This is a genomic window from Streptomyces sp. NPDC025638 (genome assembly GCF_055558775.1).
Genome location: NZ_JBVHLX010000031.1, coordinates 1 through 54,130 on the forward strand (window position 1 = coordinate 1; position 54,130 = coordinate 54,130).

Consider the following 54,130-nt stretch of genomic DNA (forward strand, 5'->3'; position numbering starts at 1 on the left):
CCCGCGGAGCGGGTATCCCAGCGCTGCGCGCTGGGAAGAGAACGCGGCCGCTGCGCGGCCGCGTAAACCCGCTCCGCGGGTTTACGGAAGGCGCTTCGCGCCTTCAAATAATTCCCGCTGCGCGGGAATTGGGATCTCCGCTGCGCTCCGATCCACCCGCCCGCTGCGCGGGCGGGAACCGTGAGGCTTCGCCTCACGGACAGGCCCCGCTACGCGGGGCAGCAACAGGAGAGGTGGTGATGCATCAACTCGGTTACCAGGTAGGATCACGAACCGAGAGACACCACCGGCGGAGGCCGGCCTTGGGGCGGTCAGTTCAGCGACCCAAGCGACTCACTCGCCGAACTGACCTGCCATCACCTGACAGACCATCCGGACGCTCCGTCAGAACATCTGCTCCAAGGTCGGTCATGCGCCGAGAATCGACACCGACCGTAGCACACGCAGTGCGGCCAGGGGAGTGTGTCAGCCATACTGATACACCAGCGCATCCGCGTCCTTGGGCAAAGTGATGCATCGGGTTGAATCACGAACAAATTCCTGTCCCCCAACTCCCGAATTTGGTGGGCCTTCTGGCGAGGAATCGAACTTGGAAGAATTGTTCCCGGGTCCTTCTTGTCGACCACGTTAATGGATAGAATAAGACGCGTCGGGTGAGCGGCAACTCATTCCGGCAACGTCTCTAGGAGAAGACAAAGGAGAGAAGAATGCAGCTCAAGCCGGTTTCTCTGGACGTCATCGCAGAGGCCCGCGAGGAGGCACACGCGGTCGTGATGACGCTCATGGCGCGGCTGGCGCCGGGTGAGCACGTCGTGCGGCTCGGGGTCGACATGGAGGGGCAGGAGCGCCCCTTGAGCGCGACTCTGCCGATCACCGTGGAGGGTGACGGCGGCGCTGATGACCTGGTGGGCGCGGAGCCCAAGTACCTGGACAACTTCGTCTTCCTGCTGACCTGCGGGCTGGCGCAGACCCTGTGCTCGGGCGTCATGTACCTGCGCTCTCCCGGTGCTGGCGGGAGCGCCACGGTGCAGGCTTGGCACTTGTGCTGGGGGGCGCTGAACGAGTGCCCGGCCGCTGAGGCGGCCGAGCTGCTCGGGGAGCGTGAACCCGGCGCCTACGTGGACGCGTTCGGCGTTCACTCCGCCGACGACGGCGACGACGAGGACGGGTGCGAGGCGGTCTACCCGCCGGTCGCCTACACCGTCCTGTAGAGGCCCCATGGGCCCGGGGTGGCTCCCCGGGCCCGCTCCTGCCCCGGTTGGCCCGCACGGGGCGCGGAGGGGTGCTGCGGATGGCGACCCGGCACCCCTGCGCACACAGCTCCCCTCCCCAGCCACCAACGCCGGGGAGGGGAGCGCAGCGGACCGTGTCCCACTGGGCGGGGAGCGCAGCGGACCGCCCTCACTTCCCCAGGGCGCGCAGCGCCCCGGGACACCCGCTCCGCGGGGGAAAGAATTAAAGCGAAATGCTGCGCCGCGCTTTACCTGATTGCCTTGTCGAAGGCGGGCTGGTTCATTATCGGAGGGGGTGGCGAATTAAAAAATGCTGGCGGGGAATTTCGGATACGAGCGGGTCGGCAAACCCTCTCCGGGAATTCCCTGCCAGCGTGTCTCTAGGAGAGACTCGTCTAGTGTAACGGGAGTTGGTGGTCGTGATGCTGCGCTGCGCACAGCGTGAGGGAGTGTCGGTGATGAGCGGGTATGACGCGTCGCGTCGGATCGTGGGCGGGCGGTGGGTGGTGAGCCGCGCGTGGGTCATGCAGCTCACCGGGGCGTCGGCGGCCACCGTGGCCCGCTGGAAGGCTCAGCGTGAGCAGTACCCGCCAGAGCGCCGGTTCCCGGAGGTGGCGTGCACGATCGGGCGCACCCGCTTCTACGTCCAGGAGGCCGTTGAAGCGTTCTGGGCGGCTTGGCAGGAGGACGTCGGCACTGGTCGTCTCCAGGCCGCTGGACGGCGCTCCGGAGACAGCCGTGGCAACCAGGGAGGCGGTCCCAGCCGCGCCCAGCGCGACCAGGCCGTGGCCGCCGCCCTCGAGGAGCTCCGGAGGGCCGGCGGATACCGGCGCGGCATCGCCGCGCAGCTGGCGCGCGAGCACGGCGGCCATGAGCGCGGCTGGCAGCGCGCCGTAACCGAAGCCCGCGCCCTGTACGAGCACGGGCAGGACCTGGACGACGCGGGACCGGCCCCGCAGCCGGCGCAGCCGTCACCCTGACGTCTGTCCGCGCAGCTGCGCCCGGCCGGCGCCCTGGTCCCCTGGTGCGCCGACTTGTCCGGCGCGGAGCGCGGAGGCCCCGCCGACGCGCAACACCCTTGAGGGCCGCCCGATCCCCCGAGGCTCCGCCACACCACGCCCGCCCTCCCCTTTTCCCTTTCTTCTTCTAGGCGGGGGCGTTGTGGGGTGCAGAGGGGGATGTCTGGCTCCCCGACCACGCCTTAAAGGCATGGTGACCTGCGGATACTCCGTCAGGCGCCGGGAGGGGGCGGACAGTTGTCGGCGGGGTTGTCGGAGAGGTTCCCGGCGGGGTCCCGGGCGTGGTCGGGGGCGGGGTTATCGCATCGTGACGCTGGTCGGGCCTTCGTGGTCGGTCCTCTGGTCGGGGCCGGCTGCTGGCCTGGACGGTACGCGCGGCGCCGGACAGAACGGCGCCGCACCGTACGGAAGGGACGACGGTGGCGATGCTGAACACGGACGCCGGCGGAGGAGACCGGCTGGCGCTGGCCGTGCTGGCGCAGTACCGGATGGCAACGACCGAACAGATGCATCTGCTGATCGCACCAGGGGTGCGGATCGAGCAGACGCGGCGCCGCCTGGCCAAGCTCCGCGACGAGGGCCTCATCGAGCGCATCACCCTGCCCCAGGCCGGCCGGACCCGGGTGTGGTTCGCCACCCAGTACGGCGTGGACGTCGCATCCGAGTGGCCCGAACTGCGGGACTGGCGGCCGCCGAAGCTGATCGCCGACCCCACAGCCGCCAGACTGCGGGTGGGCCACTCGCTGGTGGTGACGGAGACCGGGCTGGCCTTCCTGCAGGACGCCCGCCGCCGCGGCGACGTGTGCCAGCCCCTGGACTGGATCCCCGAGGTCTACCACCCCCTCGGCAGCGGCGAGGCCGTCATCCCCGACGCCCTCCTCTACTACCGCACCTCCGCCGACGGCGGATCGATGCTGCGGGCCTTCGTCGAGGTAGACCGGGCCACCATGGGACCCGAACGCCTCGCCGCGAAACTCACCACCTACGCCCGCCTCCACGACTACATCCCCGCACCCCCACCCGGACGCCCACGGACCGCCGTTGGGCAGCAGCTCCTGGAAGAGGACTGGCGGCGCCGCTACCCACTGTTCCCGCGGCTGCTGTTCGTCCTGGACGGCACCGGCCCAACCGGCGTCCAGACACGCATCCGCGCCCTCCACGCAGCCGCCTCGGAACTCGCACTGGCCAGCTTCCTGCGCAACGTCCCCGTCCTCGCGGCGCCATTGGTCGACCTGCTCCAGGGCGGCCCCTCCGCACCCGTGTGGCGCCCCGTCCAAAACCCCGAACACACGGTCCCCTGGAGCCAGACCCGGCACCCGTAGACAGCGCACGACACCGTCCCCCTCCCGGTCGTGGACGACTGCCCGGAGGACCCTGGAGTCGTGGCAAGGAAGAATGTCCGCAGATGCAGCCAGTGCGGCGGCCCGCTCCCCAAGGGCAGCCGCCGGTCACGTCGGTACTGCTCAGCAGCATGCCGCACAAAGGCCTGGCGGTGGCGGAGGGAACGCGAGGAGTGGTGGCGAAGCAACGCGTCGAGTTCGCCGCCGCCCTGCGGGAGGGCCGCCCGTACCGCCGACCGAAGGTCCGGTGCCCAGTCTGCAAAAGCTGGTGGTACGTCGGTGAAGCCACCGGCGGCAAACGCAAGCGGCAGTCTTTCTAGGCGGTCCCGCCGTTTTTCCACCGCTGCTGGGGCTGGTCGCTGTTGCAGGTGGTCAACATCAGCCGCTCGCCGCCGCCATCAGGCGGGGAGTCGACCTCCAGGCAACGCCCGCTCTCAGTGTTCTTCAGGGTCTGACCTCCCGTGGTGTTGCTTCCTATACGCCATTCCACGTGACCAGTTCCTCCGATGCCGCTGCAGTTTTCCAACACGGCCGCGTCGCCGTAAAAGGGCTCCGACAGGCAGTTTCCGCTCGCGCGGTTGACCAGCTCGAAGGTGCTGCCGGAGGAGCGTAAGGTCCACAAGTAGGCATCGCTGGAACTGCAGGTCCCCAAGCCGGGGTTGACGGTACCGTCACCGGATGACACACACTGGCCGGTCGAGACGTTCCGAAGGCGCGACACAGACCCCGGGGAAAGTGTCGTGGCCTCGGACTCCGCGGACGGCGGCGGCGCGGCCTCAGGGGGGTTCCCCGCACCGGTCTGTACCGGCTGAGTCACGGCCGCCGCGTTGCCGGATGCGCGCGCGGCCGGGCGCGACGGGGAGCGGGCGGCGGACGGCGACCCGGAAGGCGACGTTGACGCGGAGACCGACGGCGCCGGGGAGGACCGCTCCGGGCCCGACGGGGATGAGTCCGGCACGAGAGTGATGGCCGTGATCGTCCCGCCCGCCACGACAACGGGCACAATCAGCAGGCGCAAGCGGCGTGCACGTTGCTTGCGGATGTAGGTGACCTGGTCGGCGTGACCGACCGCCACTCCCCCATGGGAGGCGGTGATGTGCGGGGCCTGGCTGTCGTCTGCGGCGCCGAATCCCGCCACGTGCAGCAGTCTTCCGAGGAGTGCGCTGCGGCTACGGCGCTGTGGACCTTGCGGGCCGGAGGCGGTCAGTCCTGGGCCGCCCCCGGCTTCGGAGGGTCCACGCGCACGTCTCCGTTGACCACACCGGTGGCCACCCCTCCGCGTGTGGCCTTGATGATCACGTCGCGGCCAGCCGCGAGACCCCCCGCGCCGGCCAAAGCGCCGGAGCCGTGCTGCCGGACATGCTCGACCAGAGCCCGCAGTTCCTCGGCGGCCTCGTCCCTTTCGGGTTCCGGCAGATCCTGGAGCAGGTCCGTGAAACGCGTTTCCCAGGACAGGGACTGTGCGACACGTACCCGTTCCAGCACTCCCTGCGCGTCTTCGTCGGATGCCCGTGCGAGATCGGTGGCGGTCTGGTCGAGACGCTGCAATACCGCCTCTTCCCGTTGCCCGTCTCGCCCCAGGAGCCGGGCCACTGTTGTTCTGGTCCCGATCCAGGCATCGGTGCCGGCCGCCGTCACGACCGCCGTTCCCCCCGAAGCGGCAAGCACGACCAAGATTTCCGGCAACATCCAGATCCCCTATGACCAGTTGAGTGACGGACCTTCAGCCACGCCATTCAACACGCCTCGTCGGGTGAAGGGGCAACGAATCCGACAACGGTCAGGCGAGACTGCGCGGCCCGCGCTCCTGAGAGGACTCCGCACGAGCGGAGCACCCCCCGACGTCACCCAGGGACCCAAGGGCCCGCAGGCGGAGAACGTCACCAGGATCAGCTGACCAGCGGCCGGCCCCGTCCCGCCAGCCGAAGCTGGCGGGACGCTCTTGCGTGCGCACACCATCCCCGCGCCCGGGCGAATTGGTGAACAGCGAAGATTGACGATTTGCCACCGAAGTTTGACCGAAGCTGTTGAGCGTGGGGCCAGGGTTACCGTGGGGGATGTGAAGATCTCCGAGCTGGACCGGGCCCGGCTGAAGAAGTGGGCCAAGCAGCGCATCCCAGCACATGCGAAGGCGGAAATTGCGGTGGGGTGCACGGTGCGGGGTAGCGCCGCCGTGATCACCGAGGAGCGTGCGCCGTGGGACGGGGTCGGGCAGTGGACATCGCGACGGGTCGCCCGGTTGCGGCGTACTGATGAGGGATGGCAGGTGGACGGGGTGGACCGTAACGGCCGCTGGTATCCGTGCGATCACCTGCCGACGGCCCCGTCACTGGACGAGGCCCTGACTGTGCTGGGTGATCCCCGGCACGCGTTCTGGGGCTGACCCCACCGCTGGTCAGAACGGGTGGGGCTCGGCGGGTGCCGGGCCCGGGGACGACGGCGCCGAAGCGGAATCCGAAACCGGTCTGGCCGTCGGCGCGGGTCCGCTCTGCGAGGGCATGCCCTGGTGGTAGGTCTTGGTGACCTTGGCGGTCGCGTAGGTCAGGGAGACCGCGACGTCCTCGGCGTCGATCTCCATCGTGGTACGGCGCTGGCCTTCCTTGTCGTCGAAGGTGCGCTGCCGCAGCTTTCCGGTGACGATGACCCGCATGCCCCGAGTGAGCGACTGCGCGGCGTTCTCGCCGGCTTGTCGCCAGAGCGAGCAGCGCAGGAACAACGGTTCCCCGTCCACGAATTCGTTGCGGTCGCGGTCGAACACCCTGGGGGTGGACGCGATCGTGAACCCGGCCACGGGCATACCGGAGGCGGTGTGCCGCAGTTCGGGATCGGCAGTCAGGTTCCCGACCACCGTCACCAGCGTTTCGCCTGCCATGCCGCCGCCCCCCTTGCCTGTTACTGGATCTCTCCCACCGTACCGGCCCGGCGGACCCGCTGGCACGATGACCGGCATGACGAACCAGGAGAACACACTGGAGACGGCGGCTACGGCACTGCACGCTGCGCAAGAGGCAGTCCACACGGCCCGCCGGGGCCTAACCGCGGCAATCGTCAACGCGTACCGAGCTGGGGAGCCAGCCGCTCGTATCGCCGAACGCACCGGCATGAGCGTCATTGAGATTCGGAACCTGCTGGCCGCTACCCAGACCTCACGCCACGGCTGATCTCGGCAAGCCGGTGGTCAAACTTCAGCGGCAATGGATCACCATCGCTGTCACAGGTCACTCGGCTGTGCGCGCCGCCCGGCAAGCAGCGGAACCATCCGCGGGCGGTCAGTTGAGGACCTGGGCTTCAGCGACGGCGACCGTGAACGGTGTCTGGCGGACCTCGGTGAGCTGCCCGGCATCGCCACCGCCCCCGGTGACCTGCCAGTCGACCGTCCATGTGGCGGTGGCCGTGCCGTGAAAGCGTCCGCCGGCCGCGGTACTGGAGGTCTTGTCGTAGAGGTAGCCGCAGTCCGGTGACTTGGCCTTGCCCATCGACGGCTCGTACCGCGTGCCGGGCCCGTGACACACGGTGGGGGCCGAGCCGTCGCCCATGTCCCATGTGATCGTGGCAACCTTGGCCGTGGCCGTCACCGTCACGCCGCCCGCCGTAGCCGTGGCGGTGGCCGGTCCGTACGTCGTCGGCGTCTGATCCACCCACATCCACATGGGCATACCGACCACGTACTTCCCGCCCGCGCGGGGACTGGCCACCTTCGGCCCCACCAGTTTCATGGCGTCCACCGCGCGCTGCGCGAGGACCTCCGGATCGACCGCGGGCGCGGCCGGGGCCGCGCCATCGGGGATCCACGTGACACCCACGCGGCCGGTCTCTGGGCAATTCACCTGGTAGACCGCGCCCTTGCCGCCGCGCCTCTTGCCGTCCTGCATGGCCAGGTTGTCCGCCGGGGGCTGGGGGTTGAGCTTGGTGTAGGTGCACTTCGGCGCGTCCGAGCTGCTGGCGGGCGAGGAGCCGGCCGAGCCCTTGCCGCTGTCCGTCCCGCCCGTGCCGGGCGTGTTGTCGCCGTCCTGAGCGCACACCTTGACGTACAGGGTCGCCGCCTTGCAGTCGCCCGTGCCGATGCCGGTCCCGTCGTCGTCGGCGTGTGCAACGGGGGCGAGTACGCCGGCCGCCAGGACCACCGCGGCCGCCGTCGCTCGTCTCAGCACAAGCCGCCCCCTTGGGTGTTGATGGCGGTCACCATCCACCGCCCGTGCCACCGCTCCGCTTTCGCCGTGGCGACGTACCGCAGCGGCTGGGCGGTCGGCAGCGGGATCACCTTCTTCGCCTTCGTGTCGTACGTCTCGTACTTCGACAGGTCAACGCAGTCCGACAGCGTTGCCTTCGGGGTCTTTGCCGTCATGTCGAGGGCGGTCACCTTCGCGTCGTGGCCGACCTCGCCCCGCACAATGGCCCCCGACTTCTTGAGCCTGGCCAGGTCGTTCCGGATCTGACCGAGCGCGTCAAGGGTGGCGTACTTCTCCAGGGCCGTGCCCTTCTCCGAGGCCTGCCGGTACGCCTTCGCCTGCTCAGCCGTCATACCGTCGTAGACGGCCAGGACAGCCGCCTTCTCCGCGGCCTGAGAGTCCGCCGACGCCGACGCGGCCGGCCGTGTCGAACCCGCCGACGACACAGGCCTCGAGGCAGCATCCTTGTCACCGTCGCTGTGGCTACCGGAGCCACACCCGGCCAGGACCGCCGTGAATGTCACTGCGCATGCGCAAAGCCCAACCGTGCGCACCCTTCCGACAGTTCGCATCCGTCCCCCTACGTGCCCGTCGCGCGATGATCGCCACCGTAGCCGCTTCTGCACCGGTTGTTACAGGCAATTCAGCGCCAACACTCAGGCCCGACCACGGCCCGCACCACCCCCGACCATGAACCCTCCAGGCCCGACCATGAACCCTCCAGGCCCGACCATGAGCCCGACCACGGCAGGTCACAGCGTTGCGCAGACCATCCGGCCGAAACCTGCGCAACCGGCCCCCGATTGCGCAGCAGCTGAAGTCAGCCACCCGGCCCGACTGCACAGCAGGCTGCGCACCCCGTGACCGCTGCGCACGCACGCACGCCCCCGACGAGGTCTGCGCAATGGTCCCGGACGCGAATACGCAGCCCACTGTGCAGGACCGCCGCGGCCGCGCGGACACCCTCGCCCGAGACGGCCTCTTTCCACGGGCCACCTGTGTGCATCAGCCCATCACCGGCCCGACCGTCGAACGACTGTCGGAGCCAAAAGAACTCGGCAACTCGGTACGGCGGGGCCAGCGCTCATGCTGACGGGCGCCCCGCCCGCCGACGCGGCCACGCGGGGGCAGTGACCCGCGCGGCCGCCCGTGCGGGTCACTGCCCTGCGCTCTGGACGATCCCGAACACGACGGCGGCCAGGACGCCGGCACCGGCCAGAGCGACCGTCAGCGGCACAGCCAGCGCCGGACGGCGGTGGACCACGTAACCCAGGCCAACGACGAGGACCAGGCCCACCAGGACCAGGAGCAGCACGACGAGCAGAGCGAGTGCGGACACGGGAGTTTCCCCCTCGGGATCAGGCACGCGGCAGACCCGCGTACAGATGGATGGCGGGGCGTAAGGCCCCTTTGGCCCTCCGGCACCGGCAGAGGTGCCGGACAGGGCAGCGCCAGAGTGCTGGCTAAGGGGGTTAGCCCCGCAACCGGCTCTGCCCAGCGCATTCACCATCGAGGTAATCCCGGTCACGCGATCAGGCGGAGAGGGAGACGGCTCGGGCGCTGCGGCCGACTCGACACTTCGCAATCCCGATCCCGCATTCAAGGATTCTGACCCGCCAGAACGCCGCCTCGCGTCCTTGAATACGCGCCGCCGCCCCGCTACAGCCCCGGGGTGGATCAGGTCCTCTCTCCGGCTATCGCGGAGAGAGGTGTCGGCGTCCGCGACCGGCTTGCCCACAACACCCCACCTGCACAAACGGGCGCCCACGCGATGAGGGTGCTGCAACCCTCGGTGCACCTCTCGGTGCAACGGTCGGCCCAACCCTCCAGCCCCCTATGGGCCCCACCAAGAAAGCAACCCGCCGGGGCCGGACAGGGCCCGCCAGCGGACCGTGCCCAGTACCGGCCGGGCAAGCCCGTCGGGGCGCTGGGCAAGCCCCCGTTCGTCGGCTTGCCCAGCCAGCGCGGAACCCCGGCCACGGGTGCCGGACGGCCGTACCACGGGCCCGCCCAAGACCCGCAACCCCCCGACCATGGCAGGTCACGCCCGGCTGCCCGCCCCGGGAGCAGCGCGGCTCCCAACACATCGCGCAACCCGACGGAAGGGGGGCACCGCTCAGGCGCCGATGTGCCGGAGCGCGGTCGCGGATGCCCGTCCGGGGGTGACATCCACAGTCACGTCGAAACGGCATCCGGAGTCCGCGTGCATAGCCACATCGCCATACGCGCGGAGCGTGCTTTGGGACATGCGTGCGGATAGTCCACCTCAAGTGCTTGTGAGAGCAGCGCTGGGTATCGATATGGACGACCAAGCTTCAGAAGACGTGCATCTAGCCCAGTAGTTACTAGGGTGTCACCTATGACGAGGACCTTGGACAGTCAACATGTGGACGAGATGACAGCACTTGAGCAAGATTTGGTCCACCTTGCGCGTATGGCGCTCGCGGGACGCAGCCAGGACGTTCAAACCCTGTTGCAGCGCTTGGCGAGGCGGTACAGCCGCACCAACGAAGCAACCGGCAAAGCGCTCCAAGCCCTGTTGCGGGAGGCTCCGAGTACGGATGCGCCCCTGCGTGGCTTGGGCAACGCCGCACCGGTCCCACTCGACATGGACAGTCGGGTTCCTCTGATTCGCCCAGACCATCTCACGCCGTCGGTGATTCCTGTTCTATCAGCCAGCGTTCACAAGGCGGTTGATCAGATCTGTGAGGAGCGCCTGGGATGCGATCGCCTCCTGCAGGCCGGCCTGACACCTAGCAGCAGTGCCCTCTTCGTCGGGCCTCCAGGAGTCGGAAAGACGCTGGCCGCACGCTGGATCGCGAGCCGTCTCAACTTGCCGCTTCTCGTACTCGACTTGTCGTCTGTCATGAGCAGCTACCTGGGACGCACGGGCGGGAACATCCGCAAGGTCTTGGACTACGCCAAGGCCAGTCCTTCCATCCTTCTGCTGGACGAACTCGACACGGTCGCCAAGAGACGAGACGACGGTGCCGAGGTCGGGGAATTGAAGCGGCTGGTGACCGTGCTCCTGCAGGAGATCGATGACTGGCCGTCCAGCTCCCTGCTGCTCGCGGCTACCAATCACGGTGCCCTCCTTGATCCTGCCGTGTGGCGCCGCTTCGAGGTCGTGGTCGACTTTCCTCTGCCTGACGCAGCGCAGTTGCGAGAAGCCCTCGGCCAGTACTGCGAGGGCCATGCACCTGATGACGTTCTCACTGCCATCGCTCGGGCGCTGAGCGTTCAGGGCGCATCGTTCTCGGAGGCCCACCGCCTGGTGACGGCAGCACGACGACGTGCAGCGCTCGATGGACAGCCGGTCGGGGAGACGCTGCTGAGCCTGTGCGGCGAGCAAATCAGGCAATTGCCTTTTGCAGACAGGGTGCGGTTGGCACTGGACCTGGTGCAATCTGATCACATGTCGCAACGGCGCGTGCACGAGCTGTCAGGGATCAGTAGGGACACGATCCGAAGCCGCATGCGACGTCAGGAGTCTCAGGGGTAGTTCTCGTGGGGGGAGCGGCCAGTGCCCGGACCATACAATTTCCTGCTCGGCCACGGCGAAAGGCTCGTTGAGTCAGTCAGGCTACCGGGCGGCGGAGGCCCAACGCCGCTGCCCTACACCGAGGAAGAGGCGCGTTTACGCCTGCGCCCGCAGGTGAGGACTGCGGTGCAGCACTTCGCACAGCTCCCCGCCAAGGCCTGCCCAGACGGACAGGTCGTCGGCATCCTGACGATGCACCCTCAGTTCATCGCGAAGAGCTACCACCCGGCACAGTTGCTGGACGATCTCGGCCTGTCCTACGTCGGCGCCCGCAATGCCGTGGTGCAGCCCGAGAAGTGGACCAATCCGGAACGTCGCCCGGAGCCCGCAGAGACAGCGGAACTGTTCGTCTCCGGGCGCCGCGCGGCTTTTACCCTCTGGGCCCAGCGCATGGCGGCTGGTCCTCTGCCCGGAGGAGACCAGCTGCGGAAGGTAGAGGCCTTCCGTGCCCCCGCTGCTCGCGAGCGGCAGCGCAACATGACGCGCCTGGCTGCAGGATCACCCCTGATCGAGGTCGGCCTGCATCTGCCTGCGCGAATCAGGGAGAAGATCCTCACCGGCTTCGAAGCGTATGTGGAATCCCTCGGTGGCACCGCCGAGATCAGCCACGCCTTGAAAATGCCGGGGATCGGCTTCGTCCCGGTACGGGTTGCGCGGGAGGCGATAGACAGGCTGTCCCAGTTCGCCTTCATGCGCGTCGTCCGGCCGATGCCCAGGCTCAGGGCCTTCCATCCAGTCGAGCGCGCCGCGACAGCGGTCGGGCTGAAGGCGCCGTCGCTACCCGCTGAAGGCGCCGTCGACCCCACCGTGAAGATGGCGGTCCTGGACGGGGGGCTCGAAGAGGACGGCCCGATGGCGCCGTGGGCACACTCCCACGAAGCGCCTCACATCGGTGACGCCACAAGCGACTACCTCGATCACGGTCACAACGTCACCTCAGCCGCCCTTTTCGGACCGCTGATCCCCGGGCAGCCGGCGCCGCGGCCTTTCGGCACTGTCGATCACTTCCGGGTCGTCGACCAGGACCCCGAAGACGACCTCGCTCTCTACCGCACGCTGGACCGCATCGACACCGTGCTGAGGGAGAACCCGCACGAGCTCGTCAACCTGAGTCTCGGCCCCGACCTTCCGATCGAAGACGACGAGATTCATCCCTGGACCGCTCTGCTCGACTCCTGGCTGTCCGACGGCAAGCGACTGCTGACCATCGCGGCAGGCAACAACGGCACTCTGGACCGGCCTTCCGGCAACGCGCGGGTGCAGGTCCCCTCTGACAGCGTCAACGCCCTCTCGGTAGGGGCGGCCGACTCCACACGCCCTTCCTGGCGGCGCGCCTCGTACAGCGCACTTGGCCCGGGACGCTGCCCCGGCATGGTCAAGCCCGACGTACTGAGTTTCGGCGGAGACCAGCAAGAGCCCTTCTTCTTCGCTGCCCCGTACGGTCAGGACGCGCCCCCGATGTCGCTCGGCACGAGCTTCGCCGCCCCCAGCGCCCTGCGCATGGCCGCCGGCATCCGAGCACACTTCGGCCCCGTCCTCACCCCGCTCGCCCTGAAAGCACTACTCGTCCACTGCGCCGAGGACAACGAGCAAGACACCTCCGAGCGAGGCTGGGGCCGACTTCCCGGGGCTCTGGAGGACTACGTCATCTGCCCACCCCACACCGCGCGCGTCGTCTACCAGGGCAAGCTCGCCCCCAAGCAGACCGTCCGCATGTTCCTCCCCCTGCCCGAGACAGTCAGCGCCGGGGACGTCCAGATCTCCGCGACCTACTGCATCGCCTGCCCGACCGACCCAAGGGCTCCGCGCAACTACACCACCAGCGCTTTCGAACCGACCTTCCGTCCGAACATGGAACGGCTCAGCCCATCAGGAAGCGTCCCCAAATCAGAGCCGTTCTTCCAAGCCCGCGACTACATGAGCGAGCAGGAGCTCCGCTCGGACGCCCACAAGTGGGAAACCGTCAAGCACAAGACGGCCGTTTTCAAGGCCGACCGGCTCAAGCGCCCGGCCTTCGACGTGCGCCACGTCTTCCGCCTGGACGACCTCCCGCCGGAAACCAGCCCCGAAGTGTCCTACGCGCTCATCGTCACCCTCAAAGCCCCCTCGGTTCCGGACCTCTACGACCAGGTCGTCCGCACCTACCCGGCCCGCCTCGAAATCCTCCAGCCCGTCATCGCCATTCCGATCACACTGCGTCCGTAGCAGCGCCTCCAAGCGACCGCCCCTGAGCAGTAGGCCGTTGACCAGAAAGACGGCGCTGCAGACAGAACAGCAAGCGGCCCCGGTGCCGGGCGGTACCGGGGCCGCGACCGGCGCAAGTCCTGTCACGAGGACACCGGGGCTCGCACACGCGTCACGGGATAAACGCACCCTGACGGCGCGGGTCACGGGCCCGGTCAGGCATCCGTATCGGCGTGCCAGGCATCCACCGCCTGCTCGCCGTCTGCAGCATGCTCCCGGAGCACGACGGCCGCGCCCGGCAGGCTGCCGTACGAGCCGATCCACGACGCGAACATCCGCTCCGCGGTCGACCGGGCATCCCACCAGCCCTGCATGACCGTGCGGCCCGCAGCCGTCAGCGTGAGGTGATACCGGCCCGGCTCAGCCACGACGTGCGCCTTCGGCCCGGTCGACAAGGATCACCGGTGACACGCCCGCCTCAAACGCCGCGGCCCGCACGTCGGCGAGGACCTGCTCCACCGTGTCCGGCGCCCGGCCCGGGGTCATGCCGACAGTGGCCAGGAAGCAGTCCCGGCAGCGGTCCAGCCAGCGCAGCCCATAGCCGGGAAGATCGGCGGCGGCGGTCGCCCGGGCGGGCCGGCCGCAGCCCGCACACGGCGGCGGGGGCGGGGCGAGCCGCGCGGACGCCTCCCGCCCGGCCCACCCGGGCGGGGCTGGGGCGAGCGCGGCCGGGTCAGCGCCGAGGTAGCGCAGGACGTCGTCGATACCCACCGCGCTCCCTCCCGCCTCTCCCTGGTGTGGCGGTTGCTTCCCCTGATCATAGAATCGAACACGTGAACGAGGAAGCGCCGTCGCGGCTCCAGCTGCTCCACTTCGCCCGCCGCGTCGTGGCCCAGCAGGCGACGGCCGCCCTCGCCCAGCTCGACACCTGGATCGCAGCAGAAGAACGACGGGAAGCGGAGCGTCGCCGCGGCGAGCAGATGCGTCCGGACCCGCCCGAGTGGCTGATCCAGTACGGCCTCAACAAGCAGAACGTCGACGCCGTGCACACCGGCGACTGCTGGGCGGCCGCGAAGAGCGGACGCTGCCGCCCGGCTACCCGGCAGCAGGCACTCGACGCCCTGCGCCGGCAGGTACCGGCATGCATCCACTGCCGCCCCGACACCGCTCTCGGCATCCTGGACTAGGCACTGCGCGGCCCGCGGCCCGTCGTCTTCTTCGCGGTCGTCTTGCCGGCCGTGCTCTTCTTCGCGGTGGCCTTCGTGGCGGGCGTCTTCGCCGTCTTCCTGACGGCGGCCTTCTGGGGCATCTCGTGGACGTCGGCCTCGGTGTCCTCCCCGCGGGAGGCCTGCGCCCGGGCCACGGACTCCTGCAGCGCGGCCATCAGGTCCACGACCTTGCCCGGCTGGACCTCCAGCTCCGGCACCTGCGGCAGGGGCTTCTCCTCCCGCTTCGCCTCGATCACCTTCTCCAGGGCCTCGGTGTAGTGGTCGACGAACTCCTCGCCCTCCAGCCGGTCGGTGGCCATCCGGTCGATCAGCAGCACGGCCTCGTCGACCTCCTCCTGCGACACCTCCACCGCCGGCGGATACAGTTCCGACGGGTCACGGATCTCGTCGGGCCAGCGCATCGCGTGCAGCACCAGCGCGTTCTCGCGCACCCGCAGCAGGCCCAGCCGCTCCCGGCCGCTCCAGGCAAACTTCGCCACCGCCACCCGCGACGACCTCTCCAACGCCCTGCGCAGCAGCTCGTACGGCTTCACCGCGACCTGCCCGTCTGGCTGCAGGTAGTACCCGTCCCCGATCCTGATCGGGTCGATCGACTCCCATGGGACGAAGCCCTGGATCTCGATCGCCTTCGCCGTTGGCAGTGGAAGGTTTCGCAGTTCCTCATCCGAGACCGGGATGACCTGCGTCCTCGTGAGCTCGTAACCCTTGCCGATCTCGTCCTGGCGGACCTCACGGTCCTCCAGCTCGCACACCTTCCGCACCCGCACCCGCCCTCCGTCCTCAACGTGGTACTGGTGGAAGCGCACACTGTGGTCCTCGGTCGCGGACACCACGTGGACGGGAACGGTCACGAGACCGAAGCTGATCGCGCCGCTCCAGATCGTCCGGGGCATGGAAGAACCTCCGCAGAACACCCCGAGCACACCCAGCCTAGAAGCCGGTCCAGCACCAGGCACCACAGGCCGCCACTCCCCCGCCCAAAAACACCAAGGCCAGAGACGGCTCCCCGTCCGCCCGACCGCACCCTCACGCTGCCTGCGGACCTACTCACGGTGGGTGAAGACCTGCCACCTTGCAGTCTTCGCGGCTTGGTCTCAGCGTGCTTGGGAACCCGCCCAGGCTTCCCGGCAGGCCCGGCAGGCCATGGGGGCGTTGCGACCGAAACGGCGGATGAACTGGCCGCACCCGATGCAGGGTCCGAGTTCCCAGGGTTTGCAGTCCAGGGCCGCGGCCATCGCCGCCCGTTCGGGGTCCGTGACCGCCACCGGCTCGCCAGCCTTGGCAGGCCGCATGGGTAAGACGGGCAGGGTGAGTCCGCCGGTGGGCTGGCCGAAGTCCCGCAGGGGGCGCGGATCGCTCCGGTACGCCAGGTGTTCCTCACCGGCACTGCACGAGCGGTCCAGTTCCTCGCTACTGAAGGTGATGTCGTCGTCCGACTCGTGGCTGGGCTCCTTGGGCAGGCGGGTGGGCCCGGCCATGTCCTTCCACGTGCTGCAGTCCTTCACGGGCACCCACATGTGCCGTCCGGTACGCGGGTTGTGGCGGCTGGGGACGAACACCGCCAGGCTCTCCCCGGTCGCGGAGGTGACGATGAGGTCCTCGATGTGGACGGGCGGCTTGGGTGGCTCGCACAGGGCCGGCAGGAACCAGTCGGCGTGGATGCTGCCGCAGTGCCCACCGCTGCCCTCGAGGCAGTGCCGGACGCTGCTGGGTACACACCGCCATGTCTGCAGATGCCGGAACCCGCCGCGGATCAGCATCTCGCGGCCGTCCGCGATGTCTTGCCAGTCCATGTCGTCCACGCGTGCCCATGGGGCCCGGTCGATGAGGGCGGCCCTGTCGCTCTTGGTCACCCATAGCGGCATCACCCCGTTGTCGCGGGCCTTGACGGAGCGCCGGTGAACCGCGCTGGGGCTGAGCGGGTAGTACTGGATCTCCCAGCCGATCCGGGTTCCGTCCGGACCTGTCACCAGCGCATCCGCCACTCCACGGCCTCCGGTGCCGCGCACAGGCTGTTCCGCGCTGGCCTCCAGCCCGTGCTTGAGCGCGGTGGCGACCACGCGTTCTTTGGTGGCCTTGTGCTGGTCGGTTTCCGCGGCGCTCGGCTTGTGTGTGACGGGCAGATGAGCGGCGACCAGCGGACGGCGGCCGCCGACGCGACCGCGCCGTACGAACATCCACGGCGACTTTCCGCCCGCTTCCGACTCGCACGTTTTGCCGTCATGGTGCGCCAGACACTCCAGCAGCTCCGGATCCCGCTCGGCAACACTCGTCATGATCTCGTCGAGCAAGCCGGGCCGGTCACGATGACCGAGATCAGGAAGCGACAGGTTGACTTCGATGTTGTACCCGCGATGCCACACCCCGTTGGCCATTACTTCACGGTAGAAGCATCATCTCCTGGGCAACAGAGCGCGCCTGCAGGTGAGTTGCCACCGCAGGCGGGAGCCAGGGAGGTCTGCCCCGATCCCGCTGTTGTCGAAGGTGGCGGGAGCGCTACGCAGTCAACTCGGTGGCCACTGCTTCGGTGGGGTCGTCGGCAGCCGTCACGTGGCTCAGTAGCGCGTGGCACTGGGAAAGGAGCTGGTCGTAGGTCATGACAGTGATTCCGTGCATCCTGCTGTTGAGCCCGTGTAGAGCACGCGACTTCTCTTCCTCCCAGTCGTGTGACCGCCCGACGATGACGACGGCACGTGGGTGGTACGCAACAATGTCGGGTCGTGCCGGTCGCAGGCCATACTCCGCTGCGCGGTGCAGGGTATCGAGATAGCGGTGGCACTGACCGATCGCCTTGGCGGTATGCGATGACCAGTACCAGTTCTGGTGTGTGTCGTCGTAGAGGATCACGTCCATGTCAGGACGTTTTAGCTCGTACACGTCACGCAACCCGCTGGCGGTGGACTTCATCAGCAGGTCGACGTGGTCACCGATTCCGATGACTCTGTGATCGTCGCGAGCTACGTAGGCATTACCAAAGGCCCAGGAGTGGCGCTCGCACCAGTCTTGGTAGACGTCCTCTCGGTTGCGTCCTTCGGCGAGATGTTCCTGCAGTTCCGTCACAGCTGATCGCAGTTCGCCAATCCTGACGGCAGCTGAGAAGGCCTTTGCGAGGGTCTCGGGGTTGACTTGGCGGGCGAGTTGGGCAGCGAACCGGCGGCTTCCCAGAGCACTGCCGATGGCGCCGACGGCTTCATCAGATGCGTCTAACTGCGCCCCGAGTTCATCCGTTCTGAGCACGAGGTACTGGCCATCGTCGTCCTGCTCAGACACGGAGAGCGCCTGGGCGATGTGACGCTTAAGTACGTACAGGTCCTCTGCCTTGAGCGTCATCTCACACTGCTCACCAGTCCGCTTGTCTGTGCGGACAAGCTTCATAGACAGCTCAGTCGATGAGTTCCTGTGGGGGATGAAGAAGGGGATGGCCTCGATCAGCACATGCGACGTGTCCCTGATCACCAGTCGGCTCCCGTATGAGAGGGCCCCTGAGGCAGCAGGACGCCGATCAAAGAAGGTGGGCTCATTCCCGTCCATGGACGTATGTTGGGCCACTACATCACTCTGTGTCCCACCTTTTCGAAAAGTGGATCACTTATTCGATTTGCGGAATTCTGTCCGCCTCGGTTGTCACTAGTCGAGGGCTGGCTCGGGTCCTGCATCGTCCGCTCTGACGTCGTCGCCCGCTTGCTAAGGCGGGCCGGGTCTCACTCCGGCGGTCGGCACGGTGCTTTGGCGGGTTGAAATCAGCAAGAACGTTGAGTGGTTGGCACGCCGGCCCGGCTAGACCTAGTAATGTTCGGCTGCATGAGCATCCCAAGCCCACGGGGGGACCGAGAGAAGCTAATCACCGCTCTCACTCCCAAGTTGCGCAGGCATCTGAAGATCCGTGCGTTCGAGCACGGCATGGACATCCAGGACGCGACCGAACACGCCATCCGCGCCTGGTACGAGGCCGACGGCTCGCCGGAAGTAGAGACGGACGGCGCGAAGACATGGGGGACGTTCCTCCCCGTTGGCGAACCCGACCGGTTCAAGTCGGTGTGTTCCCAACGAGGGGTGACCTACGTGCAGGGTCTCGCGCAGGCCCTGACGCTGTGGCTCGACAACCATCCCTCTCCCAACGCCCCTCTGGTGAAGCAGCCGGTGGTGCGGGTCATAGTGGCGAACCAGAAGGGTGGCGTCGGGAAGACGTTCCTCTCTTCCGGTGTCGCGCAGGCCCTGGCGGAGGCCGGCCATCGTGTCCTGCTGGTGGACTACGACCCGCAGGGGCATCTCACGGCGGAGCTCGGCTTCGAAGACCTCATGTACGAGGACGGGGTTGAGACGTTGATGATGCACATGGATGGCACGGCCAAGGGCGACATCCATGACTTGCTGGTGGCGCTGGACGACGACATCTTCGGTGACCGGCTGCATCTGCTGCCCGCCAGCGACGACGCGTTCCTGCGGGATGTGGCTCTGTCGAAAGTGTCCTTCAGCGAGGCCGCTCTCGAACGTGCCCTTGAGCCGCTTGAGGAGGACTACGACGTCATCATCATCGATGGCCCTCCGAGTCTCGGCCTGAACATGGACACCGCTCTGTACTACGTGCGGAGGAGGGAGGGCGAACTTGAAGACCGGTCAGGCGTCATCACTCCCGTCTGGGCGAACCGGGCCTCCCACCGCGCGGTGCGGCTGCTGAAGGCGCAGAAGGACGATCTGTGCAAGAAGGGCCGGATCGAGGTCGACTACCTCGGGCTGATCATCAATGCCTATGACTCCAGGCGCGGGAAGCTGGTCCAGGAGAACAAGGACGAGTGGGAGAAGAGCAGCTCGCCGCCGGTGCTGGCCGTGATCGGCGATCTGAAGGAAGGCCGGGAGGCCGCGGACGGTGAGATCCCGCTGCTGGTCTACGCCCCGGACAGTGAGCACGCGCAGGTCATGCGCGACCTGGCGAAGGAGCTTGCCGTATGACACCGCGCAACCAGCGCGTCACCCGTGGCTTCAGCATGGACGACGGTGAGGAGAAGGCGACTCCCCGTCGGGTCCGAACACGGCAGCAGATCATGAACGGTGAGGGGCGTCGGCCCCCGGCTGCTGTTGCATTGGACCTACTCGCCCACAATCCCTGCAACCCGCGTGACGAACTCACCGGCATTGATGAGACTGCGGAATCCCTGCGCGCCAAGGGGCAGATCCAGCCCATCACCGTGGCACGGCGGGAGGCTTTCCTGGCCGCCCACCCTGAGCAGGAGGCAGCTCTCGGTGCAGCCGAGTACGTCGTCATCGACGGTAACCGGCGTCTGGCCGCTGCCCATGTGGCCGGCCTCACCGAGCTACGGATCGACGTCAATGACGACCTTGCCGCGACCGCTGAGGACGTTCTCGAGTCCGCGCTGATCGCAAACATCCACCGCGTGGATGTGCCTCCGCTGGACCAGGCCAAGGCTATTCAGCAGCTCCTGGAGACCCATGGGTCACAAGGGCAGGTCGCCAAACGCCTGGGTAAGACACCTGCCTGGGTGTCGCAGCGTCTGGCACTGCTCGAACTGACCCCCGAGCTGCAGGAGAAGGTTGAGGCAGGCGAACTGAAGGTTGAGCCAGCCCGCCGTATCGGCCGCATGCCCAAGGAACAGCAGGCTGAGGCCGCCGAAGAGGCTATTAACGCCGTTAAGACCAAGGCCCCGCGTCAACGTCGTCCCGGAGCGCAGGAGACCGAGACCGTTAACGCCGTTAATACCCCCGAGGCTGAGGCGCCGAGCGTGCCGACGCCCCCGTCGACCGTTAACGCCGTTAATACCCCTGCCGAGAGCGCCGCCCCGGCACCTGCCTCCGATGCCGGAGCGGACACGCTGGACAAGGGGGAGGGCGGCCAGCCGAGGCGGTTGCCGTATGACGACGCCGTCTACGTCGTCCAGCACCTGCACCTGAAGATGACCACCGACAACTTCGTCCAGGGCGCTCGCCTTTGGATGGCAGTCCTACGCGATCAGCACCCTGAGGCCTACACCACGCTGCTGCACGAACTGAACCAGCAGGAACAGCAACCCGCCTGACAGTAGACAAAACACGAAAAGGCCCGCGCCCCCCAGCATTCGCGGGGAGTGCGGGCCTTCGCCAGGGACTCAGCGACGCGTCAGACCGCCCATGTCGCGGACGCCGTAGCGCGGTCGGGGTCGGGGAGGCCTGCGGCAGTCACCGGGGCTCAAGACGTCCGTGAACTCCCTGCTTTGGGCGCCGTCAGCTTCCAGTACGTCTCACCATTCGGCGAGGTCGCGGACGGTGGCGGTGCCGGAGCGGACGATCCAGGTACCGCTGCCGGGCGGGGTTTCGTCCGAGTGGGTCTTGAGATCTTCGACGTCGATGGCCAGCGGCCACTGGGTGGTGTGTTCCGACCAGTGGACGCCGCCGAGGTCAATGCCGGTCAGGTCGGCGTTGCTCAGGTCGGCGGTGGTGAAGTCGTCTAGGAGCGTGTGCAGCGAGTCCTTGTCGAGCGCGGGGGGTTCCCGGCGGAGCGCCAAGCCGATGGCCCGGCCAACCTCGGCGGTAAGGATTTGGACGATGACGACGTGGGCGTGATCGAGGGCACGGTCGCGAACGAGGTTGAAGTCGGGGTCGAGCTCGCGGGCGAGGCCGAGGGCGAGGCCGAGGTCGCGGGTGCGGGTGTGGGCGAGGCCGAGGGCGCGGGCGAGGTTGAGGTCGAGTTCGAGGGCGCGAACGAGGTCGCGGTCGAGCTCGTGGGCGAGGGCGCGGGCGAGCTCGCGGGCGAGGCCAAGGTCGCCGGTGAGGGCAAGGTCGCCGGTGAGGGCGCGGTCGAGGGCGCGCGCGCGGTCGAGGGCGCGGTCGAGGGCGCGGGCGAGCTCGCGGGCGAGGGCAAGGTCGCCGGTGAGGGCGCGGTCGAGGGCGCGCGCGGGGTCGAGGGCGCGGGCGAGCTCGCGGGTGAGGTCGAGATCAAGGGCACGGGCGCGAACGAGGTCGCCGACGAGATCGCCGGCGAGATCGCGGGCGAGGGCAAGGGCGCGGGAGTGGGTGCGGGTGCGGGTGCGGTCGTGGGCGCGGGCGTGGGCGCGGGCAAGGGCTCGGCTGGCCTTTTCGACGTCGGGGTGGTTGCGCAGGGTCATGCGGTCTGCGGGGCTGAGCGTGCGGAGGATCTCCTCAGCGTCCCTTGTGTCGGCGTGGTGGTGCGGTGTGTCGTGTGGGCTGGGCGGTGGGGTTTGAGGGGTGGTGGGGAGGATGGCGGCGAGGCCTGCTTCAGTGTCGAGGACGGTGTCGAGGTTGTCTGTGGCGGTGTCGTGGTGAGAGTGGAGGAGGATTTCGCGCAGGCCTGCTTCGGTGTCGAGGAGGTCGTCGAGGGCGTGGGTCAGGGTGTGCTGGTGCTGGGCGAGCCAGTGGCGCGCGGCCTGGTCGTGGGGGTTGGGTTCGGGGTGGCGAGTCACTGTTCCTCCTCCCGTGCCTTGAGGTAGGCGGCTGCGGCGCAGCGGGCCTTTTTCAGGTTGGCGCGTACGTTCTCGGCGGGCAGGCCGAGGTGGTCGGCGATGTCGGTGGGGGTGAAGCCAGCCAGTGTCCAGGCCATGACCTGGCGCTGCTTCATGGGCAGGCTGCGCAGCAGGGGTAATGCGTCGTGCCGGGCCTCCCATTCCGCGATGGCGTCGGGGCGGGGCACCAGGGAGGTGGGTTCGGGTACGTCGTCGACGAGTTCTTCGACGGAGGCGACCTTGCGCACGAGCGCGCGGGAGGCGGCTTTGTGGACCCAGGCCTTCGGGTGGGAGATGCGATCCCAGTTCCGGTAGGCGTCGGTCATGGTCTCCTGGGCGATGTCCGCGGCTACTTGAACGCCGGCACCGTGGTTGATCAGGAAGCCGATCAGGGGGCGGATGTTCTCGCGGTAGAAGGCGGAGAACTCCTCGTCCGTCTGCTGCCGGGCGCGGTGGCGTTGGCGGGGCGGGCCGGGGGGTGCAGGCGCGGCCGCAGGTAGGTCGGCGCCGTCCGCCGGGTCATGGTTGCTCACGCTGCCTGGTCCTCCCCTGGAACCGGAGTACGGGTGATCTTCACGTGCAGGCGGTGGCCGTCACCGTCTCGATCGTCGAGCTCCACCTGGCCGTCCGGGATCACCATCTCGGTGACCTGAAGAAGGTATCGCTGCCGCTGCTGTTGACGGCGTGCCCGCCAGCGCAGGCGCAGCCAGAATGCCAGCAGCGTGCAGGCCTTGGCGATGACGGTCGAGACGATGACGGCCGTGGCCGGGTCCATCAGGGATCCCCCCTTGCTCGTGCTACAGGCCCGTCCTTGAGGCCGGGCAAGAGTTAAGGGGGCAAGGAGCTCATGATCGTGAACTCGTGGGCCGACAATCTTTTTCCGCAGGTCTTCGGACTCTTCCCGGGCGGGCAGTTCTCCGTGCGCGGCTCAGAACCTGTGTCGGGCCCTGACACGACAGAACCGTGCTGAGCGGAAACCGCCAGGCCGTACTGGAAGCTAACGGCGCCCAAGGCAGGGAGTTCACGGACCGTGCCAGAGCGGATGGGTGGGGGGCTCGGGGTAGGCGAGGGCGTGGTCAGCGTCGTCCTGGGGGTGAGGAGGCCGAGGCGTTAACGCCGTTAATACCTCCGAGGCTGAGGCGCCGAGCGTGCCGACGCCCCCGTCGACCGTTAACGCCGTTAATACCCCTGCCGAGAGCGCCGCCCCGGCACCTGCCTCCGATGCCGGAGCGGACACGCTGGACAAGGGGGAGGGCGGCCAGCCGAGGCGGTTGCCGTATGACGACGCCGTCTACGTCGTCCAGCACCCGCACCTGAAGATGACCACCGACAACTTCGTCCAGGGCGCTCGCCTTTGGATGGCAGTCCTACGCGATCAGCACCCTGAGGCCTACACCACGCTGCTGCACGAACTGAACCAGCAGGAGCAACAGCCCGCCTGACAGGAGACAAAACACAAGAGGCCCGTGCCTCCCGCTGTTGGCGCAGGAGGCACGGGCCTCTCGTGTCGTCCCGCTCAGCACACAGTCGCGAGGCTCTTCTCAGCTCAGCGGCGTGGGGCGACGCGGGGGCGGAACGGCCCGCAACAGCTCCCACAGCGGGCGCGATCCCGCCGCCCACACGCCCAGGGTCTGCCTGTCGACCACGTGTAGCCGTTGCTGCTTGGCGAAGTCCACCGCCGGCGCGGACACCCGGCCGTTCGTCACGATGACGGCGACGTCCGCCCCGTGCACCTGCCGGGCCGTGCCGTTGAGCACCTGCAGGTCCGGGGTACCCACCGCCGAGCCACGGGCACCGTTGCGGCGGTGCTTGCACTGGATCACCCAACGCCGCCCGTACGGATCGGTCGCCTTCACGTCCGCGCCCAGGTCCCCGCGCCCGCCGACCCGTTGAGCGTCCTGGCAGCCATCCCTGCGCATGAGGTCCCGTATCGCATCCTCGAACCGGGAATGGTGCAGTGCGTCCAGCTGTGGAAGCCCGTAACGCAGACCCCGCGCCCGTACCGCCTCCCACCTTGCCCTCTGCTGACGGCTGTACAGCCAGCCCCCACCCGCCAGCACGGCGAGCACCAGGAGCAGGACAAGCACCCACCAGTGGGCCAGCAGCCAGTTGACCACCGTCACCACTAACGCGATCACCACGACAGCCGCCAGCACGAAGCCGACCAGCTGAGCGTCCCTCTGCTGCTGCCGCCTACTGGGCCGCCGCGGACGCCGCCGCGCCGGCCGCCGCCCGCTCAACGGTTCCACCGGATCGGGTACGACACGGTTGGCGTCGGGTGCGGCCTCTGTTTCACCGTCGGGGTCGTGTCGAACCGGATCGGGTAGTGAACCGTCGGCCGCGGGCCCGGCCCCGTCTTGCCTCCCTCCCCGCCTGCCGAAGCGTGACCGTTGCCTAACCCGACCACGGCTAACGCGAACACCGCGAAGATCGTCATTTCCCGTCTCGCGCCCGGAGCCCACCGCGAATGTCCGCGAACCGGTGTCCCGTCAGAGCGCTCGTACGGCCGTATCCAGGGCATGGGCGCCTCCCCCTCGTAGCACTGCAACCAGCCATGGTGACAGTCGCCACTGACAACGCCTCGCTGTCGACCGCTCAAGCCGCTGACTGGCGTGAAAGGCCTGGGAAGGAGGCTGAAAAACAGAAAAGGCCCGGACCCGCATCGCGGGTCCGGGCCAGGTCACACGGTCAACTCACCAGCCGTGCAAGGGGCCGGGATCTCTTTGGAGTGGGTGTAGCGGACGGGTTTGCGGAGGCGGTGCGCGTAGGCGATCTCGCGGCGGGTGCTGTCGCCGATGTAGCCGTCGGGGTTGACCACGAGGACTTCGTCAGCGAGGTCGATCTTCCGCAGGTGCAGGTCGTCCAGGACCGGTTTGAGCCGGTCGGCTTGCGCGGGGGTGGCCCACAAGGGGTGCGGTTGCTTGAGGTTGCAGCCGGGTGCGAGGACGATGCGGCCGGCGGCGGTCTCGTACAGCGCGGCTTCTGCGAGCTGCTCCCAGTACCTGGTCGACCCGCACAGGACGACGATCGGCGGGCGGGCAGCGGGGCTGTCAGCGGTCTGACTGGGCAATGAGGTCCCTCTCTTTGTGGGTGGTCGGAGCTACGGAGCGGCCGCCGTGGAAACGGCGGCCGCTGTTTCAGGGCCGCGTGGTGGCGGTCACGGGTCGGTGTTCTCCGCTCCGGACTGCCTTCCTGGTCGCAGTCAGGAGCCGGTGTACGTTGCGCTGCTGCTCGCCGGGCGTGAGGCGGCGACGTGCGGGTGGCATGGGTCCGTTGAGGTCGCGGTCCAGGCGGACGATGCGTGCCTCGTGCACGGTGAGCGGGGCGTGGCGGGCGGCCTGGCGCTGCTCGCGCAGCCGGTCCTCGTGGTCGGCGACGACTGTGACCCAGTCGGTGCCGAGCCGGTCGGCCAGGCGCTGGCGGAGGTGGGTGCGCTGGCGTGCGGTGGTGCCTGCCCATACGCCGAGGCGTGCCTGAGTCGGGTGGGCCAGCGCCCACTTGAGGCAGCCCGTCACGATCGGGCAGCCGGAGCACAGCCTCTTGGCCTGCTCGATGTCGGCCCGCGCTGCGGGTGTGCTGGTCGCCTCATGGGAGAACAGGCCGGGCTGGCGCTGGCATGCGGTGCGGGAGGCAGTGAAGGGAAAGGTGATCCGGTCAAAGGCCGGCGGGGCGGATCGGGGTCCGGGCATGGCGGAGCTCTCCTGCAGAAGGGACGTCAGGCGTGGTCTTGGGCGTCGTCGCGCGTGCGTTTGGGCTGGACGTCGGAGGCGAACCGTCCGGTCCGTGCTTTCACGGGGTTGGCGCTGATCCAGTCCTCTGCACAGGTCTTATGGACGGGCTCGCCGTGGTGGGAGCGCATCGGCGTCGGGTGGCTGCACAGCACGCATGGCAGGTCCTGCCAGCGGTCGAAATGGCGGCCGTCGCGCCAGTCCAGCAGGCCGCCGGGAGCCGGGACACAGCCCGGCTCCCACAGCGGCGCCTTGCGGGTCCGGCTGGTCATGCGAGGGGCAGGTGCGTGCCGTGGCGGCCGGGACGGCGTCCGTGGACCGTGGGCGTGTAGGCGTCGTAGTGGGTCGCCAGGTAGCCGGGCGGCTGCTCGCCGGTTTTCACGCGGTACATGGCCATGTCCGCGCCGCGCAGCAGGCGGGTGTGGGCTGCGTCGGGCAGGTCGACGGCGCGGGCGGTGCCGATCGACACGGCCGGGTGCAGGGCTTGCCCGTCGTGGTTCATGGGCCGTGTCAGCAGCTCGTGCAGAGCGCGGATTTCACGGGCGGTCGTGGTGGGCGACACCCGCGCCGCGACGCCGAATTCGTCACCCCCGAGGCGTGCGGCCAGTCCGCCGTGGGCGGCGGCCCATGTTCCGAGGCGGTGGCCGATGGCGGCGATCAGGGTGTCGCCGGCGGCGTGTCCGAGGGTGTCGTTCACCGCTTTCAGGCCGTCGGCGTCGGCGACCATAACGTGCAGCTGCTTGTGGTGGGTGCGGGCGAGCCGGACGGTGCGTTCCTTTAGGGCGTCGCGGCCGGGCAGGCCGGTCAGCGGGTCGCGGCGGGCGTTGTCGAGCTGGCGGCGCACGCGCAGGTCGTCGGCCGCGAGGGCGGCCAGGGCGAGCGGCACGGCGGCCGCCGTGATGACGAACGTGCGCTTCGGCTGCCGTAAGGCGCCGGATGCAGGCATGATGGTCTCCGGTCTGCCCCCTCGGGGGCGATTGAGAGAGGCGCACCCCGCGTGCTTGCAGGCTTTGGGGGTGCGCTTCTTGCTGTGTGTGCGGGGTCAGAGAGCGCGGCCGGAACGGACGCTGTGGCAGTCCGGGTGGCTGGCGTCGTGCGGGTTCCGGCCGTTCGTGGCGCGCAGGTCGGCGAGGATCTCCAGCAGGTCGTCCTCCGTGTCCAGGACGATGTCGGTGTATCCCTGGCCGCATGTGCACGGGACGACCAGGGCGAGGACGTCGGTAGCGCCGTTGATGTCGGTGCGCAGCGTGTGGTGCAGCCACAGTCCGCCGTCCAGCCAGGCCACGGCCGACGGCTCGAACTCCGGGGAACTGCTCGGGCGCAGGGCGGGGTAGCCGCGCCAGTCCCCCGCGTCCAGGACCTGGCCGATGGTGGAGTGGTAGGCGTCCCAGATGTGGTGTGCGGCGGTGGTGACGGCGTCCTCGCGCTGCTCGTCGTCGGTGGGCACGTGGTGTGCCTCGGCGGCGAGGTCCATCAGGTAAGCGAGCGGGGAGTCGTCCGCGTACGGGCGAACCGGCGGGTTCAGGGTGTCGGTCACGGCATGTCCTCTCGTCACAGCAGTGAGCGGGGTGGGTGGGTCACAGGCCGGCGATGCCGGCGGCGGCAAGCAGGGCCAGCGCCGTCAGGGTCAGGTCGACGGCGCGCCGCAGGAGGGTGAATTTCCGCACGGCGAGGGCGGACAGGACCCGGATCCGGGCGGCTCGGGTGTCGCCGTCCATGCAGGCGCGGATCGCGTTCTCGTCCAGGCGGCCCCAGAACGGGAAGGACGCCTGGTCGTCACCGCGCAGGCGGGGCCGGACGACGAGCAGGAGCAGCACGGCAGCCGTACCCAGCGCGAGAACGGCGAGCGTGCCGAACACCTTCGCCGTCGGCGGCAGATGCCTGCCGGTGGCGGAGGCGAGGCCTGCGAGGACGGCGCCGTCGAAGGCGAGTAGTAAGGAGGCCTTGCCGTCTGTGCGTCCGATCTCGTTGACGACCGAGGTGCAGGCGGTATCCAGGTTCTTGTCGGTGGTGGAGGCCGTGGTAGTCATAGGCAGGTTTCCCTGAACTCGAAGGGGTGAGGGGGAGCGGGGGCGGCCGGCCCTTGCCGATGCGACGGCCGCCCGGTGATCCGTCCCCCGGTCACGCAGGGCCGGGGGACGGTGATCGCCCTACGCGGCCAGCCGGTGTACGTCCGGGGCCGGGGGAGCGATGTAGCTGCCCGGGTCGGCCGGGGTGCCGTCGTGGCACTCCAGGCAGCTGCCGAGCGTGCGCAGCGGGAGGCAGTAGATGTAGCGGCGGCGGCAGAGCGGGCACGTGGTCCGCGCTGCCATCGCACGGTCCAGCGCCCACTCCTGAGCCAGCGTCGGTACCCGCTTGGGCACGGCCAGGTCGAGGCGGTACAGCCAGGCCCGGGTGGGGTGGGTGCATGCCTGACCGGGCCGGTATGCGCAGCGCTTGCAGCGCAGTACCCCGACGGGGTCGTGGCCGCCGGGGCTCAGCCCGAGCGCCCGTAACTGGCGCCGGGTGGCCAGGCCCTCGGTGGCGCCGCGGTCGTACTCCGGCAGACCGCTGCCGGTGCGCGGTACCCGCACGGCCTGGTGGCGCTGCTTGCGTATCGCCGTGCCCATCAGCTCCCCCACGGTGCAGGCAGCCGGCGGGGCCGGTGCGGGTAGCGGGGTCCGGGACGCATGGGGCGGGGCCGGCCGATCCGGCGGCGCGGGCGGGGGATGAGCACGGGCTGTTCCTCCAGACGTCGGTGGGCATCGAGCAGCGCGTCTCGCCGACGTTGTTCGTCGGCGGGGCGCGGGGTGGTGCGTGGCGGCCGGTCGGCCTGTCCAGCCCTCGCCGACCCGTGAGGGTGGGCGAGGACCAGGCGGAGCGACCGGAGGTCAGCGCTGCTGGAGCTGGTGGGCGTTGTCGGGGGTGTCGTCGCCGGGTCCGGGCGGAGCCGGGATCCAGGCGTGGAGGTGGAGCTCGGGGCGGAACTCCGGCTGGGACACGGGGGCGGGCGGGTGGTTGTGGACGACGGGCCGCAGGCTCAGGCCGCGCAGGGCGAAGATGCTGGCGATGGCCCACATGAGGGCGGCGATGCCGGTGGCGACGGTGCGGCTGCCGGTGGGCGAGGCGGCCCACACCATGGCGATGCTGGAGAAGCCCCACGCTGCCCAGAGGATGCGAGCGCCGGTGCTGCCGGCGAATCCGCCGATGAGACCGGCCAGGCCGGAGAGCTGCCAGAAGGAGTAGACGGTGGAGCCGGGGACGGTGAGGCCCACGCTCTGCTGCCCGATGTAGGAGCGGATCGGGTTGTCGATTACGCCCCACATGCCGCTGGTGATGTCGACTCCGGGCGGCTTGGTCGCCGGGACGGCGGCCAGTAAGCGGTGGAACACTGCGGTGACGATGTCGCCTGCGGCATCCAGCAGCACGGTGACCGAGCAGAGCGTCACCAGGGCGATGGTCGCTTTGATCCAGTTGGCCATGCCGTGCCATCCGGCAGTCCGTGCCTGGAACAGTTCCTCCCACCGCTGGTACAGGAAGCCGCCCCCCTTCCAGGCCGCGTCCCACCAGGCACGCAGCCGTGCGGGGCGCGGTGTGCCTGGGTCGTCTTCCAGGTCGATGTCCGGCGGCGGGGGCGTCTGGTCGATCAGGTCGAAGATGCTCGGGCTGTACTGGCCGTTGATGGGCTTGTTGTCGTCGGACTGCATGGCGGGGCGACTCCCTTGCTCGGGTTCGTGTGGTGGGCGGATTGCGCGCAGGCCGGACGGCCTGGCCCGCACCCGACCGCGTGGGTTCGGGTGCGAGGCAGGTGGTCCGGAGGTGGGGGTCAGAGGCCGCGGGCGTCTGCAAGGTGGGCGGCCTGGTCGACCATGCGGATCGGGACGCGGCCTGTGCCGTGCGCGTCGTTGAAGGACGGCACGGAGTTGACGTCGTCGCCGAACTGGCGGCGGATCGCGTCCAGGAGCACGGAGGCCGCGTCGGCTTCCAGGCCACGGTCGCCACGGGCCTCGGCTCGGATGGCACCGAGCATGCAGCGGGCGCCGCCCTCGTCGACCAGGGCGTCCTTGCACCAGCCGCCGGTGAGTAGGCGACGGTGGGCGCGCTGCAGAAGAGCCGCGACCGGCGTCGGGTAGAGCTCCGGGAGCGGAGCGGGCCCGATGTCGATGGGGCCGGTGACGATGTCGGCCAGGCTCACGGGTTCGGTAGGGATGTGCGCGGTGTTGACCTCGTACTTGACGGCGGCTTCGTCCAACTTCACGGTCATCGCCGCATTGATGATGGTGAGGCGTTCCTCAAGGGTCAGTTCCGCCGGCGGTGCGGCGGGCTGGGTGGTCGGGGTGGGCTGGTCTGTGGCGGGGGAGGGCCGGGCGTAGGGCATCGGGGCTCCAGGCGGGAACGCCGAAGGGCGCCGCCGGAGTTCGTGTCCGGCGGCGCCCTTCGGCGTCGTGCAACAGGGGAGTGGGCGCTAGCGGGCGGGGTAGCCACCGCATCCGCGCCCGGGCATCCTCGAACCACCAGGCGCGGGGAAGGGGATCGGGTGGAGTTCGTCTTCGATTGCGGGTGGTGCGGCGGGGACAACTACTTCGTCGGCAAGCAGGTCGGCTTCTGGGTCGACAAGTGGGAGATCCCCTCCGAGTGGGACTGCCGCTTCTGCGACGGACTCAACTACACGCCCGACCCGCCGTGGACCGAGGCGTAGTCAGAAGCTGGATATCAGTCCGGCGAGCGAGGCGAGGCCGCTGTTGATGATCGGGGCCAGGCCGGTCGCGGCGAGGGTGAAGCCGAACAGCGTGCAGGCCAGCGCGGAGCCGACGCGGACGTATCCGCCCTTGAGCAGGACGAAGACGATGATGCCCAGCAGCACGGCGGCGGAGATGGAGAGGGCCACGGTGGGTGGTGCTCCTTCGCAGGGGTCGGGATGGGGCCGACCGCGCTCGGGCGGTCGGCCCCGTGATGGATGGGTGGGTGTGATCAGGCGTCGGTGAGGCTCTTGATGGCCTCCAGCGCCTGGCGGGGAGAGGCGACCTGCTCGGAGCGGCGACCGCCGCCCTTGGAGCCGCGCCCGCCTCCGCCCTTGCCGCCCCCTCCGCCGCCGCGCCGGCGGGATCGGCCCTCGCCCTCGTCGTCCTCGTCGGGCTCGGGCCAGAACTCACCGGGCCGCACGGGCTCGTTCCAGTCGAACCACAGGCCGCGCTTCTCCAGCTCCGCAATCTCGTAGTCGGTGAGCCGGTTGACCTCGTCGGGGAAGAGGTGCGCGAGGTCGGTGTCGAAGTCCGCGAAGAGGCTGCGCATGAGCACGGCGCGGCCGTTGTCGAGGACGATGACCGCAACGCCGCCCGTGGAGACGCCGTTCTCCGGGTCGGCCTCACCGCGCATGGCCCGCTCGATCGCGGAACCCTCCTGGCGGGAGTAGCGGGCCGGGATGGTCGGCACGTCGTACGCGTTCTCCATGGTGCCCTCCGCCGCCTTGCGGGTGGCGCCAGGCGAGCCCATGTTGAAGATCACGGGCCTGCTGTTCTGCCGCAGGTTGTCCTTCATCTCGGTGGAGAACCCGTTGTGCGCGAAGGGGCTCTGTCCGGCGGGGTTGAAGCCGATGCCGTACTTCAGCCCGGTGACCGTGAGGTCCTCGCCGTCCTTCTGGATGAACTCGCCGAAGTCCCCGTCCTGCGCCGCGGTCATGAACTCATCCGCGTACACGTTCAGCTGCCGGTAGGGGCAGCGCGGGTCGCCCGGCTTGTAGTCGTGCGGCTGGCCGTCATGCGGCCAGGGCATCTCTGCCCTGATCTCGCACAGCGCCTTCGCCGCCCGCAGCTGGCGCGCCATCCACAGCGCGTTCGAGCCCTGCCGGTCGATGTACCGGCCGAGCATGGTCGTCTTCTCGTCCTTGCGGACGGTCGACAGCCACACCACCTGGCCGGCCAGGGACTGGGCGGCCATGTTGATCGCGAAGAACTGCGTCTTGCCCGAGCGGGACACGCCAAGAGTGAGGCCGTGGGCCGGGGCGTTCTTGTCGTGCTGGTACACCATGGTCTTCACTGGCTGGCCGGTGATGGTGAACCCGCACACGTACATGCCCTTGGCGTCCGGGGTGAGCAGCTCGCGGGTGGCGGGGAAGATCGCGCTGAGCGGAGGGGTGTCGAACGCGCTGATCAGGAACTCGTTGCCGTCGATGAGGACGAACACGCAGGAGTCGTCCTCGGGCAGGTTCAGCGCGCGGCAGACCTTGGCCAGGTCGATGCGCGGGGTCTCGGTGGAGTCGGCCATCTTCGCCCGGTAGAAGGTCACCCCGCGTTCGTCGTCGCGGGTCTTGTGGACCAGCTCGGAGCCGGGAGCGCCGCCCTTGGGACCTGCGACGCGGTCCGTCCAGCGTTCCTGCGCGGTCGGCTTGGCGCGGCGCCGCTGGTTGGCATCGGGGGTGATGCGGGCCTCCATCCAGCCCGGCCCGCCCTGCCGACCGGGCTGGATCGCGACCTCCGCCAGGACGACGTCACTCGAAGGCACAGCAAACGGGGCGGCGACCGCAGCCTCCGTGAGGCCGGTGATCGGCCGTCCGGTCTCCGAGGCCCGCAGCAGGATCGTCATGTCGTGCCGCATACCGGGGTGCCGGGTGGCCTTGACGACGTGCGTACGGCCGGGCATCCCGGCGTTCTCCCACATCATCCGCACCTCGCGGGTGAGCAGGTCGACGCCGTCGTCCTGCACGGCCGGGGACGGCTCTGCGACTTCGGCTACCTGGAGCTGCGGGGCCGGGGCCGCGATGGCTGGACGGTGACGGCGGCGGGTGTGCCGGGAGAACGGCATCACCAGGTAGCCGGCCGCCGCCCATCCGGCGGCGAGCAGTCCGTCCATCCAGTACGGGCCGAAGCCGGTGGTGTGCCCGGCGGCGACGTCGACGGCGGCGGCCAGGACCAGCGGGGACCAGCGCAGGATCTTGCGTCCGGCACCGGGCTCATCGCTCTTGGCCGCGAGGAACCAGCCGCCGATCCCAGCCGCGCCGGCCAGCTGCACGACCTGGTTGACGGGGCTGTCGGGATAGACGTTCGGGGCCACGGCCAACACAGGCGCGGCGAGGGTATAGGCGAGGCGTTCGAGCGTGGCACTGCGCGGCGTGGTCACCGGTTCTCCTTCGAGAACAGGACGGGCGGCCCCGCGAGTTGTCGCGGGGCCGCCCGTGGCGGGGTGGGTTGGGGGAGGGGTCAGCGGTTGAAGAACCCGGGCTTGGGGGTCTTCTCACGCCGGTTGGAGCGGATGTCGTCCAGCGCCCCGTAGAGCTTGGAGTGGGTGCGCCGGGTCTGGTGGGTGAGGTCGGCGGTCTCCTGGGCGGCGTCGCTCAGCTTCTTGACCTGCACGGCGGCGCCCCCGAGGGCGACTGAGACGTTGCTGGTCAGCTCCACGAACTTCCCGTCGAGTCCGGCGGTGGCGATGTCGCGGGCCACGTCCTGGGCGCGCTGGGCGTTGGCCTTGACGCTGCGCACCAGCGCCTCCAGCTCGAGGCCGGCGTCGTCGAGCGCGCTGCCGAGCGTCTTCAGTTTGGCCTGGACGGCCTTGTAGCGGTTGTCGTCGTCGGCCGGGACGGGCACCGGGCTGGCGCCGCTGGGTGCGAGATCGCTGCTCATCAGCGGGTTCCTCCCTGCTTCTTAGTCGTGGTGGGCGGCGGCCGACGCGTACGTCAGACCGGCGTCTTCCTTGGCGGCCATGTCCTGGCCGTAGATGCGGGCGACCATCGCGGCCGCGAGCTTGGCGGCCTCCAGGGCGAGGCCGCACTCGGACGCGCACCGTTCGGCCTGCTGCCTCATACGGCCCGCGGCGTCGGCGAGGTCGGCGATCAGGTCGGTGACCTCGGTGGCGATGTTGTGGTCGCCGATCAGGTCGGCGGCCATGTCCCGCAGAGCGTCGGCGACCTTGTCGAGCGCCTCCGCGAGGGCTTCGGCTCGCTCCTGGTCGGAGGCGGCCTGGATGGCGATGTTCGCCATCTCCATCAAGAACTCGTCGAACGTGATGTCCGTGCGGTGCTGGGCGGCCAGACCACCCTGCCCGGACGGCCTGCTGACCTCCGCGCTGCTCACGCTGCTCCCTTCGCTGGTCGGTCGGCTGCTGGTGGGCGGCTGGCTGGTGCCGGGCCGCTTCGTGTGCGGCTCGGGGGCGGGCGGCAGGCCCTTGACGCCCCTCGTCACGGCCGCGGGGTCGTCGGGGACGATGTCCGCGTCGACGATGTCGTCCTCGCCCTTGGCGTCAGTGCGCGTCGGGCGGGTGGGCCGGTCGGGCCACTCCACCGTCGGGGTGGAGTCCTCCGCCCCGAACGGGCTGTCCGCCGACCGACCGCGCCGCCGACCGGCACGACCGGTGCGGTGGGCGCGTCCCCGCCGACCGGCCCGGCCGGTTCCGCTGCCGGTGCGCCGACGCCGGAACCGGCGCCGCTTCTTCGAGCCGTCAGACGGCCCGCCACCGGCCTTGGAGTCCTTCTCCGAGGCCCCGTCAGTGCCGTCCTTGGCGGTCTTCTCGCCCTTGTCGTCGGTGCTCTTGCCCTTGGAGTCCTTGTCCTTGGTCAGGCTCACCTTCTCCGCGCTGGTCTTGCCGTCCTTCGCGTCGGCGCGGCGCTTGTCGAAGCGGCGCTGGGCTTCCTCCGCGACGGCCTGGCTCAAGGTGGTTCGACCGGAGCCGGCCGACGCTGCGGCTTCCCGCTTCGCCTTCCGTGCCGCGTCCCGCTCCTGCCGCTTCGCGCGGCGGTCCTCCCAGGCCTGCTGCCGGTTGGCGCGGGCCTGATCGCGGTCCTTGGACCGGTCGGCGATGCCGGCGGTGTGACCGGCGCTGCGCCTCTCCTGCCGGGCGGCCTGTCGGGCCCCGGCTCGCTCCTGGCGGCCGCGGGCCCGCTCGGCACGGGCGCTGGAGGCAGGGCCGTTCTGGCCCCGGCCACCGTCGCCCTTCGAGCCGCCAGAGCCCGTCTGGGAGCCTTTCGAGCCCCCGGATGACCCGTTGCGCCCGGGACCGCTTGCACGGCCTCCAGGGGACCGGTCAGAGCCTTTCCCGCCGCCCTTGCCGCTTCCGCCGCCCCCGGTCGACCCGGACCCCAAACGCCCAGCGCTGCCGCCGGAGTTGGGGCCACGCGCCCCGGGCCCCTTCGAGCCGGAACCCGAGTTGTTGCGGGTCGAACCGCCGCCACCGCCACCGCTGGCCTTCGAGCGGCCCTTGTCCACCCCCAGGCCGGAGCCGGACGACTTCATGCGGTCGGCGTCGGCCTTTCCGCGCGCCGCTGCCTTGTCGCCCTTCGCTTTCATCATCGCGGCGTGGAGCTTTCCGTTCTGCTCCATCATCGCGACTTCCTGCGCGGTGCGGCCCTCCAGCAGCGCAGCCTTACGCGCTATTTCAGCCTCACGGAAAGGCGCTTCGCTTTCATGATTCGCCCGCGCCCTTTCCAGCCGGAATTCCAGCCAGTCACCGAGACGGTCAGCGAGCGAACGAGGCTGAACATATTCGCCTTCCTCATATTCGCCGTCTTCTTCTCCGGCTTCCGGTGCCGTAATTCCGTCCGAGCGCAGAGCCGCCGCCGGGTCCGGAGCAGCCGGAATCGGGGGCAGTTCCATCGTCGTCTCTTCCGGCGACTCCGGCGGCGCCGGGGGAATGTCCTCCGATGGCGGAATGGTGTCGGCGTAATCCGGGATCGGCGGTGGCACGTACGAGGAATCACCGCTCCAAGGGCCTTGGACCAAGGTCCCGTTGCCGTCCTCGTCGGACACGGTGCGCCTCCCTCCTGGGACTTGACAGAGCGTGGGGTCTTGTGTGCACGCGTGTGCACGTGCACGTGTGCACGCTTTACGCGCGCGAGGCCCCGCCGGAGCCCGGCGGGGCCTTCACTGGTCACGTTCAGTGACGTGGGGGGTGCTTCGCCACGACCTGCTCCGCGTACTGCAGGAGGTCCTTCCAGATCCGTCCGTCGCCCTCCGCGCGCTGGTCCATCGCCGTGATGAACAAGCGGCAGATCAGCGCGAATCCGGAGTAGACGTCGCCGCGACCGGCTTTGACGTCCTTGGCGATTCGGGATCGTGCCAGGCGGAGCCAGAATTCCATCTGTCCCGCCTCGCCGCGAGATTCGCGGGCCTTATCCGCCTCTTCCTTCAGCCAGTTCCTGCGGCGCTCGATGGAGCGTTCAGCGCTGTCGAGGGGGCGCGTCACGCCGACTCCCTGTTACCCAGGTCGTAAATCGACGTGGGACCACCATAGCCGGAATTCTGGCTCTGCGCACCCTGCTGCGGCGCATTGGGTGCGGCCTGGAGCAACTGCGGGTTTTTCTTCTGCTGCCTCTCCAGCTCCTTTTCCTTCCTATCCCGGGCCGTATTTACAACGGCCTCGTCGTGGGCGCGGCGCTTGTAGGCACTCTTTTCCAGGCCTTGGGTGAGGTTGTTCAGGTTCTTGAGCACGTTCCCGAGGGCCTTTTCGACGGGCATCGCGCGCAGCCTTGCGTGGTACCAGCGGTCGCCCTCCACGTGTGTGTCGCGCAGGTGCACGCGGGTCTCGTGCGCGAGGGTCTCCAGGTTCTTGCCGATGTCCAGCAGGACCCGCTGAACGTCGGCCAGGTACCGGGCAGTTGCCTCCGGGCTCTGCGCGACGTCGCGCAGAGGGGAGTGATTCGGGTCGTTGCTGTTCATACGAGAAGACCTCCAGGTCTCGGGGTTGGGGAGTGGGAATCCGTGATCCCCGAGGCTGTTGCGCGGGGTTGGGGTGGTGCTCGTGCGAGCCCGGCCCGCACCGTGCCCCGCTCGGGCGTGGTGCGGGCGAGCGGCCTGACGGCCGTGGCCGTCACCGGTCCGCGCTCGGTGTGCGAGCGGGGGCCGGTGGCGACCATGAGCGGCAGGGGTTGTGCCAGAAGGTGAGCATGTCGGCGCTCACCGGGCGCTCGGTCACACGCCCGGGGCGGCCTCTTCGACCTGAGCGCGCAGGCGCTGGGCGGTCGGGCGGGAGACCGGGGTGTCGGACAGGCCCGCGTCGGTGAGCGCGTCGCGGATCTCGGTCCACTCGGGGCGGCGCCCGAGCTCGGTGTAGAGGAGACGGATGCGAGCGTGGCGGCGCTCGGTCAGCGCCTCCGTCTCGCTGCGCGTACGAGCGCTCTCCGCTCGCTGAGCGTCCGTCTCCCCGGTGGCGCGCTCACCGTCGTGAGCGCCGGAGGTGAGCGCCGGGCGCTCACGCTCGCCGCGCGTCTCACCCGCGGTGAGCGCGCTCATGTCGGGGCGAGCGTGCTCGGTCTCCTCCGCCCGTTCGACCGTGAGCGCGTCCTCGGGGGTGAGCGTGTCGGCGAGCGCGGCGGGCGCGGAGTTGAGCTTGAGCGCCATCCGCTGCTCCAGCGGAGCCTTGCTCCGCCATCGCCAGCCGAACTCCTCCTTGAGCTGCGCTCGCAGGTAGGTCTGCTCCTGGAGGCGGGTGAGCGCCTCCTCGTAGGAGGTGATCTCCCACAGGATCATCCGGCGGCGAAGCCGGGCGGTGGGGATCGGGGCGAGGATCCAGCGTGAGCGGCGCACCGTCTCCATCCGCACCTTGCCGGTGACCGCGCCAATCCGCGTCGCGTACACGTGGGAGGCGATCTCCGAGAACACGACCCACAGCAGCGTGAGGGCAGCGTGCCCAAGACGCCCCGACATGCTGTCCGAGGCGTTCCAGTTCAGGTACACGGTCACCGCCGTCAGCGCCCGGGGAACCCAGCGGATCCAGCGCAGCTCCATGCCCATGCGGATCAGGACCAGGTTGGCGCCGGTGAACGCCGGGATGGCGACGTCGATGCCGACCGGCAGCAGCCACGGCCACTCCCAGCCCCACCCGGAGGCCTTGGTCTCCAGCGCGGTGTAGGAGGAGAGCAGACCGAGAGTGGAAACGACCGCGGCCGCCAGAACGATCCCGACGACCAGGACCAACTCCTGCCCGGACAGCGGCGGGACACCGCCGGCGGGCCGGGCGTCGTTGCGGGCCTTGCGCCGCGCGGCGCGGGACTCGGTCCGGATCTCCCGACGCCTCGCCCGCTGCACGGTGCGCTCCGTCGCCGCCTGGAGGACCCGGTCCGCCTCGGCTCGGGCCTGCGCGGCGGCGGCCTGGTCGGCCGTGGCCTTGGCCGCTGCCTCCCGGGCCGTCGTCGCGTCCTTCTCCGCCTGCTCGCGCAGCCGGGCGATGTCCTTGTCCGTGGCGGCCCGCAGCTCCTCAGCGGAAGTGCGGGCGTCGTCCAAGGCGCGGTCCGCGTCGGCGCGAAGGCCGGCGGCCATCTTCTCCGCCCCGGCCCGCACCTGCGCGGCCTGGTCGTCCGCGCTCTCGCGCAGCCGGTCGGCCTCGCCCCGCGCCCGCTCCAGGAGCAGTTCGGCGTCGGTAGCAGCCCGGGTGCGGGTCTCCGCCGCGGTGCGCTCCGCCGCCGCGAGCAGCTCGGTGCGCGCGGCCTCCGCGTCGGCGAGGACCTTGGTGGCGGCCTGCGCGGCCTCCGCCTGGACCTCGTCGGACCGCGCGACCGCCGTGGTGGTGATCTCCTCCGCCTGCCGGCGGGCGTCGGCGAGGACCTGGTCGGCCTCGCCGGCCGCCGTCGTCGTGACTGTGTCGGCCTCCGCGCGGGCGTCGGCGAGCAGCTGCTTGGCCTTCGCGTCGGCGTCGGCCAGGACCTGGTCGGCGTCGGCGGCTGCGGTGGTCGCGGCCTCGGTGCGGACCCGGTCGGCGTCGGCCTGCGCGTCGGCCAGGACGCGGGCCTGCTCGGTGGTGGCTGCCTCGGTGATCGAGGCAGCCTCGGTGCGGGCGCCGTCCAGGAGTTCGGCGGCGCGGGCCTTGCCGTCGGCGAGGATGCGCGCGGCGTCGTCGGCGGCCAGGTCCCGGAGGTCGGTGGCGCGGTCGGCGGCGTCGGCCAGGATCGGGGCGGTCTCTTCGAACACCAGCGGCACGGTCTCGCCGGTCTCTTCGGGGGCGGCGGCCTGGGCGGGGATGGCAGCCGGCAGCTTGGCCGCCTTGCGCCCGGCGCCGCGGGGTTTCGCGGTCGGGGCGGCATTCCGCCTGCGCCGGGTGGTGGTGTTGGCCACGGGGTGTCCTCTCTTACTCCGGCGCCTCGTGCAGGAGGTCACCGCGGGTCGGCGTCGGTCGGTAGGGTCGTGACCAGGCCCTCCGAGGCCCCGGCAGCTCGAATGCCGGGGACTCGGAGGGCCGTCTGCGCGAGCAGTTGGTCAGCGCTGAGCGGGCAACTGGGACTGGGCTGTGGGGCCGTGGTGGCGGGCGTAGGCGGCGCCGGCCAGCAGCAGGGCGCGGACCTGGTCGACGGTCCGGCCCGGCACCTTGTCCCACAGCCGCGGCTCAGCCGCGCTGGCACCGGTGTGGGCGCAGATGACCAGCTCCAGCACGCTCACGGACACGCCGGTCAGGTCGGTGGGGCCAGCCAGGACCTCCCACAGGCCGAATTCGCCCGGCTGCCATCCCTCCCGGTCCAGCAGGCCCAGGGCGGTCTCCAGGTGCGTGGCGGCCTGAGTGCCGGTGACGGGCTCGCCACTGGAGCCGTGCCACATCCGCGGGCCGGTGTACCAAAGGGCTTCCAGCTCCGCGGCCCGGGTCAGCAGAGCCTCGTTCTGTGCCTCCAGCGGAGCAGAGGCAGTGATCGACGGGGTCATGGGGTTCCTCTCCATCAGTGGTCCGGACTGAGTCGGCGGGCGGTGCGGGCGGATCAGGCAGCCGTCAGGCCAGGGCCGCGACGGGACGGTGCGGGTCGACGACCCGACCGTCGGGGAGCAGCCCGCCGGTGTCGAAGATCACGACGGCGTTGCACAGCAGGCTCCAGCCCTGCTCCGGGTGAGCGGCCACGACGTGCGCGGCCTCCCGGTCGGGGCTGTCGGACGTCGGGCACGGCGGGGTGTGCGAGCACAGAGAGCGTGGCTGGCGGCGGGTCAGGCCGGTGTCGTCGAGCGGGGTCGGTACCGGGATGGTGCGCATGCGATGCCTCCGGGTCCGGGGTGGTGGGCTGCGCGGCTGCGCGGCTCCCCTGGACACCGCGCAGCCCGGCCGCCACGGATGCGTGGGGCCGGGCTGTGCAGGTCAGGCAGCTGGCAGACGGGTCAGACCTGGTCCGTGTTCTCCGCGAGGGAGGCCGTGGCGATCAGGACGTCCACAGCGGAGTCCAGGGCAGCGAGCTCCTGCTGCGGGGTGTCGGGCGTCGGGTGGTCCTGGTACACGTCGGTGCGCATGTCGGGCATAGCAGTCTCTTTCTTGAGATGGGAGGCGCCTCCCCCGCCGTACCGGCACGGGGCCGGGACGGGCGGGGGAGGCCACCGGCAGAGGTGGCGATGCCGGTGCGGGGTGATGGCTCAGCGGCCTCGCTGCCGGGACTGGCGGCTGAGGTAGGCGTCTTGCAGCCGCACGAAGGTGGCGGCCAGCCGCTCACCATCGGGGCAGCGGGCGTTGTCCTGGCAGCGGGAGCAGGACCGGGTGTGCGCCAGGTGCGCGCGGTACGCGGCCTGGTAGCGGTCATACAGGTCGTCAGGCACGCGGCCGTCTTTCGTGATGGTGCAGGCGGAGCAGGTGCAGGTCAGCGACCCGGTGCCCGGCCTCCCAGGCCGCTGCGGCGGCCACGGCTGCGGCCGCCAGGAGCAGGCGGGTGAGCGGGTGCGTGGGGCCGACCATGCGGGCGGCCCGGGCTGCGCGGTGCTGCGCGGCCCGGGCCGTCTGTATGAGGCACGGCATCAGTGCCCAGCCGCGCGGCAGGCATCGCAGGTGCCTCCGCCCCAGTCGGGGAACCAGGTGCCGCACCAGGAGCACTGTCCGGCCGCGGCGAGCACCAGGCGGCGGGCGAGGGCGGTCATTCGGCGTTGCATCAGGCGGCCCCCGTCCCGCCGCAGGCGCCGCAGCGCACCCAGTGCTGGCGGGTGACCCCGCCCTCGCTGGAATCGACGGTGCGGCCACCGGCGCCGCCGCAGGAGCCGCAGGCCTGCTGACCGCTCGCAGCGATCTGGCGGGCCCGCATCTCCGCGACAGTGCGCGGGGCGCGCCGTTCGGCGGGGATCGCGGCGTCCTGGCGGCGGACGACGTCCAGGAGGTGGGCGCCTAAGCGGCGGTTGGCATCCTGGCCTGCCGGGGCGGGCCGGGGGCGTGTCATGCTGTCGATCACAGGGCCTCCTTGTTAGGTCCTGTATCGGCGGTCCCGGAGCTCTGACCTTCCGGGGCCGCCACCCTTTGACTGGCCGGACGGCCAGCCACGGCTCCGCCTCCCACCCCGTGACGCTCTGGTGGGGTGGGAGAGGGACCGTGGCGGATCGTCAGGCAGCCGGGGCGTAAGCCGGCCTGCCCTCGCGGATCAGGTAGTCGGACGTCGTCCATGCGCTACCGACTGCGAACGGGATCTCGTCGGGGCGCAGGGTGTCGCGGACGATGACCGCCCACCGGGCGCTCGCGCGGCGCAGCAGCTTCGACGCCTCGCGCGGGTCGGTGACCAGCGCCAGGACCTCGAAACGGCCGTCCACGTTCTGGTAGATCGCGCCGGGACGCCTGGGACCGACCTCGTCGTCGACGGTGTGCGGCAGGGCGATGACGGCGGGGGCAATCATGCTGCGGCTCCGATCAGGTGGGCGAGGTGAGCGAGGGCGAGTTCGTCGGTGGCTTCCTCGCGCCGGACACGGGCAAGCCGGTAGTGGTCGACCGCCCGGCGGCGAGCCCGCATCGCGAGGAAACCGGCCGGGGAGCGCAGTTCGTTGCCGCGCAGCAGGTACTGCCAGGTGCCGAGCCACGCTTCCTGGGCGATGTCGTCGGCCAGGTCGCGGTCGGCGGGACGCAGCGCGCGGGCCGCGACCGCCGTGACCATCGGCGCGTGCTCGCGGTAGAGGCCGTCGAGCAGCTCGCGGGCGGCGGTGTCGTCGTGGCGCGCGGCCTGCTGCGGGTGCGGCCGGCCGCCACCGGGCTGGGGCTGGCGGCCGTCACGCTCGTGCGGCTGCGGCCGTAGCGGCAACTTGGGTTTCGCGTCCATGACGGGCGCTGTCATGCTGAACACGTGGGTCGTCCTTTCACGCAAGGTGACCTGCGAAAGGACCCCCGGGGTGGCCGCCCCGGGGGTTCGTCGCATTCCGGCCCCGGCCGGGGCCGTGGGCTGCTGTACGAGCAGCCGAGGCGGCCCCCACCCGGTTGCGTTCGGGTGGGGACCGCCTCGGTCGTTCGTCGCGGCGAAGTTGTTCAGGCGGTGATACGGACCGGCTGCGTGGGCACCTGCAGGCCGCGATAGTCGGAGACCGTGCCGACCCTGCGGATCCGGCAGGTGTTGTTGGCCTCTTCCACCGCCGCGCCGCTGCGCTTGGCCAGCGCCTTCCTGGGAGCGCCTGTGGTCTGGTGCTGCCTCATCCACTCGGCAGCAGCTTCCTTCTTGGCCTTGGCCGACTGGTGGCGGGTGAGCAGCGCGTCGACCCGGGCCTCTTCCCTGCGCTCGCGGTCGCGGTGCTTCTGGGTGCGCTTCAGTTGCTCGTACAACGCGGCGAGCTGGGCGCCGTCGGCGCAGCGATGGGTGCCGCCGCAGCGGTCGGCCACGCTGCTCTTGCGGCACTTCTTGAGGTGCTCGCGGTAGGCGGTGAGCGCGTCGTCCGCGTTCAGGGGCTCGGGGGTCATCCTGGCGACGGACTTGGCCGGCGCCGGGAGCGGCTTGTAGTGCTGTCGCGCGGAGCGGCGACCGTTGGCCTCCGGGCCGCCCACCTCCATGCGCCCATGCCACACCTTGACCAGGACGTCGATGCTGACCAGGCGGTTGCTGCCCTGACAGCGCACCGCCGCGTCCTTACGCGCAACGCCGGTGTCGTGCGGGACGAGCTTCTGCTTCTTGGCGTTGAGTCCAGTGATCGGCACCCACGTCTTGCAGTCGGGGCAGATCAGCGACGGGCAGGAGGGGTGCAGGTCGTACTGGTGAGGCTTGAGGCTGGAGATGGCAAGCGCCGGGCGGGCGTTGATGTTCCGGGAGCGAGTCCGGCTCCTGCGGTAGCGGGCGGTGGGCTCCGGGGACGAAGTGGACACGTGAACTCCTCACAGACGGAGTGACAGGGGCGCGTCGCGGTGCTCTCTCCGCCCTCCAGGCCGTACGGCCAAGGCCGACGTCCCGCAGGACAGACAGCGCACAGCGCTGCGACGTGCACACAGTCGTCGTGCGGTCAGGCCCGGGGGAGTTTGATGGAGCTCTCTGAAACCCCTGCCACCCCGAAGGGTGGACGACTACTGCGGTCTTGCGGTGGTGCTCACTCGGTGCTCCTGGAGGATCACCGACGCCTTACATACATCAGGTTGCATCAGGTACCCTCAAGTGTCAAGCGGTATAGTGAGGCACCCAGAGGTAATTCGAAGGAGGCAAAGGCACATGTCAGGGCCACCCCGAGCCGACAATCGGCCGCCGTACGCGCGCATCGCGGGCCACTACCGCGACCTGATCAGCTCTGGGGAGCTCTCGCCGGGCGACCTCCTGCCCAGCATCAAGGCGCTGGCGACCCAGTGGGAGGTCAGCACAGCCACCGCCGACCGGGCCATGCGACTGCTGCGCGAAGAGAGGCTCGTGCAGGGCATCCCCGGCGTCGGCACCGAGGTGATGGCGCGCCCCATCTCGCTGTCCTCCGGGGCTGAGCGCCACGACCGCAGCAGCAAGACGCAGTCGTCGTGGGGCGTCGGCGAGAAGTCGTCCGGCCACACCGCCGGCATAGTCGAGGCTCCCGAAGACGTCGCTGACGTGTTGGGCATTTCGGCTGGTGACGACGTGATTCGCCGTAGCCGTGTCTACCGGGACGGTCATGGCATCGTCTCCCACTCCACGTCATGGATCCCAGCGGAGTTCGCCCAGGCCGTGCCCGAGTTGGCACGGAGCGAACGACTCAAGGGCGGGTTGTCACTCGACTTGATCGCTCGGGCTACCGGGCGGCACGTCGTTAGGCGCGTGGATGAGGAGACGGCTCGCATCGCGACGGAACGCGACCTCGAGCTCCTGGAGCTGGAGGCCGACACCGTCGCGGCGATCCTTGTGCTGACCGCACGCTTCTTGGACGCCGACGGTGAACTTCTGGAGTACGGCGTGGACTTGGGCGCACCGGGCCGCACCCGTCGCACGACGTCGGAGGTGCGGCGGTGACCGCGTACAACACCGCCGTACTGGACGACACACTCGTCTCCTGCCTCAAAGCCCGCCTCAGCCAACTTCTTCGAGCCGAGCACACCGACACCCTCACGCCGGAAGGACGATTCGAGATCACGCGCATCGCCGCCGCTTTGTCCGGCCGACCGGGCCCCGCGCCTCGCGCGATCCTCATGTCCGGGCTGCAGGGCGCTGGCAAGACGACCCTCGCCCGCGCCCTGGAAGAGGCCGGCTTCCGGCGCCTCTGCCCTGACGAGGAGATGTTCCACCGTTACGGCCACTACGGCAGGGACTTTCCCCGTGGGCAGTTCAGGGTCAGGGAGGCTCCCGTACTCAAGGACATCGCCCTTGAGCTCCAGGAACTCCTGGCGGCCGGGCACGAGGCCGTGGTCGACCACGGCTTCTGGACTCCAGAAGAGCGGGCCCAGTGGGCAGCGACCGTGATGGAGGCCGGCGGCGAGCCCGTTCTCATCTACTTGCCCGTGCCGCATGAGGTGCGCTGGGACCGAATCCGAAAGCGCAACGAACAGTCGCTGGTCGACGCGAACAGCATCGAGTTCAGCGAGGAAGATCTGCTCAGGCACGCCGGCCGCTTCTGCCCGCCGACCGACGATGAGCCGCACATCGTGTACGACGGTCACCCGGAGACCGTGCTGGCCGTGCTCCGCCATGCACGCCCCTCCATGGATGGCGGTCGACATTGACTTCTACCTCCCACTCGCCGCGCCAGGCGCTTGTTCGCCGCCTTGTGGGGGCCATCACACTCGCGAGCGCCGAAACGCAACATCACAAAGCGTTGTCGAAGCTCGTGCACAGCCGTGTTCACGGGTTTTCAACATCTACGTACACATGGGATTTGCGGGCCTGGCTCTAGGCTCACGGCCATGACGATCACGGAGGGTCACAGGGTGGGGAAGCACCGAGCTGGCTGGCGCCCGGACAAGCTGCGCGAGCAACGCGAGGCTCACGGGCTGACCCTTGAGAAGGCCGGTGAGCGTCTCCGTCAGGTCGCTGAGCAGGCCAAACTCAAGGGCATCCCCGCCGCGAATCCGCAGACTCTCTGGCAGCACGAGCAGGGCGAGGTCTATCCCGGCCCCCACTACCGACGCGCTTACTGCCTCCTGTACCGGGCTACCGAGCCCGACCTAGGCTTCCGCACCGCCCTGCCTGGTGAGGAGACGTCCTTCAAGCTCACACCGATGAATGACCGCCTCAATGGTTCGCACGTTTTGGCTGTTGAGCGCGCAATTCATCGCATCGCGCCGGGCTCGAGCGAAGCCGCCCACTTCGACTTGCAGCAGCGCATCATCGACGCGTGGAAGCGCCGGCACACAGGCGGCGACCCCCACCGCCCGGCGCTCATCCTGGTCGGTGGGTTCGCCGGAAGCGGGAAAACCGAGCTTGCCCGCTTCTTCGTCCAGCTCACCGGCTGGCCGTTGCTCGACAAGGACCCGCTCACCCGCCCGCTCGTGGAGCGCCTCCTGGTCGCGCTGGGCGGCGACGCGAACGACCGGCACACCGAGCTCTACCGCGAGAAGGTCCGGCCCGTGGAGTACGACTGCCTGATGCAGTCGGCTATGGCCAACATCAAGTGCGGCATCTCCACGGTGTTGACCGCGCCGTTCATCTCCGAAATGACCGACCCGGACTGGATGCAGCGCCTGGCCAACCGGGCGGGCTCGATGGGCGTCGACGTCTTTCCGGTGTGGGTTCGCTGCGACGAAGAATCGATGCGCGAGTACATCGGATTCCGCTCAGCGGCCCGGGACGCGTGGAAGCTCCAGCGGTGGGACGAGTACATGGCCACGATCGACCTCGACCTGCGCCCGGCGGTGCCGCACTTGGTCGTCGACAACCGACTGGGGACCGCGGTGACGCTCGCGGACCAAGCCCGGCAGGCGATGGGGGCGATGTACGCATGACGGAGAAGCAAGGCGTGATCCTCTACGGCCCGCCAGCCTCGGGCAAGGACAGCGTCACCACCGCGCTCAGCAAACTGGACTCCAAGTACGCACAGTTCGCGCGGCTCAAGGTCGGGACGGGCAAGTCCGCCGGCTACCGGATGGGCACAGCGGAGCAGCTGCGCGAGCTGGAGGCCGCGGGCGGCGTCGTCTACGCGAACGCCCGGTACGGCAACACGTACGCGATCGATCGGCCCGGCGTCGACGCCGCGTTCGCGGCCGGGGTGCCTGTGGTGCACCTCGGGCAGGTCGACGGCATCCGAGCGCTGGTCGACGGCTACCCGGCCGACTGGTCGGTGGTGCTGCTGTGGTGCCCGCGCGAGGTGACCGAGAAGCGGTCGGCGGGGCGCGGAGACAACGACACCGCGGCGCGCCTGGCGGCGTGGGACGCGACCCGCGAGGATCTGAACGCGCACCCGGGCCTGGTCTGGGACCTGACGCTGGACACCACGGCCGCATCGCCGCAGGACGCGGCGCGGCTCATCGACCAGCTGCTGGTGCAGCGGGCAAAAGCAGCGACGGCATGAGCGCGGGCTACGGCTGGGCGAGCCGGTCCAGGGCGTCAGTGAGCGTGAGTTCGCTGGCGTCCTTGACGTCGTGCCACCGTGCCAGCGTGGACGCGGCCGCGCGCAGCATCTCCGGCGGAAGGCCGACGGCCTCGAGCGTGTCGGCGGCTTCCTCCAGCTCAGGGCCCCAGCGCCAGGCGCGGGCCGCCGTCTTAGCGACGTACTGCGGCTCGGACAGGTACGAGTCGGTGCGCCGTGAGGCGACCTCGATGAGCTCCTGGTCGACGCCGTGCTCACGCGCCATGCCGACCGCGAGTGCCACCAGCACCCGCGACGTCTTCTGGAACGAGGCGTACGACAGCTTCAGCGCGGATGCCTTCCCTACCTCCGTGCCCAGCACCTGCGTCTGCACGGCAGTACCCGAGAACAGCGCCTCGATCCGCTCGGTCGCGGCGGCCGGTCCGGACAGGTACAGAGTCGGCGCCTTGCCGCGCACCGGCGGGGAGCCAACAATGCCGCCGTCCACGACCGTCGTGTTCGGTTCGAGCAGCTCGGCGATCCGCTTCGTGCGCTCGGGGTTGATGGCGTTCGCCTCCACGTACAGCCCATCGAAGCGGTGCTCAGCGACGTCGCGGGCCAGGTCCTCGGCGGCGGCCGGCGGGCAGAGGCTGATGACGATGTCGCTGCGGTCCAGCAGCTCGGCCAACGTGGCCACCGGCGTCAGACCGAACTGGTCGGCACGCATCGCAGACGCAGGGCTGCGCCCGGCCTCGCACCACAGGACCGTGGCTGCGTTGGTCGCGGCGCAGGCGGCGACAGCAGCGCCCATGCTGCCTGGATGCAGGATGCCGACGACGGGTGTGTGGGACACGGCGCTACTCCGCAGGGTGGGTGAGCAGGTAGGTGATGGCGTCGGTGACGTCATCGACGGTGTGGTGCGGGGTGGTCAGCCCGTCGGGCCAGTGTCGGCCGCGCACCCAGATCGTGCGAAGGCCGGCTTTGTGCCCGCCCGCGATGTCAGTTTCGGGGTTATCGCCGGTCATCCAGTCACCGGACGTAAGCTGCGTGCCGCAGCGGGCCGCCGCAAGCTCGAAGAGTCGGGCGTCGGGCTTGCGGACGTCGGTGTCACCAGACGCTGCGATGCCGTCGATCAGGTCGGCGAGACCAGTAGCACGTACCTTGGCTCGTTGGATGTCGCTGGCGCCGTTCGTGGCCACGCCGATCCTCCAGCCTGCGTCCTTGAGCCGCTCCAGGCTGGCCAGCACGGCGGGTCGGCACCTGACAGAGGCAGCCATGCGGTCGACATAAACACGCCACAAATGATCGGCACTCTCGTTGATCGGGAAGACAGTCCGCAGACGGTCGAAGTCTCGTCGATCGGCTCGGTCGGCAAGTTCGGTGAGCAGCCAATTCTCAATCTCGGTGCTGTAGGCATGATCGTGGACCAGCTCGGCTATGGCGTCCGCGAGCGCGGAGTGGCGGTCGACCAGGGTGCCGTCCAGGTCGAAGAGAGCAAGGCGCATGCCGGTGACCTTAACTTGGCGGATCTTCGTGCAACATGCCGTCAACTCCCCTGCCGACAGTCAAGATTTATGTATAGTTCTGGATCACGTGAGGAGAGGGGGATCAGTGTCTGAGCTACTCGATGCGGTCGACGCTCTACTCGTACGGCCAGACGCCATGCCGCCGCCGGAGATTCGTGCACGGCTGCGTAAGGCTGACGGGCTCACCCAGGAAGAGGTCGCCGCTGTCTTCGGTGTTACCCGGGTCGCGTTCAACAGGTGGGAGGTCGGGGCGGCAAAGCCGCGTCGTCGTCACCTGGAGGCGTACGTCCGTCTGCTGAGAGGGTGGGCTGCCAAGCATCCCGCCGCAGCGGACGGTTTTGAGTTCGCGGAGGCCAGCTGATCGTGTGTCGCCCGACCCGCCCCCCGTAAAGCGAAGCGGCCCCCGTCGCCACAACGGGAGCCGCTTCCAAGTCCGACTCGCTCACCCATTCCAAAGCTTCGAGTCGTGAGCAGCGAGGTGACCTCGTCTGCCGGGTGATACCCGTGGACCCTTGGGCCCGCGTGGTCACCTCTACCCAGAGTATGCGCAGGAGATTGCGCAACGCCACTACTCCGGGTCTTCTGCTAGGTCACATGCGCTGGTCACGGCTCCCCTACCTGGGGAGATGACCCAGTTGCACCGCCCGATCTACCGTCCGCCGACCGCGCGGACTCTCTCCGGCCCACCGGCTGCGCCGGAACGCACGTCTTTCCTGGCCGTGGCCGACCTCCAGCTGGTGGAGGTGGCTCGGTGAGCGACGACTTCGGCTCCAGCTATCTGGAACGGGGCTGGGAGGCACCGGAAGAGGTCATCCTGCGGCGGGAGCTGGTGCGCACGCCTGGTCTTCAGCCCGAGGACCTCGGCGTCCTCGCCGAGTTGCTGCTGCGCGACCCTCGCCTCCCGTCGACCATGGAGGCAATCCGAGCGGACCTCCAGGCGCAGGGCTGGAAGATGGGCAAGGACCGCTACAACGCCATCGCGAAGCGGCTGACGGCTGCCGGCCACCTGGCCCGCGTTCCGGTCTTCGACGAGTCCACCGGGCGGCCAACCTGGGTCACCAGGGTGTACCGGAACCCGGCGAACAACACTCAGTACGTCGACCTGGGTATCGCGGCAACAGAGCAGGTCAGGCCCGAAGTGCGGGAAACCAGCGATTCCCAGACCCCCGAATCGCGGGAAACCCGCGATTCGCCAGGTCAGAGCCGGAATGCGGAAAACCCGCGGTCCGGATCCGGATCGCGGGAAACCCGCGATCTGGAAACCCGCGATTCGCCAGGTCAGAGCCGGAATGCGGAAAACCCGCAGTCCGCTCTGCCCCCCCCACACCCCCCGGAGGAGGATTCCTCCTCCCCCAACCCCCTCACCGACTCCTCGGGGGCGCTCCCGTCACAGATGGAGCAGCAGGAAATGAGGCAAGCGCCGGAGTTTTCAGCGGAACAGCTCCGGGAGGCGGCTGCGTTCCTGCAGGGCATGCAGCGGTGGCAGGCAGGTGCGGCGACGGCCAGGCGCTGTGCGCCGCGGCTGCTGCGGACGATGTGTGCGCAGGGCTGGCCGGAGCTGGCCGGAATGGATGACACGCAGCGAGCGCTGCTGGAAGCGGAGATCCTGAAGAACACCGGCGGCGCGGTGAGCTGGGCCAAGTGCCTGCCGGGCTGGGTCGACGATCTGCGGGTCTATGCCCGGGTCAAGCCGAGGCCGCGCCGTGAGGAATCCACGGACATGTGTCGCAAGCCGGGTCACGGCGGGGGCGCTTTTCCTGCGGACGACTGCCCGGAGTGCGCCCGTGAGGCCAGGCCGCGCCGTGAGGGCGCCTCACGCGTGGACACGGCCGCGCTGATTAGCCTGCTGCACGGCAAGCGGCGTGAGCCCGGCCGCCCTACCTCGTGATCTGACCTGCTCAAAAGCTTGCGCCCGAGGCCTGGTTTGACCTCCCTGCCCCGGGCGCGACGGACCCCGAAGGAGATCCGTGAGCGCCACCGTATCCACGGCCGCCGCCAGCCTGCCGCGTCAGTCCGAGCCGCGAGACGAGCTGGACCGCACGCCGCCGCACGACCTTGATGCCGAGCAGTCGGTGCTCGGCGGGATGCTTCTGTCGAAGGACGCCATCGGCGAGGTGTCCGAGATCCTGACCGGTCGTGATTTCTACCGCCCGGCGCACGAGATGATCTACGCCGCGATCCTGGACGTGTACGCGGCCGGGGAGCCCGCCGACCCGATCACGGTCGCGGCGGAACTGACCAAGCGCGGTGAGATCAGCAAGGTGGGCGGCGCGTCCTACCTGCACACCCTGGTCCAGGCCGTGCCGACAGCCGCCAACGCCGAGTTCTACGCCGAGATCGTCCGCGAGCGCGCGGTGCTGCGCCGTCTGACAGAGGCCGGCACCCGCATCGCGCAGCTCGGTTACGCGGGCGAGGGCGAGCTGGATGAGATCGTCAACAGCGCGCAGGCCGAGATGTTCGCGGTCACCGAGGAGCGCGCGGCCAGCGAGCCGGGCAGCGGCATCGCCGCGATCGTGGAGCGCGTCGTGGACGGCGTCGGCTCCCGCGTCGAGGGCGACATCACGGGCGTGCCGACCGGCTTCATCGACCTGGACTTGCTGACCGGGGGCTGGCAGCCCGGCCAGCTCATCGTGCTCGCCGGGCGCCCGGCCATGGGCAAGTCCACCGTGGCCCTGGACTTCGTCCGCGCGGCCACCATCCAGCACGGCCGCAGTGCCGCGGTCTTCTCGCTGGAGATGAGCGAGGACGAGATCGGCATGCGCGTGCTGTCCGCCGAGGCCCGGGTCGCCCTGCATCACCTGCGCGGCGGCACCGTCACCGATGACGACTGGGCACGCATCGGCCGGCGCCTGCCCGCGATCGGAGAAGCCCGCCTGCACGTCGACGACTCGCCCGGCCTGACCATGGCGGACATCCGCACCCGCAGCCGCCGCCTCGCCGGCCGGGAGGGCCTGGACCTGGTCGTGGTGGACTACCTCCAGCTCATCACCCCGGCCAGCCGGCGCGGCTCTTCCCGGCAGGAGGACGTCGCCGCGATCTCCCGGCACCTGAAGCTGCTGGCCAAGGACCTGCGCGTGCCGGTCATCGCCCTCTCGCAGCTCAACCGCGGCTCCGAACAACGCGAGAACAAGCGGCCGGTGGTGTCCGACCTGCGCGAGTCCGGCGCGATCGAGAACGACGCAGACATGGTGATCCTGCTGCACCGCGAGGACGCCTACGAGAAGGAATCGCCCCGCGCGGGCGAAGCCGAACTGATCGTTGGCAAGCACCGCAACGGGCCCACCGCCACGATCACGGTCGCGTTCCAGGGCCACTACTCCCGCTTCGTGGACATGGCACAGACCTGACGCCTACCGCAGACGTACAACCATGCCTGCCCCAACCCGCCCTGAAGGCGTCTCAGTGTCCCTGTAGGCGCCGATCTCCCGCGAGGCACCCTTCCCCCGCTGAGGATGGGAGATCGGCGCCTACAAGCCCGCACAGAGGATCAAGAAGGGGCCCGCCGTCGCGAAGCCAACGAGACCGACCATGGTGACGATCACCGACAGACTGGAACAGGCCGCCGCCACGCAATTCACCCGCGCCCCGACCTCGAACCCGGACAGACCTGGGTTGTCGGCAGCCCCCGATATCCTGATGAACTCGCCCAGAGGGGGACGCTATGGGGAAGCGTGAGCGCCGCAGGAAACGCCAGAGGGCCGCAGCAAAGCAGCACCCGCCCACCGTGCACCGGGTGCTGTATCCGAACGCAGACCAGCCGCTCCTCGAGGTTCACATCGCCCCGGACACACCAGACGACGTCGCGGCCATGTGCCGCCAGTACTGGGAGTTCACCGTTCCCGGCCATTGGACGCGGCACGTCTCGGCGATCGGCTCCACCTCCCTGGTCTACAAGGCCGTCCGAGGAGCCTGCCGCGCTGAGCTGTTGAACGTGGTGTGCCCCAGCTGCTCCGCCCCCGTCGTGGTGACCAGCCGGTCAGACATGGCGGCAACCGTCGTCTGGGGCCCGGACTACCCGGCCGAGCCAGTTGAGGCGGCCCGGGTGTGCGCGGACTGCGCGGCCGCAGAAGCCGCTGCCCGCAAGGCGGAAGCTGAACGTGCCGCGGAGGAGAAGCGGCAGCAGACCCAGAAGCAGGTGGACGCTGCCAACACATGGCTACGAGGGCAGTCGGAGCGGGAGCTGCCTGACAGCCCTCCCGAGGTACTCGGGGCGCTGACTCTGCTGTGCATGGTGGAGATCATGCAGCGGAAGAACACCGAGTCGATCGGACCACTGCAGGACCTGAACTACACACTCACCGCCTCAGACAGCACCGACGTCGACGCCGTCCGCGCCCTGCATCAGCAGCGATGGATCTGCCCCACTCTCCCTGCAACGACCGGCAACTTCGCCTTCGACGACGACGGCACGGTCCGCGGCGTCTACATCACGCAGATCCCCTGGCAACTCGCACCACCGCTGGGCGGGAAGACCGAAGCGCGCCGCGAAGTCACCACCCTGATGCACATCGTGCTCCGCAACAACGCTGACGAAGTCACCAAGCAGGTCCACCGACTCGAGGCCGGCATGGCCGTCGACTACCTCGAGGGCCTCCTCCCCGGAAGTACAACGAGGAACCCATCCCCGAGCACCGCCTTCCCGACGCCTATGAGACGTTTTTGAGAGCCCTTCAGCAGGGCTTCACCCTCGGCCAGCTCGTTGCGGTCGCATGGAGCGCCGCGGCCGGCTCCGTCGCCTGGGGACAGCGCACTCCCGGTCTGAAGCCGGGCAGCGTGTCCTCCGCGTCCGTCACCAACCTCGAACGGCGTATCGGCTACGCCCGGGACCGACGCATCGAGGAGTACGACCTGCCGAACTGGGTCCCCCGCCCCGCTATCCACGCGACAGCGCTCCGCATCCTGGAGCAGCACGCCTCCGAGCTCGATGCGCTCAGCCGCTTCCGCACCCTGAAGCAGCGCACGGACAGCAGGGCCCTCGAGACCGCGGAATTCGACGGCGACATGGAGGACCTCGACGACGACCAGAAACTCGGCGACTCCATGGAGTCCTGGCTCGAAGACCTCCGCGCTGGCCGCAAGCGCGAGTCGATCGAACCGCCGATCACCTACGCTCTGGTCACCCCCGACGGAAGCCTGGAGTTCCACTCCGAACCTGTGGACGCCATGCGCTACAAGGTCGGAGCAGCCGGCGCAGGCATCGTCGACCGCATTACCCTGCCGCAGCCTTCGCCCGTACACGCCTACGTCGGAGAGCTGGTCACCGCTTCCGCGGACCTAGCCAACCCGGTAGCTGAAGGAATACTGCGCCTTCTCGACTGCCATGACGGCCCCTTCTACGGCCCGATCTCCTTCTTCGCCGTAGGAGCCCGCAATCCCCGGCCGCGCAGCTTGGACGAGGAGCAGCAGGAGATGCTGCGGGCGGCGTACGAGGTAGCGCGCAGCCGAGCTGGGATGGGCTGACGCGGGTGTCGGGCCCCACGGTGTCGAATCTCCCGCACTTCGGGGGAGATCGGCCCGTACAGGCCCGCACAGACGATCATTGAAGGGGCCGCCGCGAGAGCGGCTCACGGAGGACACCCATGGCGACCATCACCGACAGCCTGGACCAGGCCGCCGCCGCGCACTTCACCCGCCCGATCCCGAAGTCGGCGCCCGCACAGATTCGGTTCCTGGTCCGGCAGCTCAAGAGCACCCGGGCCGTCGCCGAGCTGCTCGGTGTTTCCCAGCGCACGGTGGAGCGCTACGTCAAGGACCAGCTGCACCACCCGCGCCGGGACCTCGCCCAGCGCCTCGAACTCGAGGTGCGCCACCGCTGGCAGCCCCGCGTCCGGCAGCGGGCCCGGCAGCGGGCCGCGACCACCGCCGGCATCTTCGTCTCCACCCGCGCCCGGTTCGGCTTCACCGCCGCCCCCGGAACCAGCGACGACCCGCGCCTGCGGTACATCAACCAGGCCCTGCCGCCCGACTACGCCGCCCGCCTCTTCGACGCCCAGGCCGCCGGCGCCACCGAACAGCAGCTGCAGACGATCCTCGCCGAGGGCCTGGGAGAGATGTACTTCCGCGACCGCGGCCGCCGCGCGCATGGCCTGGAGGTGGAGTTCACCGACGTCGAGGAGCTGGAGATGGACATCTGATGCCTTCGGGGGGTCTGGCGCATGTGCGGCG

General features: G+C 69.6%; 65 protein-coding genes. 22 read left to right on the top strand and 43 right to left on the bottom strand.

The window, feature by feature from the left end; genetic code table 11:
• The first annotated feature begins 707 nt into the window (after positions 1–707).
• The 3 genes from ACZ4EG_RS43405 (at position 708) to ACZ4EG_RS43415 (ending at position 3,573) form a co-directional block, all read left to right on the top strand.
• On the top strand, positions 708–1,211 hold the full coding sequence (locus ACZ4EG_RS43405; protein ID WP_467794579.1) for a hypothetical protein: 504 nt from the start codon (positions 708–710) through the stop codon (positions 1,209–1,211).
• Between the two features lie 479 nt (positions 1,212–1,690).
• On the top strand, positions 1,691–2,212 hold the full coding sequence (locus ACZ4EG_RS43410; protein WP_467794580.1) for a hypothetical protein: 522 nt from the start codon (positions 1,691–1,693) through the stop codon (positions 2,210–2,212).
• Between the two features lie 464 nt (positions 2,213–2,676).
• Positions 2,677–3,573 (top strand): replication-relaxation family protein, encoded by an 897-nt coding sequence (locus tag ACZ4EG_RS43415; protein WP_467794581.1) that lies wholly within the window; start codon positions 2,677–2,679, stop codon positions 3,571–3,573.
• Positions 3,574–3,907: 334 nt separating this feature from the next.
• Here ACZ4EG_RS43415 and ACZ4EG_RS43420 read toward each other — a convergent pair whose 3' ends face one another.
• Complete coding sequence (locus ACZ4EG_RS43420; protein ID WP_467794582.1) at positions 3,908–4,729, bottom strand: RICIN domain-containing protein; 822 nt, start codon at positions 4,727–4,729, stop codon at positions 3,908–3,910.
• A 65-nt stretch (positions 4,730–4,794) separates the two neighbouring features.
• A complete protein-coding gene (locus ACZ4EG_RS43425; protein ID WP_467794583.1) occupies positions 4,795–5,280 on the bottom strand; it encodes a hypothetical protein in 486 nt (161 codons plus the stop codon).
• A gap of 370 nt (positions 5,281–5,650) precedes the next feature.
• Here ACZ4EG_RS43425 and ACZ4EG_RS43430 point away from each other — a divergent pair, with 370 nt between their 5' ends.
• Complete coding sequence (locus tag ACZ4EG_RS43430; protein ID WP_467794584.1) at positions 5,651–5,974, top strand: DUF3024 domain-containing protein; 324 nt, start codon at positions 5,651–5,653, stop codon at positions 5,972–5,974.
• A 12-nt stretch (positions 5,975–5,986) separates the two neighbouring features.
• Here ACZ4EG_RS43430 and ACZ4EG_RS43435 read toward each other — a convergent pair whose 3' ends face one another.
• Entirely contained in the window at positions 5,987–6,463 is a 477-nt protein-coding gene (locus ACZ4EG_RS43435; RefSeq protein ID WP_467794585.1) for a single-stranded DNA-binding protein, read from the bottom strand.
• A 76-nt stretch (positions 6,464–6,539) separates the two neighbouring features.
• Between ACZ4EG_RS43435 and ACZ4EG_RS43440 the strand changes: the two genes are divergently transcribed.
• Positions 6,540–6,752: a hypothetical protein gene (locus tag ACZ4EG_RS43440; RefSeq protein ID WP_467794586.1), complete on the top strand. Its 213-nt coding sequence runs from the start codon at positions 6,540–6,542 to the stop codon at positions 6,750–6,752.
• Between the two features lie 108 nt (positions 6,753–6,860).
• Here ACZ4EG_RS43440 and ACZ4EG_RS43445 read toward each other — a convergent pair whose 3' ends face one another.
• The 3 genes from ACZ4EG_RS43445 to ACZ4EG_RS43455 form a co-directional block, all read right to left on the bottom strand.
• Positions 6,861–7,742: an ATP/GTP-binding protein gene (locus ACZ4EG_RS43445; RefSeq protein WP_467794587.1), complete on the bottom strand. Its 882-nt coding sequence runs from the start codon at positions 7,740–7,742 to the stop codon at positions 6,861–6,863.
• A complete protein-coding gene (locus tag ACZ4EG_RS43450) occupies positions 7,736–8,113 on the bottom strand; it encodes a hypothetical protein (RefSeq protein ID WP_467794588.1) in 378 nt (125 codons plus the stop codon). The genes ACZ4EG_RS43445 and ACZ4EG_RS43450 overlap by 7 nt, the downstream gene beginning before the upstream one ends.
• Positions 8,114–8,916: 803 nt before the next feature.
• The gene (locus tag ACZ4EG_RS43455; RefSeq protein ID WP_467794589.1) at positions 8,917–9,099 is read right to left on the bottom strand and encodes a hypothetical protein; all 183 of its coding nucleotides are present in this window, start codon (positions 9,097–9,099) and stop codon (positions 8,917–8,919) included.
• Positions 9,100–10,155: 1,056 nt separating this feature from the next.
• Between ACZ4EG_RS43455 and ACZ4EG_RS43460 the strand changes: the two genes are divergently transcribed.
• Together ACZ4EG_RS43460 and ACZ4EG_RS43465 are read left to right on the top strand one after the other, a co-directional pair.
• Positions 10,156–11,262, top strand: coding sequence for an AAA family ATPase (locus ACZ4EG_RS43460; protein ID WP_467794644.1), 1,107 nt, complete (start codon positions 10,156–10,158; stop codon positions 11,260–11,262).
• A gap of 21 nt (positions 11,263–11,283) precedes the next feature.
• Positions 11,284–13,506, top strand: a complete 2,223-nt coding sequence (locus ACZ4EG_RS43465) for a S8 family peptidase (protein WP_467794590.1) — start codon at positions 11,284–11,286, stop codon at positions 13,504–13,506.
• Between the two features lie 194 nt (positions 13,507–13,700).
• Here the strand turns inward: ACZ4EG_RS43465 and ACZ4EG_RS43470 are convergent, their stop codons facing one another.
• Positions 13,701–13,913, bottom strand: a complete 213-nt coding sequence (locus tag ACZ4EG_RS43470; protein WP_467794591.1) for a hypothetical protein — start codon at positions 13,911–13,913, stop codon at positions 13,701–13,703.
• On the bottom strand, positions 13,906–14,256 hold the full coding sequence (locus tag ACZ4EG_RS43475; RefSeq protein ID WP_467794592.1) for a hypothetical protein: 351 nt from the start codon (positions 14,254–14,256) through the stop codon (positions 13,906–13,908). Before ACZ4EG_RS43475 ends, ACZ4EG_RS43470 begins: the two co-directional genes overlap by 8 nt.
• A 62-nt stretch (positions 14,257–14,318) precedes the next feature.
• Between ACZ4EG_RS43475 and ACZ4EG_RS43480 the strand changes: the two genes are divergently transcribed.
• Positions 14,319–14,672 (top strand): DUF6233 domain-containing protein, encoded by a 354-nt coding sequence (locus tag ACZ4EG_RS43480; RefSeq protein WP_467794593.1) that lies wholly within the window; start codon positions 14,319–14,321, stop codon positions 14,670–14,672.
• Here ACZ4EG_RS43480 and ku read toward each other — a convergent pair.
• The 3 genes from ku to ACZ4EG_RS43495 form a co-directional block, all read right to left on the bottom strand.
• A complete protein-coding gene (gene ku / locus ACZ4EG_RS43485) occupies positions 14,669–15,607 on the bottom strand; it encodes a non-homologous end joining protein Ku (protein WP_467794594.1) in 939 nt (312 codons plus the stop codon). The genes ACZ4EG_RS43480 and ku overlap by 4 nt on opposite strands.
• A gap of 201 nt (positions 15,608–15,808) precedes the next feature.
• Positions 15,809–17,089 (bottom strand): competence protein CoiA family protein, encoded by a 1,281-nt coding sequence (locus tag ACZ4EG_RS43490; RefSeq protein WP_467794595.1) that lies wholly within the window; start codon positions 17,087–17,089, stop codon positions 15,809–15,811.
• 121 nt (positions 17,090–17,210) lie between these two features.
• Positions 17,211–18,170, bottom strand: coding sequence for a Shedu anti-phage system protein SduA domain-containing protein (locus ACZ4EG_RS43495; RefSeq protein ID WP_467794596.1), 960 nt, complete (start codon positions 18,168–18,170; stop codon positions 17,211–17,213).
• Between the two features lie 333 nt (positions 18,171–18,503).
• Here ACZ4EG_RS43495 and ACZ4EG_RS43500 point away from each other — a divergent pair, with 333 nt between their 5' ends.
• Positions 18,504–19,664 carry a ParA family protein gene (locus ACZ4EG_RS43500; protein WP_467794597.1) on the top strand — a complete coding sequence of 387 codons (1,161 nt, stop codon included), beginning with the start codon at positions 18,504–18,506 and terminating at the stop codon, positions 19,662–19,664.
• Complete coding sequence (locus ACZ4EG_RS43505; protein WP_467794598.1) at positions 19,661–20,746, top strand: ParB/RepB/Spo0J family partition protein; 1,086 nt, start codon at positions 19,661–19,663, stop codon at positions 20,744–20,746. The genes ACZ4EG_RS43500 and ACZ4EG_RS43505 overlap by 4 nt, the downstream gene beginning before the upstream one ends.
• Before the next feature lie 201 nt (positions 20,747–20,947).
• Here the strand turns inward: ACZ4EG_RS43505 and ACZ4EG_RS43510 are convergent, their stop codons facing one another.
• The 3 genes from ACZ4EG_RS43510 to ACZ4EG_RS43520 are packed head-to-tail and all read right to left on the bottom strand — an operon-like array spanning position 20,948 to position 22,940.
• Entirely contained in the window at positions 20,948–22,126 is a 1,179-nt protein-coding gene (locus ACZ4EG_RS43510; RefSeq protein WP_467794599.1) for a hypothetical protein, read from the bottom strand.
• On the bottom strand, positions 22,123–22,698 hold the full coding sequence (locus ACZ4EG_RS43515; protein ID WP_467794600.1) for an RNA polymerase sigma factor: 576 nt from the start codon (positions 22,696–22,698) through the stop codon (positions 22,123–22,125). Before ACZ4EG_RS43515 ends, ACZ4EG_RS43510 begins: the two co-directional genes overlap by 4 nt.
• Positions 22,695–22,940 carry a hypothetical protein gene (locus tag ACZ4EG_RS43520; RefSeq protein WP_467794601.1) on the bottom strand — a complete coding sequence of 82 codons (246 nt, stop codon included), beginning with the start codon at positions 22,938–22,940 and terminating at the stop codon, positions 22,695–22,697. Before ACZ4EG_RS43520 ends, ACZ4EG_RS43515 begins: the two co-directional genes overlap by 4 nt.
• A 373-nt stretch (positions 22,941–23,313) precedes the next feature.
• On the opposite strand from ACZ4EG_RS43520, the gene ACZ4EG_RS43525 reads away from it, so the two are divergent.
• Complete coding sequence (locus ACZ4EG_RS43525; protein ID WP_467794602.1) at positions 23,314–23,607, top strand: hypothetical protein; 294 nt, start codon at positions 23,314–23,316, stop codon at positions 23,605–23,607.
• Positions 23,608–23,706: 99 nt separating this feature from the next.
• Here the strand turns inward: ACZ4EG_RS43525 and ACZ4EG_RS43530 are convergent, their stop codons facing one another.
• From ACZ4EG_RS43530 to ACZ4EG_RS43575, 10 genes are all read right to left on the bottom strand, one after another.
• Positions 23,707–24,405 (bottom strand): restriction endonuclease, encoded by a 699-nt coding sequence (locus tag ACZ4EG_RS43530; protein ID WP_467794603.1) that lies wholly within the window; start codon positions 24,403–24,405, stop codon positions 23,707–23,709.
• Positions 24,406–24,845: 440 nt separating this feature from the next.
• The gene (locus ACZ4EG_RS43535; RefSeq protein WP_467794604.1) at positions 24,846–25,235 is read right to left on the bottom strand and encodes a hypothetical protein; all 390 of its coding nucleotides are present in this window, start codon (positions 25,233–25,235) and stop codon (positions 24,846–24,848) included.
• 67 nt (positions 25,236–25,302) lie between these two features.
• Complete coding sequence (locus ACZ4EG_RS43540) at positions 25,303–25,854, bottom strand: WhiB family transcriptional regulator (protein ID WP_467794605.1); 552 nt, start codon at positions 25,852–25,854, stop codon at positions 25,303–25,305.
• 26 nt (positions 25,855–25,880) lie between these two features.
• A complete protein-coding gene (locus tag ACZ4EG_RS43545; RefSeq protein ID WP_467794606.1) occupies positions 25,881–26,165 on the bottom strand; it encodes a hypothetical protein in 285 nt (94 codons plus the stop codon).
• Positions 26,162–26,839, bottom strand: coding sequence for a GGDEF domain-containing protein (locus tag ACZ4EG_RS43550; protein WP_467794607.1), 678 nt, complete (start codon positions 26,837–26,839; stop codon positions 26,162–26,164). The genes ACZ4EG_RS43545 and ACZ4EG_RS43550 overlap by 4 nt, the downstream gene beginning before the upstream one ends.
• 96 nt (positions 26,840–26,935) lie before the next feature.
• Entirely contained in the window at positions 26,936–27,430 is a 495-nt protein-coding gene (locus ACZ4EG_RS43555; protein WP_467794608.1) for a hypothetical protein, read from the bottom strand.
• Between the two features lie 40 nt (positions 27,431–27,470).
• On the bottom strand, positions 27,471–27,923 hold the full coding sequence (locus ACZ4EG_RS43560; RefSeq protein ID WP_467794609.1) for a Pycsar system effector family protein: 453 nt from the start codon (positions 27,921–27,923) through the stop codon (positions 27,471–27,473).
• A gap of 120 nt (positions 27,924–28,043) precedes the next feature.
• Positions 28,044–28,502, bottom strand: coding sequence for an RRQRL motif-containing zinc-binding protein (locus ACZ4EG_RS43565; RefSeq protein ID WP_467794610.1), 459 nt, complete (start codon positions 28,500–28,502; stop codon positions 28,044–28,046).
• 261 nt (positions 28,503–28,763) lie between these two features.
• A complete protein-coding gene (locus ACZ4EG_RS43570) occupies positions 28,764–29,579 on the bottom strand; it encodes a hypothetical protein (protein ID WP_467794611.1) in 816 nt (271 codons plus the stop codon).
• 119 nt (positions 29,580–29,698) lie between these two features.
• Entirely contained in the window at positions 29,699–30,250 is a 552-nt protein-coding gene (locus tag ACZ4EG_RS43575) for a DUF6197 family protein (RefSeq protein ID WP_467794612.1), read from the bottom strand.
• 159 nt (positions 30,251–30,409) lie between these two features.
• Here ACZ4EG_RS43575 and ACZ4EG_RS43580 point away from each other — a divergent pair, with 159 nt between their 5' ends.
• On the top strand, positions 30,410–30,571 hold the full coding sequence (locus tag ACZ4EG_RS43580) for a hypothetical protein (RefSeq protein ID WP_168725275.1): 162 nt from the start codon (positions 30,410–30,412) through the stop codon (positions 30,569–30,571).
• On the opposite strand, the gene ACZ4EG_RS43585 is transcribed toward ACZ4EG_RS43580, so the two are convergent.
• The 17 genes from ACZ4EG_RS43585 to ACZ4EG_RS43665 all read right to left on the bottom strand — a co-directional run bounded on the left by ACZ4EG_RS43585 (position 30,572) and on the right by ACZ4EG_RS43665 (position 42,855).
• On the bottom strand, positions 30,572–30,760 hold the full coding sequence (locus ACZ4EG_RS43585; protein WP_381183666.1) for a hypothetical protein: 189 nt from the start codon (positions 30,758–30,760) through the stop codon (positions 30,572–30,574). It lies immediately after the preceding gene.
• Positions 30,761–30,843: 83 nt separating this feature from the next.
• Complete coding sequence (locus tag ACZ4EG_RS43590) at positions 30,844–32,988, bottom strand: chromosome segregation protein ParM (RefSeq protein ID WP_467794613.1); 2,145 nt, start codon at positions 32,986–32,988, stop codon at positions 30,844–30,846.
• Between the two features lie 80 nt (positions 32,989–33,068).
• Positions 33,069–33,488, bottom strand: coding sequence for a conjugal transfer protein TraB (locus ACZ4EG_RS43595; protein WP_467794614.1), 420 nt, complete (start codon positions 33,486–33,488; stop codon positions 33,069–33,071).
• 21 nt (positions 33,489–33,509) lie between these two features.
• A complete protein-coding gene (locus ACZ4EG_RS43600; RefSeq protein WP_467794615.1) occupies positions 33,510–35,183 on the bottom strand; it encodes an ATP/GTP-binding protein in 1,674 nt (557 codons plus the stop codon).
• 550 nt (positions 35,184–35,733) lie between these two features.
• Positions 35,734–36,042 (bottom strand): hypothetical protein, encoded by a 309-nt coding sequence (locus ACZ4EG_RS43605; RefSeq protein WP_467794616.1) that lies wholly within the window; start codon positions 36,040–36,042, stop codon positions 35,734–35,736.
• Positions 36,039–36,515, bottom strand: a complete 477-nt coding sequence (locus ACZ4EG_RS43610; RefSeq protein ID WP_467794617.1) for a hypothetical protein — start codon at positions 36,513–36,515, stop codon at positions 36,039–36,041. The genes ACZ4EG_RS43605 and ACZ4EG_RS43610 overlap by 4 nt, the downstream gene beginning before the upstream one ends.
• Positions 36,516–36,767: 252 nt before the next feature.
• Positions 36,768–38,906 carry a DUF2637 domain-containing protein gene (locus tag ACZ4EG_RS43615; RefSeq protein ID WP_467794618.1) on the bottom strand — a complete coding sequence of 713 codons (2,139 nt, stop codon included), beginning with the start codon at positions 38,904–38,906 and terminating at the stop codon, positions 36,768–36,770.
• A 141-nt stretch (positions 38,907–39,047) separates the two neighbouring features.
• Entirely contained in the window at positions 39,048–39,485 is a 438-nt protein-coding gene (locus ACZ4EG_RS43620) for a hypothetical protein (RefSeq protein ID WP_467794619.1), read from the bottom strand.
• A 64-nt stretch (positions 39,486–39,549) separates the two neighbouring features.
• Positions 39,550–39,738, bottom strand: a complete 189-nt coding sequence (locus ACZ4EG_RS43625) for a DUF5999 family protein (protein WP_467794645.1) — start codon at positions 39,736–39,738, stop codon at positions 39,550–39,552.
• 188 nt (positions 39,739–39,926) lie between these two features.
• Complete coding sequence (locus tag ACZ4EG_RS43630; RefSeq protein ID WP_467794620.1) at positions 39,927–40,055, bottom strand: hypothetical protein; 129 nt, start codon at positions 40,053–40,055, stop codon at positions 39,927–39,929.
• Positions 40,056–40,175: 120 nt separating this feature from the next.
• Entirely contained in the window at positions 40,176–40,355 is a 180-nt protein-coding gene (locus ACZ4EG_RS43635) for a hypothetical protein (RefSeq protein WP_467794621.1), read from the bottom strand.
• Positions 40,348–40,551 carry a hypothetical protein gene (locus ACZ4EG_RS43640; protein ID WP_467794622.1) on the bottom strand — a complete coding sequence of 68 codons (204 nt, stop codon included), beginning with the start codon at positions 40,549–40,551 and terminating at the stop codon, positions 40,348–40,350. Before ACZ4EG_RS43640 ends, ACZ4EG_RS43635 begins: the two co-directional genes overlap by 8 nt.
• On the bottom strand, positions 40,551–40,682 hold the full coding sequence (locus ACZ4EG_RS43645) for a hypothetical protein (RefSeq protein WP_467794623.1): 132 nt from the start codon (positions 40,680–40,682) through the stop codon (positions 40,551–40,553). Before ACZ4EG_RS43645 ends, ACZ4EG_RS43640 begins: the two co-directional genes overlap by 1 nt.
• Complete coding sequence (locus ACZ4EG_RS43650; protein ID WP_467794624.1) at positions 40,682–40,975, bottom strand: hypothetical protein; 294 nt, start codon at positions 40,973–40,975, stop codon at positions 40,682–40,684. The genes ACZ4EG_RS43645 and ACZ4EG_RS43650 overlap by 1 nt, the downstream gene beginning before the upstream one ends.
• A 148-nt stretch (positions 40,976–41,123) precedes the next feature.
• Positions 41,124–41,411 (bottom strand): hypothetical protein, encoded by a 288-nt coding sequence (locus ACZ4EG_RS43655; RefSeq protein ID WP_467794625.1) that lies wholly within the window; start codon positions 41,409–41,411, stop codon positions 41,124–41,126.
• A complete protein-coding gene (locus ACZ4EG_RS43660; protein ID WP_467794646.1) occupies positions 41,408–41,842 on the bottom strand; it encodes an RNA polymerase sigma factor in 435 nt (144 codons plus the stop codon). Before ACZ4EG_RS43660 ends, ACZ4EG_RS43655 begins: the two co-directional genes overlap by 4 nt.
• A gap of 188 nt (positions 41,843–42,030) precedes the next feature.
• A complete protein-coding gene (locus ACZ4EG_RS43665; protein WP_467794626.1) occupies positions 42,031–42,855 on the bottom strand; it encodes a hypothetical protein in 825 nt (274 codons plus the stop codon).
• A gap of 337 nt (positions 42,856–43,192) precedes the next feature.
• Here ACZ4EG_RS43665 and ACZ4EG_RS43670 point away from each other — a divergent pair, with 337 nt between their 5' ends.
• The 4 genes from ACZ4EG_RS43670 to ACZ4EG_RS43685 all read left to right on the top strand — a co-directional run bounded on the left by ACZ4EG_RS43670 (position 43,193) and on the right by ACZ4EG_RS43685 (position 46,442).
• Positions 43,193–43,951 carry a GntR family transcriptional regulator gene (locus tag ACZ4EG_RS43670; protein ID WP_467794627.1) on the top strand — a complete coding sequence of 253 codons (759 nt, stop codon included), beginning with the start codon at positions 43,193–43,195 and terminating at the stop codon, positions 43,949–43,951.
• Positions 43,948–44,658 carry a P-loop nucleotide/nucleoside kinase family protein gene (locus ACZ4EG_RS43675; protein WP_467794628.1) on the top strand — a complete coding sequence of 237 codons (711 nt, stop codon included), beginning with the start codon at positions 43,948–43,950 and terminating at the stop codon, positions 44,656–44,658. The genes ACZ4EG_RS43670 and ACZ4EG_RS43675 overlap by 4 nt, the downstream gene beginning before the upstream one ends.
• Before the next feature lie 180 nt (positions 44,659–44,838).
• Entirely contained in the window at positions 44,839–45,876 is a 1,038-nt protein-coding gene (locus ACZ4EG_RS43680; RefSeq protein WP_467794629.1) for an AAA family ATPase, read from the top strand.
• Positions 45,873–46,442 carry a phosphotransferase-like protein gene (locus ACZ4EG_RS43685; RefSeq protein WP_467794630.1) on the top strand — a complete coding sequence of 190 codons (570 nt, stop codon included), beginning with the start codon at positions 45,873–45,875 and terminating at the stop codon, positions 46,440–46,442. Before ACZ4EG_RS43680 ends, ACZ4EG_RS43685 begins: the two co-directional genes overlap by 4 nt.
• Before the next feature lie 7 nt (positions 46,443–46,449).
• Here the strand turns inward: ACZ4EG_RS43685 and ACZ4EG_RS43690 are convergent, their stop codons facing one another.
• Together ACZ4EG_RS43690 and ACZ4EG_RS43695 are read right to left on the bottom strand one after the other, a co-directional pair.
• Positions 46,450–47,250 carry an NAD(P)-dependent oxidoreductase gene (locus tag ACZ4EG_RS43690; RefSeq protein ID WP_467794647.1) on the bottom strand — a complete coding sequence of 267 codons (801 nt, stop codon included), beginning with the start codon at positions 47,248–47,250 and terminating at the stop codon, positions 46,450–46,452.
• A gap of 46 nt (positions 47,251–47,296) precedes the next feature.
• Positions 47,297–47,944 (bottom strand): HAD family hydrolase, encoded by a 648-nt coding sequence (locus ACZ4EG_RS43695; protein WP_467794631.1) that lies wholly within the window; start codon positions 47,942–47,944, stop codon positions 47,297–47,299.
• Between the two features lie 106 nt (positions 47,945–48,050).
• Here ACZ4EG_RS43695 and ACZ4EG_RS43700 point away from each other — a divergent pair, with 106 nt between their 5' ends.
• The 6 genes from ACZ4EG_RS43700 to tpg all read left to right on the top strand — a co-directional run bounded on the left by ACZ4EG_RS43700 (position 48,051) and on the right by tpg (position 54,099).
• A complete protein-coding gene (locus ACZ4EG_RS43700) occupies positions 48,051–48,326 on the top strand; it encodes a helix-turn-helix domain-containing protein (RefSeq protein WP_467794632.1) in 276 nt (91 codons plus the stop codon).
• A 390-nt stretch (positions 48,327–48,716) separates the two neighbouring features.
• Positions 48,717–49,853, top strand: a complete 1,137-nt coding sequence (locus ACZ4EG_RS43705; protein WP_467794633.1) for a hypothetical protein — start codon at positions 48,717–48,719, stop codon at positions 49,851–49,853.
• Between the two features lie 112 nt (positions 49,854–49,965).
• Complete coding sequence (gene dnaB / locus ACZ4EG_RS43710; protein WP_467794648.1) at positions 49,966–51,312, top strand: replicative DNA helicase; 1,347 nt, start codon at positions 49,966–49,968, stop codon at positions 51,310–51,312.
• 386 nt (positions 51,313–51,698) lie between these two features.
• Positions 51,699–52,628, top strand: a complete 930-nt coding sequence (locus tag ACZ4EG_RS43715) for a hypothetical protein (protein ID WP_467794634.1) — start codon at positions 51,699–51,701, stop codon at positions 52,626–52,628.
• Positions 52,625–53,425, top strand: a complete 801-nt coding sequence (locus tag ACZ4EG_RS43720; RefSeq protein WP_467794635.1) for a hypothetical protein — start codon at positions 52,625–52,627, stop codon at positions 53,423–53,425. The genes ACZ4EG_RS43715 and ACZ4EG_RS43720 overlap by 4 nt, the downstream gene beginning before the upstream one ends.
• Before the next feature lie 119 nt (positions 53,426–53,544).
• The gene (gene tpg, locus ACZ4EG_RS43725; RefSeq protein ID WP_467794636.1) at positions 53,545–54,099 is read left to right on the top strand and encodes a telomere-protecting terminal protein Tpg; all 555 of its coding nucleotides are present in this window, start codon (positions 53,545–53,547) and stop codon (positions 54,097–54,099) included.
• The last annotated feature ends 31 nt before the right edge of the window (positions 54,100–54,130 follow it).

Excerpts from the sequence above, each read along its gene's own strand:
- ACZ4EG_RS43440 (WP_467794586.1), top strand. The coding sequence starts at position 6,540 with ATGACGAACCAGGAGAACACACTGGAGACGGCGGCTACGGCACTGCAC.
- ACZ4EG_RS43415 (WP_467794581.1), top strand. The coding sequence starts at position 2,677 with ATGCTGAACACGGACGCCGGCGGAGGAGACCGGCTGGCGCTGGCCGTG.
- ACZ4EG_RS43560 (WP_467794609.1), bottom strand. The coding sequence starts at position 27,923 with ATGACTACCACGGCCTCCACCACCGACAAGAACCTGGATACCGCCTGC.
- ACZ4EG_RS43490 (WP_467794595.1), bottom strand. The coding sequence starts at position 17,089 with ATGGCCAACGGGGTGTGGCATCGCGGGTACAACATCGAAGTCAACCTG.
- ACZ4EG_RS43520 (WP_467794601.1), bottom strand. The coding sequence starts at position 22,940 with ATGGACCCGGCCACGGCCGTCATCGTCTCGACCGTCATCGCCAAGGCC.
- ACZ4EG_RS43610 (WP_467794617.1), bottom strand. The coding sequence starts at position 36,515 with ATGAACAGCAACGACCCGAATCACTCCCCTCTGCGCGACGTCGCGCAG.
- ACZ4EG_RS43505 (WP_467794598.1), top strand. The coding sequence starts at position 19,661 with ATGACACCGCGCAACCAGCGCGTCACCCGTGGCTTCAGCATGGACGAC.
- ACZ4EG_RS43540 (WP_467794605.1), bottom strand. The coding sequence starts at position 25,854 with ATGCCCGGACCCCGATCCGCCCCGCCGGCCTTTGACCGGATCACCTTT.
- ACZ4EG_RS43425 (WP_467794583.1), bottom strand. The coding sequence starts at position 5,280 with ATGTTGCCGGAAATCTTGGTCGTGCTTGCCGCTTCGGGGGGAACGGCG.
- ACZ4EG_RS43575 (WP_467794612.1), bottom strand. The coding sequence starts at position 30,250 with ATGCCCTACGCCCGGCCCTCCCCCGCCACAGACCAGCCCACCCCGACC.
- ACZ4EG_RS43630 (WP_467794620.1), bottom strand. The coding sequence starts at position 40,055 with ATGCGCACCGACGTGTACCAGGACCACCCGACGCCCGACACCCCGCAG.
- ACZ4EG_RS43690 (WP_467794647.1), bottom strand. The coding sequence starts at position 47,250 with ATGGGCGCTGCTGTCGCCGCCTGCGCCGCGACCAACGCAGCCACGGTC.
- ACZ4EG_RS43595 (WP_467794614.1), bottom strand. The coding sequence starts at position 33,488 with ATGAGCAGCGATCTCGCACCCAGCGGCGCCAGCCCGGTGCCCGTCCCG.
- ACZ4EG_RS43550 (WP_467794607.1), bottom strand. The coding sequence starts at position 26,839 with ATGCCTGCATCCGGCGCCTTACGGCAGCCGAAGCGCACGTTCGTCATC.
- ACZ4EG_RS43565 (WP_467794610.1), bottom strand. The coding sequence starts at position 28,502 with ATGGGCACGGCGATACGCAAGCAGCGCCACCAGGCCGTGCGGGTACCG.
- ACZ4EG_RS43435 (WP_467794585.1), bottom strand. The coding sequence starts at position 6,463 with ATGGCAGGCGAAACGCTGGTGACGGTGGTCGGGAACCTGACTGCCGAT.
- ACZ4EG_RS43450 (WP_467794588.1), bottom strand. The coding sequence starts at position 8,113 with ATGACGGCTGAGCAGGCGAAGGCGTACCGGCAGGCCTCGGAGAAGGGC.
- ACZ4EG_RS43670 (WP_467794627.1), top strand. The coding sequence starts at position 43,193 with ATGTCAGGGCCACCCCGAGCCGACAATCGGCCGCCGTACGCGCGCATC.
- ACZ4EG_RS43600 (WP_467794615.1), bottom strand. The coding sequence starts at position 35,183 with ATGATGGAGCAGAACGGAAAGCTCCACGCCGCGATGATGAAAGCGAAG.
- ACZ4EG_RS43405 (WP_467794579.1), top strand. The coding sequence starts at position 708 with ATGCAGCTCAAGCCGGTTTCTCTGGACGTCATCGCAGAGGCCCGCGAG.
- ACZ4EG_RS43620 (WP_467794619.1), bottom strand. The coding sequence starts at position 39,485 with ATGACCCCGTCGATCACTGCCTCTGCTCCGCTGGAGGCACAGAACGAG.
- ACZ4EG_RS43500 (WP_467794597.1), top strand. The coding sequence starts at position 18,504 with ATGTTCGGCTGCATGAGCATCCCAAGCCCACGGGGGGACCGAGAGAAG.
- ACZ4EG_RS43695 (WP_467794631.1), bottom strand. The coding sequence starts at position 47,944 with ATGCGCCTTGCTCTCTTCGACCTGGACGGCACCCTGGTCGACCGCCAC.
- ACZ4EG_RS43545 (WP_467794606.1), bottom strand. The coding sequence starts at position 26,165 with ATGACCAGCCGGACCCGCAAGGCGCCGCTGTGGGAGCCGGGCTGTGTC.
- ACZ4EG_RS43410 (WP_467794580.1), top strand. The coding sequence starts at position 1,691 with ATGAGCGGGTATGACGCGTCGCGTCGGATCGTGGGCGGGCGGTGGGTG.
- ACZ4EG_RS43645 (WP_467794623.1), bottom strand. The coding sequence starts at position 40,682 with ATGCAACGCCGAATGACCGCCCTCGCCCGCCGCCTGGTGCTCGCCGCG.
- ACZ4EG_RS43640 (WP_467794622.1), bottom strand. The coding sequence starts at position 40,551 with ATGCCGTGCCTCATACAGACGGCCCGGGCCGCGCAGCACCGCGCAGCC.
- ku (WP_467794594.1), bottom strand. The coding sequence starts at position 15,607 with ATGCCCCGGACGATCTGGAGCGGCGCGATCAGCTTCGGTCTCGTGACC.
- ACZ4EG_RS43570 (WP_467794611.1), bottom strand. The coding sequence starts at position 29,579 with ATGCAGTCCGACGACAACAAGCCCATCAACGGCCAGTACAGCCCGAGC.
- tpg (WP_467794636.1), top strand. The coding sequence starts at position 53,545 with ATGGCGACCATCACCGACAGCCTGGACCAGGCCGCCGCCGCGCACTTC.
- ACZ4EG_RS43655 (WP_467794625.1), bottom strand. The coding sequence starts at position 41,411 with ATGATTGCCCCCGCCGTCATCGCCCTGCCGCACACCGTCGACGACGAG.
- ACZ4EG_RS43460 (WP_467794644.1), top strand. The coding sequence starts at position 10,156 with ATGACAGCACTTGAGCAAGATTTGGTCCACCTTGCGCGTATGGCGCTC.
- ACZ4EG_RS43680 (WP_467794629.1), top strand. The coding sequence starts at position 44,839 with ATGACGATCACGGAGGGTCACAGGGTGGGGAAGCACCGAGCTGGCTGG.
- ACZ4EG_RS43685 (WP_467794630.1), top strand. The coding sequence starts at position 45,873 with ATGACGGAGAAGCAAGGCGTGATCCTCTACGGCCCGCCAGCCTCGGGC.
- ACZ4EG_RS43660 (WP_467794646.1), bottom strand. The coding sequence starts at position 41,842 with ATGACAGCGCCCGTCATGGACGCGAAACCCAAGTTGCCGCTACGGCCG.